Raw genomic sequence first — 49,996 nt, forward strand, 5'->3', positions numbered from 1 at the left:
GACCGCGGAGGTCTTCGTAGCCTCCGTCGATGCCGTCGAGGTAGCCACCGAAGTCGGGTTGAACCTGCGCTCCACCGCCGCCTTCCTGCGCAGCAGCGGTCCCGGCGGCAGCGGTCGCGGCGGCTGTCGCACCGCCAGCCGTTCGGAGAAACTCCCGCCTTTTCATACGGTCGTTCGTCAGGATGGGACGCGCTTAAACCCACCGACTATGCCGTCACGGAGGGTGTTTCCGAGGCGGGTTCGCGTCGGGCTCAGCCCTCAGAACTGGGGGCGTCTCGCTCGGGGGGCTCGATCAGGGACGCGACGTTCTCGTCCCCGTCGAACGTCGGGACGAACTCGGGGCGCGACCCGCCTTCGAGACCCATGACGCGGAGCCTGTCTCGGTACTCTTCGGCGCGGAAGCGATCCGAGAGCCGGGCGTTCGCCACGACGACGAAGAGGAAAAAGCCGATGACGAGAAAGCCCAGTCCGGCGAGCGGCGCGATAATCGAGTCGAGGTCGGGGAGGATGAGCCACGCCCCGATGAGCGCGAAGCCGCCAAGCAACTGGCCGAACGCGACGATTTGGAGCATCCGATTCCCGAAGTCGCCGGTCCCCTGTGCGACCTCTTCGGGTTCGGGGAGTCTGACGGTCTCGGGCGCGTCGTTCACCTCGAAGTCCTCCATCGAACAGAGCGCGACGGTCGGTTTCACGTCGCGGAGGACGGTCCCCTCGCCCTCGACGCTCCCGTCCGGGTAGACGACGGCGTAACCCTCGTCTGAGTACGCGAGAATCCGGGGCTCGCCGTCTTCGGTCACGCGTTCGAGGACGGCAAACACCTCGCGAATCGCGACCCGGTAGCGGAGTTCCTGTTCGACGCGGTCGAGCAACTCCTCGCCGACGACCCACGAGTCGGGGTCGAACGCGGCGTCCCACTCTTCGGGGGTCATCTTCGCCATGTCGGCCGGGCCGAAGTTCTCGAAGTCGTACTTGGCTTCGACCTCCTCGCGGAGGGCCGCGAGCTCCGCGTCGGACATCGCGGCGTCGGCGTCCGCGTCCGGTGACGAGCCGTCGTCGGCCGGGGCGGAAGACGAGTCTGACATCGCCCCGGAGTAGGGTCCACGCCGGTAAACGTGTTCCGACCCCGAGCGCGTTCGTCGCGGGCGACTCGCCGCGCGACGCTCTGAAACCCGGCGTCCAGTTGGTCCGGCGCTCGAAAACTGTGGTTCGAAACTCGAATCCAAGTCGTTGCGGCCGACGTTCGACCCCCGCTCCGTGGTTTAGCGCTCGAACGGGGCGCAGCGCATCGGTCCCTTTAGGCCGACCGGGTTCTAACGCCGTGCGATGGCAGACGAGACCACGCTCGCCACGCTCGCCGCGATTACCGTCACGGCCAGCTTCCCGTTTTACCTCTACGGCGCGTGGATAATGATCGACGCCGAGACGGTGTCGTGGGACGTGCTCGTCTACCACCTCAAAATCATCTTCCCCGGGCTCGTGTTGAACACGGTCCCGGTCGTCACCTGGATGCTCCCGCGGCTCTTTCAGCAACTCAACGGCCTCAGCGCCCTCCACGCGATTCTCGGCCTGCAGGCGTACGCGATGCTCATCTTCGCGCTCACGGGAATCGTCCGCATCTTCCAGGCTAAGTGGGAGGCCGACCTCTACCGCGACCCGGACCAGGACGTGTCGCTCGACGACCTCCACGAGAACATGGGCGCGTGGCGCGGCCGCCTCCGCGTCGGCGTTTTCGGCTACGTTATCTTCTGGGTGTTCGCGTGGCTGCTCGGTATCTACCGCTACCTGAGCGGCTACGTGTTCGTCTGAGCGCTCACCACGCCTCGCCGCTGGCGAGGTCGACGTTGTGGTCGAGCTTCGACGAGGGGCAGACGTCTTCGAGCACGCAGGCGTCGCAGTCCGGGTTTCGCGCGTCGCAGACGGCCCGGCCGTGGCTGATGAACAGGTGGGTGAACTGCTGCCAGTCGCGTTCAGGGACCACCGGCATCAGGTCCTCCTCGATTCGCTCGGGGTACTCCTCTTCTGTCAGACCGAGTCGGCGCGAGAGCCGCTGGACGTGGGTGTCGACGACGATGCCCTCCACGATGTCGTGGCCGTGCTGGAGGACGACGTTCGCGGTCTTCCGGCCGACGCCGGCGAGGTCGGTCAGCGCCGACATGGTGTCCGGAACCTCGCCGTCGTGCTTCTCGATGATGTCCGCGCACGCGGAGCGGATGTACTTCGCCTTGTTGTTGTAGTAGGTGATGGAGCTGATGTCGTCGGCCAGTTCCTCCTGGTCGGCGGCGGCGTAGTCCGCGGCGTCGTCGTACTTCTCGAACAGCTCCGCGGTGACCTTGTTGACGCGCTCGTCGGTACACTGTGCCGAAAGCATGACGGCGATGAGCAGTTCGAGGCGGTTCGAGTAGGAAAGCGAGATGGTGGTGTCGGGGTACTCCTCGTACAGTCGGTCGAGGACCTCCTCGGCCTGCGCCTCGCGGCTTTCGAGTGGCGTGCCCATACCTGTGGGTGCGACCCGGTCGGTTTCAGTCGTTCGGGTTGGGGCGAGGGGTGCGGGTTCCCGACCACCCGGATTCTCGCGGTCTAAGAGCCAGCGTTCGGTGTTATCGACGCGTCAGTCGTCTAGGCGAACGGAGAGTGAGACCAATGACACCGACCACCGACTCCCGAGGGGACGGCAGTCCGCCGACCGAGACGCGACCCGAACGAATCTCCGAGACGCCGGGGGCACACGACCACCGGCGCGAGCGGTTCGTCGCCGGCGCGTTGCTGTTCGCGTTCGGCCTGCTCGCGTTCATGGGAATCATCACTGCCGAGGCGTTCTATCCCGGCTACAACGCGGGTGTACAGGAGATAAGCGACCTCGGTGCGACGAGGCCACCCAACAGCGTCATCCTCCAGCCGTCGGCGACGATTTTCAACGCGACGATGATACTTTCGGGGCTGTTAGTCCTCGGCGCGAGCTACTTCGCACACCGGGCGTTCCGCGACCGCGTCGTCACCGCCGCCGTCGCCGCGCTCGGCATAGGCATCCTCGGCGTGGGTATCTTCGACGGGAGCGAAGCCCCGATGCACGGGCTGTTCGCGCTCCTGACGTTCTTCGCCGGCGGCGTCTCCGCGGTCGTCGCCGCGCGGGTCATCGAGACCCCGTTCCGATATCTCTCGGTCGCGGTGGGCGGGTTCGTCCTCGCCCTCTTGGTGAGTATCTTCGCGTTCGGCCTCCTCGGTCTCCCGCACCCGCTTTCGCTCCTCGGCGCGGGTGGTCTCGAGCGCTACGTCGTCTACCCGGTGCTCCTGTGGTTCATCGGCTTCGGCGGCTACCTGATGGGGGCCGCGCCGGAGACCGGTTCCGTTGACCCGACCGACTCCGCGCCCGCAAACACGCCCGGCTCCCGCTGACACTCCCGATTCGATCGCACGAATACCGACGATTTATTATTCACGACCGCGACCCACCGAGCATGTCCGCGCTCGAACTCCCCGGCCGGCGCGAATCGTGGCTGACCGCGGCCGCGACGCTCGGCGGCTACGGTCTCATCCTGACTGCGATGTTCCTCGCGTTGTTCGTGCTTCCGTACTTCGCGTTCGCCGCGTAGTCACTCGGCGGTCGGCGTCACGCGAAAAGCGAAGGCGGAATCGAAGCCCGAAACGGAACGGGACGGAACGCGACTCGCGTCGGTTACGCGAACGCGCGGGAGACTTCCGTCTCGTCCGAGGCTTCCTGCTGAATCTTCTCCCAGGCGTCGAGGAAGTCCTGCATGTATATCTCCGTGCGGTCGTCGCGGATGGCGAACATCCCTGCCTCCGTACAGACGGCCTTGATGTCGGCACCGGAGGCGTTGTCGGCCATCTCGGCGAGTTCGACGAAGTCCACGTCGTCGGAGACGTTCATCTTCCGGGTGTGAATCTGGAAGATTATCTCGCGGCCGTCCTCGTTCGGCTTGGGCACCTCGATGAGGCGGTCGAACCGGCCGGGCCGGAGAATCGCGGGGTCGAGCATGTCGAAGCGGTTGGTCGCCGCGATGATGCGGATGTTGCCGCGCTCGTCGAAGCCGTCCATCTCGGCGAGCAGCTGCATCATCGTGCGCTGGACCTCGGCGTCGCCGGAGGTCTTCGAGTCCGTGCGCTTCGAGGCGATGGCGTCTATCTCGTCGATGAAGATGACGGCGGGCTCGTTCTCGCGGGCGACCTCGAATAGGTCGCGGACGAGCTTCGCACCCTCGCCGATGAACTTGTGCACAAGCTCGGAACCGGCCATCTTGATGAACGAGGCGTTCGTCTGGTTGGCGACGGCCTTCGCGAGCATCGTCTTGCCCGTGCCCGGTGGGCCGTACAGGAGGACGCCGGACGGCGGGTCGATGCCCACCTTCTCGAACATCTCGGGGCGGTCGAGCGGCATCTCGACCGTCTCGCGGACCTCCTGCATCTGCTCTTCGAGTCCGCCGATGTCCTCGTAGGTCACGTCGGGGCTGTGTTCGACCTGCATCACGCGAGCCCGGACGTCCGTCTCCTTGTCGAGCCGCTTGACGATAGAAAGGGAGTTGTTCACGGCGACGCGCGCGTCGGGTTCGAGTTCCTCGCGCATCTCGTCTGTCACTTCGGTGAGGGCCTCTTGGTTGTTACCGTGCTGCTTGATGATGACCCCCTCGTCGGTGATTTCCTGAACCGTCGCAACGAAGAGCGGCGACTGCTTGAGCTTCTTGTTCTCGTGGGTAAGCCGCTCGAGCTTCTGTTGATACTTGTTGTTCTCGGCGTTCGTGTCGAGGAGCTTGTCGCGCATCTCCTCGTTCTGCGTTTCGAGAACTTCGAGCCGCTCTTGAAGGGCGGTGATCTTCTCCTGCTGCGACGCCGAGTCCTTATCGTAGGGGAGATCGACGTCGTCCACAGTATCGGTCATCATCCGGCATAGGGTGCAGGTTCATAAGAGGCTTCGGGTGTGTGAGGGATTCGCCGCCTAGGGGGCGTCTCCCGCCCGGATGACGAGTCTGACGTACGTCACATAAATTCTCCTCAGTAATAAATCTGGATAGCAAATATTATCTAATAGCATTGCATGGTGTCTCGTACGATGAGCACCACGGAAGCAGTCGAACGCGAGTCCGAGCCCCAGTCAGACGACCGGTGGGAATCGGTTCGAGACATGCCCCCGAGCGCGAAGTTGGTCGCGAAGATTCTCGACTACGAGGACACGCTCACCCAGAGTCAAATCGCCGAAGAATCGCTTCTGCCCCCGCGTACCGTCCGATACGCGCTCTCCCGGCTAGAGGACGAGGGCGCGGTCAATTCCCGATTTTCCTTTTCCGACGCGCGCAAGCGCCTCTACACGCTCAACATTTAAATCCGAACGCGCGGCCACGTGGTCGCATGTCTTCGCCCGCTCCCGATGCCGTCGGCCGCGCGCTCTCCGCGCTCGCCGACGGCGATACCGACGACCGACCCGGGTCGCGTTCGCCAGCCGAAGTCGTCGCCGACGCGCGAAACGCCTTCGAGTCGCTCCATTCTGCCGCCCGCTTTCTCTCCGACGGAGGCGAACTGACACTCCGCAGAGCGGTCGGCGAGGCCGCCCGCCGCGGACACCACGACTGCGCGCGCGCCGGGCGGACGCTCCTCGCGGATCTCGACCGTCTACGCGGCGCGCTCGGCGACCCGGCCGACGAGTCGGACCGGGGCTCCTGCGTCGCTCAGCGGCGACTGCGGGACGCCGACCACTTTCGCTCCGGTCGCACAACCGTTTTCAGCGGCGGTGGCGAACCGGTTGATAGATGACACGGGTGATACACACCGGCGACACCCACATCGGGTATCAGCAGTACCACTCGCCGGAGCGCCGACAGGACTTCCTCGACGCCTTCGAGCGGGTCGTCGCGGACGCGCTCGACGGGGACGTGGACGCCGTCGTCCACGCGGGCGATCTCTACCACGACCGCCGTCCCGAACTCCCCGACCTCCTCGGGACGCTCGCTGCGCTCCGCCGTCTCGACGACGCTGGGATACCCTTCCTCGCCATCGTCGGCAACCACGAGTCGACCCGCGGGGGCCAGTGGCTCGACCTCTTCGAGCGCCTTGGACTGGCGACGAGACTCGGACGCGCCCCCCACGTCGTCGGCGACGTGGCCTTCTACGGTCTCGACCACGTCCCGCGCTCGCGCCGAGACGAACTCGATTACCAGTTCGAACCGCACGACGCCGGGCGCGCGGTGCTCGTCGCCCACGGTCTGTTCACGCCCTTCGCGCACGCCGACTGGGAGACCGAAACCGTCCTCGCCGAGTCGAACGTCGACTTCGACGCGGTCCTCCTCGGCGACAACCACGTCCCCGACACCGCCGAACTCGACGGGACGTGGGTGACCTACTGTGGGTCGACCGAACGCGCGAGCGCGAGCGAGCGCGACCCACGCGGGTACAACCTCGTCCAGTTCGCGCCCGACGAGGTCGACATCCGCCGGCGCACCCTCGAAACACGCCCGTTCGCCTTCGTCGAGGTCGACCTTGCCGGCGACGAGGGTATCGAGCGCGTCCGTCAGCGCGTCCGTGAGTTCGACCTCGAAGACGCGGTCGTCATCGTCGAACTGCGGGGCGAAGGCGAGAGCGTCACGCCCGCGGCGGTCGAGTCGTTCGCCGTCGAGGAGGGCGCGCTCGTCGCCCGCGTCAACGACAAGCGCGACATCGACGACGCGCCGAGCTGGCGACCGACGTGACCTTCGCCGACCCCGACGACGCGGTGCGCGAGCGGGTCCGTGAGATGGGCCTGTCGAGCGCCGCCCTCGACGTGGACGAGACGGTCCGCGCGAGCAAGGTCGCCGACTCGAACGTCCGCGACGAGGTCCGCGAGCGCGTCGAATCGCTGCTTTCGGACGACCCCGGCGCATTCGTCGCCGTCGAGAGCCAGGATGGTATCGAGAGCGACGACGGCGTCGAGGACGGGGATTCGGAGGCCGCCGAGGACGCGGCGGACGCTGCGGACGTGGAAGCCGCCGAAGACGCGACCGAGTCCGACACAGAAACGACGACCGAGACCACCGCTGAAACGACGACCGAATCCGACTCGGAGGCCGCCGCGGACCCGGCGGCGAGCCGCGACAGTTCGCTGGGTGATTTCGCGTGAGGTTCACCCGCATCGCCATCCGGAACTTCAAACCCTACGAGGACGCCGAACTCGACCTCCGAGACGGCGTTACAGTCATCCACGGTGTCAACGGCAGCGGCAAGTCGTCGCTCCTCGAAGCGTGCTTCTTCGCGCTCTACGGCTCGAAGGCGCTCGCGGGGACGCTCGAAGACGTGGTGACCACGGGCGCGGACGACGCCGAAATCGCGCTCGAATTCGTCCACGACGGCGGCGAGTACCGCATCGACCGCCGGATTCGCGTCTCCGGGGACCGCGCGACCACCGCCAAATGCGTCCTCGAAGGCCCCGAGGGAACCGTCGAGGGCGCGCGAGACGTTCGCCGGCACGTCGCGTCGCTCCTGCGGATGGACGCCGAGGCGTTCGTGAACTGCGCGTACGTCCAGCAGGGCGAGGTCAACAAGCTCATCAACGCGACGCCGAGCCAGCGCCAGGACATGATAGACGACCTCCTCCAACTCGGAAAGCTCGAGACGTACCGCGAGCGCGCCGGCAACGCCCGGCTTGGGGTCGAAGACGTGCTGACGAAAAAGCGGAGCGTCCTCGAAGACGTCGAGTCGCAAATCGAGACAAAAGAGGACGCGGACCTCCACGCGACGCTCAACGCGCTCGAATCCGAACTCGACTCCCTCGACGAGGAGATTTCGAACTACGAGGGCCAGCGCGACAAGGCGAAGGCGGCGCTCGACGCCGCCGAGGCGACGCTCGACGAACACGCCGAAAACCGGGAACGGCTCGATGAGGTCGAGTCGGCAATCGAGGACTTGACCGCGAAAATCTCCGCAGACGAGACGAAGCGTGACGACCTCTCGGAGCGTATCCGCGAACTCGACGCCGCCATCGACGACCTCGAATCCGACATCGGCGACGCCCTCGACCGGGCCGACCTCGACGACGCGAGCGATGAGGCGATTGCCGGCGCACGGGAGGCGCTTTCGGAGCGCGAATCCGAACTGCGTGACGACCTCTCCGAGGCGCGGACGCGAGCGCAGGCGTTCGAGACGCAGGCCGAGCGGCTCGCCGAGCGCGCCGACGACCTCGAATCGCGCGCCGAGGAGAAACGCGAGGCCGCCGCCGCCGACGCGGAGACCGCCGCCGACGCCGAGCGAGAACTCGAATCGTTCCGCGAGACGCGCACGGAGCTTCGGTCGTCGCTCGACGACGCCGAAGCGCGGTTCGAAGACGCCCCCGTCGAACTCGGTGAGGCAGCCGACCTCCTCGAACAACGACGCGAGGCGCGGTCCGACGCCCGCGAGTCGCTCGCGGAGACGGAGACCGAACTGAAGAACGCGCGCGAGCGCCTCGCCGAGGCCGAGCGCCTCCGCGACGCGGGCAAGTGCCCCGAGTGCGGGCAGCCGGTCGAGGGCTCGCCCCACGTCGACGCCATCAGCGAACGCGAGGCCGCCGTTGAATCGCTGGAAGCCGACCTCGACTCGCTCGAATCGGACGTCGAGTCGCGCTCGGCGGCCGTCGAGGCGGCCGAAGCACTGGTCGAAATCGAGAACCGCGCGGGCTCTCAGCGCGACAAACTCGACCTCGTCGAAGAACGTATCGCCGACCGCGAGGAGACCGTCGAGAGCCGCCGCGAGGCCGCCGAAGAAAAGCGCGAGGCGGCCGCGGAACTCGAAGCTGAGGCCGAGGAGAAACGCGAGGCCGCGACGACGCAGGCCGAGCGGGCCGAGGAGGTCGCGGAGACGGTCGAGTCGCTCGAAGCGGACCTCGAAGCACTCGACGAGCGGCGCGACCGACTCGACCGCGTCGAGTCGCTGGTCGACGCGCGAGCCGAAAAAATCGACGCGCGGGACCGGCTCCGAGAAAAGCGCGAGACGCTCGCCGAGGTGAACCGCGAGCGCCGCGAACACCTCCGAGAGCGCCGCGAGCGCCGCGACGAACTCCGCGAGACGGTCGACGAGGAGGCGGTCGAGGGAGCGAGACAGCGCAAGGAGAACGCCGCGGAGTACCTCGAACGGGTCGAAGACGAGGTGTTGCCCGAGCTGCGTGAGAAGCGCGACGAACTCCAGAGCCGCGTCGGCGGTGTCGAGGCCGAACTCGAACAGTTGGACGGCCTCCGGGAGCGCCGTGAACATCTCTCCGAGCGCGTCGACGCCCTCGAATCGGTCCACGACGAGGTGTCGACGCTCGAATCGACCTACGGCGACCTCCGGGCGGAGCTTCGCCAGCGGAACGTCGAGGTGCTCGAACGGATGCTCAACGAGACGTTCGACCTCGTCTACGCCAACGATGCCTACTCGCGCATCCGACTCGACGGCGAGTACGGCTTGACGGTGTTCCAGAAGGACGGCACCGCACTCGAACCCGAACAGCTCTCGGGCGGCGAGCGCGCGCTGTTCAACCTCAGCCTCCGGTGTGCCATCTACCGGCTCCTCGCCGAGGGTATCGACGGCGCGGCCCCGCTCCCCCCGCTCATCCTCGACGAACCGACGGTCTTCCTCGACGACGGCCACGTCTCGCGGTTGGTCGACCTCGTCGAGGACATGCAGAACCGCGGCGTCAAGCAGATTCTCATCGTCAGTCACGACGACGAACTGGTCGGCGCGGCCGACGACCTCGTCCGCGTGGAGAAGAATCCGACGACGAACCGCTCGACGGTCGAGCGGACTGACGCGCCGACCGTCGAGAGCGTGCTCGCGGACGACTGAGGGCGGTCGTTCCTCTCTCGGCGCTTATTCGCCGGCTCGCAGCAGTGCAACCCCTTCTTTCGCGGCATCGGTCGCTTCGTAGCCGCGCTCCCCGTAGACCGTGGTCTCGGCGACGAGACCCGCGACCCGGAACTCGGTCAGGAGGCCATGAAGGTCGCTCTCGCAGAGGTCGTAGGCCCCGAGGAGGTCGACCACGGGGAGTGGCCCGCGGTCGACGAGGTCGACGAGCAAGCCCAGTCCGCGCTCGGTCGGGACCGCGACGAGTATCTTCCGGACCGGCTCGGGGACGGCGCGCGCGGCGGTTTCGAGTGGGGACTCGCCGCTCACGGATTCGAGGTCGTCGTTCGGCAGGTACTGCTCCTCGCCGGTCTTCGGGTCGCGGACGCGGCTGGCGTCGCTCGACTGCTTGACGAGGAGGTACATCCGGCCGTCTGGCCCGCGGACGGTTCGCATACGTCTCGGCGAAGGGCGCGGCGACTGTTAGCGGTTGCGCTCGGGAGCGTCTTCGTCGGTGTCGCTTACGTCACCGGCGTCCGCATCATCATCGTCGTCTGTGCCGTCCTCCTCGTCCCGCCACTCCCCCCGCTTGAACTCTCGGTAGATGGAGTAGACGCGGACGAGCACGACCGCGCCGAACAGAAACAGGCCGCCGCCGAGGAGCGTGTCGCCGCGGAAGTAGACGAGCATCGGACCCACCGTGAGTCCCGCGAGGCCGACGTTCGCGAGCACGACGCTCGCCCAGAACAGCCGGGCGACCTCGGGATTCACGTCGGGGGAGAACTCCGGTGCGTCGCCCCCCTCGTCACCCGCGCTGTCCCCACCGTCGTCGGCGTCTTCGCCGGGGATGCGAACGCGGGGAATCGTCGGGAGTTCCTTCTCGGGGTTCCCCCAGCGGGCTTCCGGGTCACCCCAGCGGGCCTCGGGGTCGCCCCACCGTTTTTCGGGGTCGATCTTCGAGGCCATGTCCGACGAGGGACGCTCCGCGTCGTCGTCCCCGTCGGCCGCGTCGGCGGATGTTCCCTCGCGTCGCTCGTCGTCCGTCACGCTCCCGTCGAGACGCCGTGCCGAGAAAAAGTGTCCGTTTCGGCCGAGTCAGGCGCAGTCGTCGAGGCGCATCGACCGCGATGCCTCGACCCACGCGAGTGGGTTCTCCGCGTCATAGAACACCACGCCACCGTCGATATCGTAGGATTCGACCGTCTCGGCTCCCGTCGGACCAGCCGGTCCGTCGCCGTCGATCGTGCCATCCCACCGCTCCGGAGTTGCGTGGTCGGTCATATCGTGTGACAAGGAATGTCACACACGGATATATGTCTTTCCGTGGTTCGGGGTGCGGTTCGTGGAAACGCCGGGGTTTTTAGCCGCGCCATCGAAGCGACTGGCATGACGCAGACGGGTCTGACCGACTTCGGGGGGAACGACGCTGACGGCGCGGGCGACGCGCGGCCTGACGAGGAGGCCGCCATCGTCGCCGGCGACGCCGGCCAGCACGTCTCCGACGTCATCGACACGGACGAGGTGCGGTTTCCCGACCCGGACGGGACGGTCGAACTGGCCGTCACACAGGTCGACTACACCATCGAGGGCGCGGGCCGAGACGAGTACCCCGTGATTCACATCTTCGGTCGGACGGCGGACGACGAGACCGAACACGTCCGCGTGCTCGGGTTCCGGCCGTACTTCTACGCACCCACCGCCAGCCTCGACGACGACGCGCTCGACAAGGACGTTATCACCGGCACCGACGACGGCTACGAGAGTATCCGTGGCGAGGAACTGACGAAGATTTTCGGTCGCACTCCCCGCGACGTCGGCCAGATTCGCGACGAGTTCGACCACTACGAGGCGGACATCCTCTTTCCGAACCGCCTGCTCATCGACAAGGACATCAAGAGCGGCGTCCGCGTCCCCGAGCGCCGCCTCGACGACGGGACGATTCAGATTCCCCATCAGGAGGTCGCCCCCGCGGAGGTCGACGCCAACCTCCGGGTGAACACCTTCGACATCGAGGTCAACGACCGGAACGGCTTCCCCGAGGATGGCGAAGAGCCGATTATCTGCCTCACCAGCCACGACTCCTATCGCGACGAGTACGTCGTCTGGCACGCCGTCGCCGAGGAGGGTCTCGGCAAGCGCCCCGACTCGTTGCCGAACTACGAGTTCCTCGGGGAGGACGCGGACGTGGAGGTCAGGACGTTCGACGAGGAGGCAGAGATGCTCGACGCCTTCCTCTCGTACATCGAAGAGACCGACCCCGACATCCTTACCGGGTGGAACTTCGAGGACTTCGACGCGCCGTACTTCCTCGACCGGTTGGAGGAAGTCGACCCGACGACCGACCTGAACCTCGACTACAACCGCATGTCGCGGCTCGGCGAGGTCTGGCGCGGCGGCTGGGGCGGCCCGGACATCAAGGGTCGCGTCGTCTTCGACCTGCTGTACGCCTACAAGCGCACTCAGTTCACCGAACTCGAATCCTACCGCCTCGACGCGGTCGGCGAACTCGAACTCGACGCGGGCAAGGAGCGCTACTCGGGCGACATCGGCGACCTCTGGGAGGAAGACCCCGAGCGCCTGCTCGAATACAACCTCCGCGACGTGGAGTTGTGCGTCGAAATCGACCGGAAACAGGACATCATCGCCTTCTGGGACGAGGTGCGGACGTTCGTCGGCTGTAAGCTCGAAGACGCGCCGACGCCCGGCGACACCGTCGACATCTACGTCCTCCACAAGGTCCACGGCGAGTTCGCGCTCCCCTCGAAGGGGAAACAGGAGTCGGAGGACTACGAGGGCGGTGCCGTCTTCGACCCCATCACCGGCGTCAAGGAGAACGTCACGGTGCTCGACCTGAAGTCGCTGTACCCGATGTGTATGGTGACCATCAACGCATCGCCGGAGACGAAAGTTGACCCCGAAAGCTACGACGGAGAGATGTTCCGCGCGCCCAACGGGACGCACTTCAGAAAAGAGCCAGACGGAATCATCCGTGAGATGGTCGACGAACTGCTCGGCGAGCGCGAGGAGAAGAAAGGTCTCCGAAACGAACACGAACCTGGAAGCTCCGAATACGAGCAGTTCGACCGCCAGCAGGCCGCGGTGAAGGTCATCATGAACTGCTTTTCCTCGGACACCGAGGTCCTCACCCCCGACGGCGTTCGAAACATTCGCGATCTCGACGTCGGAGACGACGTGTACTCACTCGACCCAGAGACCATGCGGATGGAAGTCAAACCGGTCGTCGAGACCCACGAGTACCCCGACTACCGCGGTGAGATGGTCGACATCCAAACGAGTAAGACGGACTTCAGTGTCACGCCGAACCACCGAATGCTGGTCCGTAAAGACGACAAAAACGGCGCGTCGTGGGACGACTTCCGGTTCGTCGAGGCCGGAGACCTGAACGGGTCGTCGCACTACGAACTACCCCATGGGTGGGACGGGCCGACCGGGACACAACTCGACACGGTGGACCTTACCGAACTCCTCGAAGGAGAGTACGAAGTCTGGGCGAACAACGACGTCCATGGTCATACGCTCGCGGCCGAACTGGGCTGGTACCCGGATAAAATCGTGAAGAGCGATGTCGGGGAGACGGGATACGTCTTCTCAGCTGAGGAGTTCGAGGAATATCGAGAGTACCTCGACGAGCACTGTTCACAGTTTTACATCCACAGCGAACGTGGACGGAAATGGATTCCCCGCTTCTACGACGGTGGCGACTTCCTCGAACTCCTCGCGTGGTACATTACCGAGGGGTCGGTGTACGCGTCTGAGGACAAACAGTTCGGGGAGAACTTCCGCGGAAGCTCGACAACCATTACCATCGCCCAGGACGCCATCGCAGACGGTGGTGACCGAGGCGACCACACCGAAATTGGCGTACTCCTCGACCGAATGCAGTTCGACTATTACGTCGACGAGCGTGGCTATCAGTTCACCTCTCGTCTCCTCGGTCGCTGGTTGGAGGGAACGTGCGGCGAGAACAGCTTCGAGAAGCACCTACCAGAACTCGTGTTCGAGGCAAGCCGCGAACAAAAAGAGCGGTTCCTCGACACGCTCGTCGCGGGCGACGGCGACCGACAGGTGAACAGTTGGCGCTACACAACATCGAGCGAGCGGCTTCGTGACGATGTCCTCCGTCTCTGTGCGCACCTCGGAAAAACGGCGAGCTACAACCACGACAGCGGTTCGTGGCGCATCTACTGTACCGAAGGTGGGAAAAACAGCTTCCGAATGCATCGTTCAGGCGGGCGGAGTGAGGCTGAAGACGGTGCATACTGCGTGACTGTTGCCGACAACCACACTCTCCTGGCCGGTCGAAACGGGAAATTCCAGTTCGTTGGCCAGTCGCTCTACGGTGTCCTGGGATGGGACCGGTTCCGACTCTATGATAAGGAGATGGGGGCCGCGGTCACCGCAACCGGTCGAGAGGTCATCGATTACACTGACGAGGTCGTCACGAACGAGGGATACGAAGTCGTCTATGGAGACACCGACTCGGTTATGTTACAGTTGGGTGACATCTCCCCCGACGAGGTCCGCGACGACATCGAAGTCACCGACGAGATGCGAGAGAAACACCCCGGGATGGACGACGAGGAACTGGAAACCATCGCCGCGACCATCAAAAAAGGGTTCGAACTCGAAGATGTAATCAACGGCTCGTACGATCAGTTCGCTCTCGAGCAACTCGACGCGGAGTTCCACCGCTTCCAGATCGAGTTCGAGAAGCTCTACCGGCGGTTCTTCCAGGCGGGCAAGAAAAAGCGCTACGCGGGCCACATCGTCTGGAAGGAGGGAAAGCACGTCGACGACATCGACATCACTGGCTTCGAGTACAAACGGTCGGACATCGCGCAGATAACCAAAGAGGTCCAGAAGAACGTCATCGACATGATCGTCCACGGCGAGGACACCGAGGTCATCAAGGACTACCTCCACGACATCATCACCGACTTCGAGGCGGGGAACCTGCCGCTCGAACAGGCCGGCATTCCCGGCGGAATCGGCAAGCGCCTCTCGGCGTACGAGACGCCGACCGCACATGTCCGCGGCGCGCAGTACGCCAACGCCTTCCTCGGGACGAACTTCGGGCGGGGCTCGAAGCCGAAGCGGGTCTACCTCAAGAAAGTCCACCCGTCGTGGTTCCGTGAGATGGAGACCGGCGAGTTCGACCCGCAGGTCGACGATCTCTACCGCGAGTTCAAACGCGACCCCGACGTCATCTGCTTCGAGTACGCAGACCAGATTCCCGAGGCGTTCGAAGTCGACTGGGATACGATGCTCACCAAGACGCTCGAGGGGCCGATCTCCCGCGTTATCGAGGCGCTCGGGATGTCGTGGGACGAGGTGAAAAGCGGACAGGAACAGACCGGCCTCGGGAGCTTCATGTGATCGGTCGTATCACCGGGTAATGAAACCATATTCGGTTACGCAGTGGTCGGGACCGTAACGGTGTTCGGCTGTCCAAAACCCGGACGCGCGTCGCGAACCGCCGTGATTTTTTGCGGATTTGAAAACAAATTTTCTTTCTACAAAAGGTGGCGGGGGTGAATGCGCAAGCATTATGGGCGATACTCCCCACCCTTCGAGTACGAGGCAACGAACCAACGATGGCAACTCTCGAGATCAAGAACCTCCACGCACGAGTCGCGGAGGAAGACGGTGAGCAGATTCTGCGAGGTGTCGACCTGGAAGTCAAATCCGGCGAGATCCACGCGCTGATGGGTCCCAACGGGTCCGGCAAGTCTACGACTTCTAAAATTATCGCCGGCCACCCCGCCTACGAGGTAACCGACGGCGAAATCCTCCTCCACCTGGAGGACGACGACTTCGGTGACCTCGAAATTCCGGACGACGCCCGCACGTGGAACCTTCTGGAACTGGAGCCGAACGAGCGCGCCGCGCTCGGCATCTTCCTCGGCTTCCAGTACCCCGCGGAAATCGAGGGCGTCACCATGACGAACTTCCTCCGCACCGCGCTCAACGCGAAGATCGACGAGCGCGAGGAGCTCCTCTTCGGCGAGGACGACGAGGAAGAAGAAGAGGAAGCCGGCTACGACACCTCCCCGATGGAGGGTAACGTCGACGACGGCGAAGTCGGCGTCGCCGAGTTCCAGAAGCTCCTCAAAGAGAAGATGGAGCTGCTCGACATGGACGAGAAGTTCATGCAGCGCTACCTCAACGCCGGGTTCTCCGGCGGCGAGAAGAAACAAAACGAGGTCCTTCAGGCCGCGATTCTCGAACCGTCGATTGCGGTTCTCGACGAGATCGACTCCGGTCTCGACATCGACCGCCTGCAGGACGTCTCGAAGGGTATCAACGCGCTGCGCGACGAGCAGGGCACGGGTATCCTCCAGATCACTCACTACCAGCGTATCCTCGAATACGTCGAGCCGGACCACGTCCACATCATGCTGGACGGCAAGGTCGTCAAGAGCGGCGACGCCTCGCTCGCGTCCGAACTCGAAGACAAAGGCTACGACTGGGTCCGTGAGGAAGTGTACGAAGCCGCGTAATCCCCCAACATCATGAGTTCCGACCAAGACCACCTCAAAGAGACAGACACGGAAGCTCGCTTCGAGTTCAAGAAGGAGCAGAAGGCCGCGTTCGTGGCCGAGAAGGGTCTCACCGAAGAGACCATCCGCGTCATCTCGGAGGACAAAGACGAGCCCGAATGGATGCTCGAGCGCCGCCTTCGCGCGCTCAAGCAGTACCAGAAGATGCCGATGCCGACCGACTGGCCCGGCCAGCCCGACCTCTCCGAGGTCAACGTGGACGAGATCGTCCCGTACATCCGCCCCGACGTGGAAGTCCGCGGCGGCGTGGACGACTGGCGTGACCTGCCGGACGACATCAAGGACACCTTCGACAAACTGGGTATCCCGGAAGCCGAGAAGAACGCCCTCTCGGGCGTCGGTGCCCAGTACGAGTCCGAAGTCGTCTACCAGAACATGCAGGAGCGCTGGGAGGAGAAAGGCGTCGTCTTCATGAACATGGACCAGGCGGTCCAGGAGCACGAAGACATCGTCAAGGAGTACTTCATGACGAAGTGCGTCCCTCCGAGCGACAACAAGTTCGCGGCGCTTCACGGCGCTATCTGGTCCGGCGGCTCGTTCGTCTACGTCCCCGAGGACGTGACGGTCGAGATGCCGGTGCAGGCGTACTTCCGCATGAACTCCGAGGGCATGGGCCAGTTCGAGCACACGCTCATCGTCGCGGAGAAGGGCTCCGAAGTCCACTACATCGAGGGCTGTTCGGCACCGAAGTACTCCGCGTTCAACCTCCACTCCGGCGGCGTCGAAGTGTTCGTCGGCGAGGACGCCCACGTCCAGTACTCGACCGTCCAGAACTGGTCGAAGAACACCTACAATCTGAACACCAAGCGCGCCATCGTCGAGAAGGGCGGCCGCATGGAGTGGATTTCGGGCTCGATGGGCTCGAAGGCCACCATGCTGTACCCGGCCTCGATTCTGAAGGGCCGCGGCGCCTCCGACAACCACATCACCATCGCCTTCGCGGGCGAGGGCCAGAACATCGACACCGGCGCGAAGGTGTACCACAACGCCCCCGAGACGAAGTCGACCATCGAGTCGAAGTCCATCTCGAAGGACGGTGGCCGCACGAACTACCGCGGTCTCGTCCACATCGCCAACGGCGCGAAGAACTCCTCGACTGCGGTCGAGTGTGACGCGCTCATGTTCGACAACGAGTCCACCTCGGACACGATGCCGTACATGGAGATCAACGAGTCCACGGTGGACGTCGCCCACGAGGCGACCGTCGGCAAGATCGGCGACGAGGACATCTTCTACCTCCAGTCGCGCGGTCTCGACGACGATGACGCGAAGCAGATGATCGTCTCCGGGTTCATCGAACCCATCACGGAGGAACTGCCCATCGAGTACGCGGTCGAACTCAACCGACTCGTCGAACTCGAGATGGAGGGTAGCCTCGGATAACCAATGAGTGCGCAACTTCCCGCAAACCTGTCCGCAGAGACGGTACGAGAGATTTCGGACGCACGGGACGAGCCGGAGTGGCTCCTCGAGGCCCGCCTCGAAGCCCTCGAAGCACTCGACGAGCTCGAACTGCCTGACGTCATCCAGACGCCCGGTCGCCGCTGGACGAACCTCGAAGCGCTCGACTTCGAGTCGCTCGTCGACCCGCTGAACCAGGCCGACGAGACGACCCGCGAGTCGCCCGAGGGCGTCGTCGTCCTCCCCTTCACGGAGGCGCTCTCCGAGTACGGCGACCTCATCGAGGAGCGCTTCGGTTCCGTCGTCGACCCCAAGTCGAACTACCTCACCGCCCTCTCGGCGGCGCTGTTCACGACGGGCACGTTCATCTACGTCCCCGAGGGCGTCGACGCCGAGGACGTGAAGATTCGCGCCGAGATGAACTCTCGGTCGCTGTTCAGCCACACGCTCGTCGTCACCGAGAAATCCTCGTCGGTCACCATCCTCGAAGCCATCGAGTCCGGCGACAGCGTCGACGACGCGCGGTACTTCTCGAATCTCGTCGAAATCGACGCGGGCGAGAACTCGTACGTCCAGTACGGCTCCCTGCAGAACCTCGACGAGGAGACGTACACGTACTCGCTCAAGCGCGCCGACGCCGGTACCTACTCGACCGTCAACTGGATCGAGGGGAACCTCGGCTCGCGGCTCACCCGCAGCGACGTCGAGACCGAACTCAACGGCGAGGCGTCGGAGACGAAAATCGTCGGCGCGTTCTTCGGTCACGACGACCAGCACCTCGACGTGAACGCCCGCGTCTGGCACAAAGCCGAGAACACGACGGCCGACCTCGTGACCCGCGGCGTCCTCGACGACGAGGCGCGCTCGGTGTACGAGGGCGTCCAGGACGTCGGCCGCGACGCGTGGAGCACGAACTCCTACCAGCGTGAGAACACGCTGATGCTCTCGGACCAGTCCGAGGCCGATGCGTCGCCGAAGCTCATCATCAACAACCACGACACCGAGGCGTCTCACGCCGCCTCCGTCGGGCAGGTCGACGCCGAGGACCTCTTCTACATGGTCTCTCGGTCCATCCCCGAAGAACAGGCCCGTAACATGCTCGTGGAGGGCTTTTTCGTCCCCGTCCTCGAAGAGATCGCAGTCGACGAGTTCCGCGACGACCTCGAGGAACTCATCGCGGCCCGCCTGCGGTAGGCAGACCGCTCCGCGGCGCGGCTTCGCCGACCGTTTTTTCGCCGTTTCGCCGATCGATTCTTCCCGCCTCGCCGACCCGCGAGGGAACCGCTTAAGTCGGTTACTCTCGGAGAGGTGTGTATGTACGTCGCGGGACCGTGTCTTCGAACGGTGAGGGGGACGAGTCCGTGAGCGTCGGGTATCAGGTCACCTCGGACCACCAGCTCGCCCGACTCCTCCAGATCGGTATCGTCCTCGAAGAGGTCGTGGAGGCGCGCGCCTACCACCACCACGAGGAACTCGGCGAAGACGCGCTCGACGAGGAGGTTCGAGCCCTGCTTTCGCACGCCGCCGAGGAGTCCGCCGACCACCGCGAACGCCTCGAAGCCGTCATCGACCGGCTGGAGGTCGACAGCGTCCCCTTCGAGGAGATCGAGGCGCTGGTCGAAGCCCAGTACGGCCAGACGAAACCCGAGGACTTCGACGGCGTCCTCTACGACCAACTCTGTAACGAGGAGACCGCCTACAAGTTCTACGACGACGTCATCGAGGCCATCGAGGCGAGCGACGCACAGTTCTCTATCGACCGCGAGGAGCTCGTCGCGACGCTGTCGGCGATTCGCGAGGAGGAAGCCGAGGGCGTAGAAGAAGTGACGCGAATCATGGAAGACCGCGAGTGAAATGATGAACACGGCAGACCAATACGTCAAGGCGATTTACCTGCTGCAGGAGATGGAGAACGGTCCGGCAGCCACCGGCGCGCTCGCGGACATGATGGAGGTGAGCCCGGCGAGCGCGAACGAGATGATCGGCAAACTCGAATCCCGTGGCCTCGCCGAACACGAGAAGTACAAGGGCGTCACCCTCACCGACGAGGGCATCGTCCGCGCCCGCAACGCGCTCCAGACCTACTGCATCATCGAGCGCTTCCTCTCGAACGTCCTCGACGTCGAGGAGTTCCGCGCGGAGGCCCGCGATCTCGAACCCGTCATCGACGGGATGATCGCGGAGCGACTCGACACCATCATCGACCGCAACTCCGAGTGTCCCGACTGTTTCGACCCCGAGACGGACGCCTGCGAGTATCTCGACGTGTGCGGTGCGGAACCCGAGACGGAGACGGAAGTCGCCGATTAATCGCCGCCGCCGACCGACCGGAACCGAAGCGTTTTCATTTACCAGCGGATAACCGACGAGTGCGCAGTCCCGTGGTGGTGAGCAATCTCGAAGAGATTGCGAGGCACAGGGGACGAGTGAACGACGTGACCGAAGTCCCGTGGTGTAGTGGCCAATCATAGCGGCCTTTGGATTGGTACGGTTCATTGCGTGCCGAGAAGACAGCCGCTGACGGCGGTTCGAATCCGCCCGGGACTACTCAAACTTCTCCGACGAACTAACGCGAAGAGCGCGTCGCGTAGCCACGATTCGACTCTCGAAGCACCGGCCAGATGACACACGGAGCCCCGTCACCGCCGAGTGATTTTTATCGGCACACAATGACAATACACTAACGTGTCTCTGCTGCATCCGGTGTCGGCCGCTCGCCACCTCGCGTACTCCCTCCACTACGCGCTCGTCCGGGCGAACTACGAGCGACGGCTCGTCGCCACGAAGAAGCACGTCGGGCGGACGAGTTTCAGGAGCTACGAACTGTACAACCGCCACGGCAACGACGTGCTCCTGCAGGCGCTGTTGCTCGGTCTCGACGACGGTGACGTCGTGGTCGACGTGGGCGCGAACACGGGTACCTACACGCTCGCGGTCGCGGCCAGCGAGTCCTCTACGCGGGTGGTCGCCGTCGAACCGCACCCCGAGGTCGTCGGCCAGTTGCGGTCAAACGTCGAGGTGAACGACTTCGGCGACCGGGTCGACCTGCTCGACTGCGGCCTCGGTGACGCCGACGAGTCGCGTGAGTTCCATCTGTCGAGCTACGACGAACTGGGCTCGTTCTCGCGGGACCACGCCAGCGCGTGGGAGGCGCAGATCGTCGACACGGCGTCGGTGTCGATGCGACGGCTCGACTCGCTCGTCGATTCCGGGAGGGTCCCACCGCCGGACCACCTGAAGGTTGACGTCGAGGGGTTCGGTCTGAACGTGCTCCGGGGGGCGGAAACGGTCCTCCGCGAGCACCGACCGACGGTGTATTTCGAACTGCACGACGCCCGCGGGAGCCACGACGAGGCGGCGGCGAAGGCTCTGCTCCGTGATTCGGGCTACGAGCTAGTCCCGGTCAAGGAAGGGTGGGTGTGCGAGCCGCGGGCGCGGGCCGAGGCGGCCCAGTCGACGTAGTCGCGGGCGGTCAGTTGGGTTCAGCCGGGGTCGAATCGGCTATTCGAGGACGAAGTTCACGCGCTCGTGAGTCGAGCCTTGGGTCGTCCGGCCGGTGACGGAGACCGTGCCGATGTCGCCCGTCGCCGAGACGTGCGTCCCCGCGCAGGCGGTCCGGTCGAAGGGGTCGTCAGCGTCGCCGATTTCGACGATTCGAACCTCCCGAATCGACTCCGGAAGCAGATGCAGTCGGGTTCGTTCGGGGTCGAGCGTCGCCTCGGCCTCCTCGCGGTCGAGGCTGTACCACCGGACGGGGAGGTCGGACGCGACGAGGTCGTTCAGGCGCGTCTCGATGGTGCGGAGGTCGTCGCCGTCGAAGCGGTCGTAGGCGCAGTCGAGGTGCGCGTGGTCGGCGTACAGTTGGTTGCCGGTCGTCTCGGCGTCGAACTCGTCGAGGAGGACCGCAGAGAGGAGATGCTGAGCCGTATGGTAGCGGCTGTGGGCGCGCCGCCGCGCCGCGTCGACGCGTCCGGTGACGGTCGTCCCCGGTTCGGGCGCGTCGCCCGCGACGACGTGTTCGATTCGGTCGCGTTTCCGTACGTCCGTTACTGCTAACCGCTCACTGTCGACCGAAATCGTCCCCGTGTCGTTCGGTTGGCCGCCGCCGGTGGGGTAGAAGTAGGTCCGGTCGAGAACGACGCGGTCGCTGCCGCGGACTGTCTCGACGGTCGCCTCGAACTCGTGTGTCGTCGCGTCGTCGAGGTATCGTGCTTCGGTCACGGCGGGGACGACGCGGTCGGTCGAGTTAACTCCCGCCGATGCGGCACCGAGTCACACTGCCGCCCACGAGACCCGGTCTGTTCGCCCGAGAGCACGGTTCGCGCGACTCAGGGTGGTCGTAACGCCTAAGAGTGGAACGACCCTCATTCCGTGTAATGAGAATACGCACGTGCCAACACCTACGGAGGTTCTGCCGTGGGCGTTGAAATCAAAGAGTCGGCCGTCTCTGACGCGGAGTTCGAGGATATGAAGCGCTTCGTCTCGGACTATCTCTCTGCGAGCGTCGAAAACGAAGACGACGGCGGGCGGATGCGCTGGTACCCGTGGCACTCCGCGGAGTACCGGTTCAACCACATCCTCAACGTCGTCGACCTCGCGACGCGCATCGCCGACCGCGAGGGCGCGGACGTGGACGTCGTCCGCGTCGCCGCGCTCTTTCACGACATCTCGAAGCTCGAAGCCGACCAGGAGGTCCACGCCGAGGAGGGCGCTCGCGTCGCCCGCGAGTTCCTCAGCACCCACGGCGACTACCCCGAGTCGTTTGTCGAGCAGGTGTGTCAGGTCGTCTCCGACCACTCGTATCAGGGGCCGCTGACGGACGTGTCGCTGGAGACGCGCTGTCTCATCGAGGCCGACATCCTCGACAAAATCGGCGCGAACGGCACCGCGCTGATGCTCCTGCGGATGGGCTATGAGGCCCGGACGCACATGGACGCCGCCGAGATGGTCGAGCGCGTCTTCGAACGCGGCCGCGACGCCTCCGAGCGTCTCGAAACCGACACCGCCCAGAGCTTCGCCCACCAGCGGCTCAAGCGCGTCAAGTGGTTCCGCGAGTGGCTCGAAGACGAGGTCCCCGAGATGGACCACGACGGCCAGTTCAACTGAGCGACGGCACGGTCGTCGTCTTCGTTTTTCGAAGAAAACGACTCAGCGAAGCGCTCTGCTTCTCCAGCGACAGCGTTGTCGGCGCATCGGGCAAACGCAAACGTCGGCCCGCTGACGCGGAGCGCCGACGCTCTCAGAGCGTGTCGAGAATCGAGAGCACGCGTTCTTCGGCCTCGCGGCCGGGGTCGTGTTCGGAGCCGTCGCGGTCGCTCTCGCGGTGGTCGGCGACCGACCGGCGCATCGCCTCCTCGACGGGGGTAGACCCCCAGCCGAGACGGGCCAGTTTGTCCGTCGCGAGGACGTGGGGGTAGTCGCGGTAGAGGATGAAATCATCCATCGAGAGGTCCGTCGCGGCGAGTTCGCGCTCGCCCGCGTGGACGACCTCGACGTCGGTGCCCGCGGCGTCGGCGATGACTTCGACCATCTCTTCGAGCGTGACGAGCCGCCTGTCGCCGACGTTGTAGGCCTCGCCGGCCTCGCCCTCCTCGGCGACGACGCGCATCGCGCTCGCCACGTCCTCGACGTAGGCGCGGTGCCAGACGTTCGTTCCGTCGCCGGGGACGACGACGCGGTCGTAGTTCAGCACGCGGTCGATCCAGTAATCGAGTCGCTCGGTGTAGTCCTCGGGGCCGTAGACGATACAGGGGCGGACGGACATCGCGTTGATTCCCCGGGTGGCCGCTTCGAAGACGACGCGGTCGCCCTCGGCCTTCCGCGGGCCGTAGCTCGCGCCCGAGTCGTCGGTCGCCTGCTCGTCGGTGCAGTCGCAAAGCGGCGTCTCGCCCTCGCGCTTCGGGATGACTTCGGCCCCGTAGGCCGCGCCGCTGGAGATGTAGACGTAGGCGTCCACGTCGGCGAAGATATCGACCGCCGAAGCGACCTCCGCGGGCTTGTACGCCACGCAGTCGAACACCGCGTCGGGGTCGACGGTCAGTTTTGCGGTCCGGAGCGCCTCGTCGTCGGTTCGGTCGCCCTGCACGTGCTGGACGCGCGGATCGTCGTCGAAGGGGTTGTCGTGGTTGCCGCGGTTGAAGATGGTCACGGCGTAGCCGTTGTCGAGGAGTTCCGAGACGAGGTGGCGGCCGATGAATCGCGTGCCGCCGATGACGAGTGCGTTGTCCATGTCTCGGACGAGGGCGCGCGCGGTGAAAAACGTGGGAGAATCGGTGGCGGGTGCCGGTTCGAGGGGACACGCAGCGAAACGCTCAACTGCGACGGATTGCACGTCTCGTGTCCGACTGTTGCAGTCGATTTATCGGGTGTGTAATGAACCTTCACGGGTGTGCACCGTAAGCCGTGACAAACGACCAAAACTCGCTGACCAGACGCACAGTGCTTTCATCGACGGCGCTCCTTGCTGGCGGGTCTCTCGTCGGTGGCGAGGTACTCGCAGCCGACGGCTCCGATGTCGCGGAAGCTTCCGGTGCCTGGAAGCAATTGCAGGGCGACGCGGCGCACACCGGGTCGAGAGCGACCGATTCGCTTGGAACGGCGGCGGTTCGAGATGCGTGGGCAGACGTCGAATTCGAAGTCACTCCCGCGGGGTCCACGGGCATCGTCGTCGCCGACGGCGTCGTCTACATGGGGTTGCGATTGGGCGATGGCCTGTTTGGTGCGTTCACCACCGACGGGTCGTTCGTCGAGATTGGCAGCAGTACTATGGGCGGCAACTACAAATTGACGCCCGCGGTCGCGGATGGGACGCTCCTCGTACCGACGGACGAAGGACTCGTGGCGTTGGACACGAGTTCCTACGAGGCCCAGTGGCGGACGAGCAACCCCACTTTCACCACCGCCGTCGTCGCGAACGGGTCCGTCTTCGTCGGCGAAGATACGACGGACGACGGGAACCCCGATAGTCTCGTCGCCTACGACATCGCCGACGGAACCGAACTGTGGCGTCGTGACGTGACGTTCCGACGCTTCGAAGATAACCGGGTGATGAACAACGTTCAGAGTTCGACATCGCCTGCGGTGGCGGATGGGACGCTCTATGCCCCCACGGAGTCCGGCGTCCTCGCGTTGAATCCGTCTGATGGGTCGGCGGTGTGGTCGTCAGCGAATGACGCGACGTGTGTCTCGTCGGTGAGCGTCCACGACGGGACTGTTTTCGTCGTCGGAACTGCCGAGACGACGTCCGTCTACGCCATCGATTCGAACACCGGGGAGACGGCGTGGCGACACGAGATGTCGGACGTCGGCGGGTACGACCCCGCCCTGACGCTTGCCGTCGGTGCGGGGACGGTCGCCACGACAACTACCGAAGGGACTCTCGTCTCACTAGACGCCGCGACCGGCGAAGAACGGTGGATCGAACCCGGCAAGACGCTCCCTGAATACGACGTGTCATTCAACGCACCGCCGCTGATTGCCGACGACAACCTCTACGTCAACCTCGATATGGACGTCGCTGGCGGTATCGTCGTCTTCGACGCACAGTCCGGAGCGTTGCAGAACTGGATACCCGGCGTGGGTGGTGAATACGCGATGGCTCACGACGGTGAGATGCTCTTCACGCAGGGGGAGGCAATCGAAACGCACCCCGATCCCCCCGCGGCACCGACGCCGAGCATCGAACCCGAACAGACGACACCCGGAGCCTGCGTGCCGACGACGTTCGCAGTCGATTTCGACGAAGATCTCACCGACGATGACCGCGCAAACCTCCTCTACGAGTGGGACTTCAACGGTAACGGGACAGTCGACTTTCGGGAATCTGGCGGTGGATTCGTCCGCGCCGAACACGAGTACGAAATCGGTGAGTACACCGCCAGACTCGTCGTTCGGAACCAGTACAACCAGACCGCGGAGGCGACGACGACCTTCAGAGCCGTCGAGTGCGAGGGTGAACTGGACCCGAGGATCGAACTCCTCACCGAAGAACCGACAGCGGGCGAACCGATAACCTTCGAGGTCCGCGGAGAGGGCAAGTTCGACTCGTACAACTGGGATTTCCAGGGGCCGACCACCATCGTGGACGGCGACGGAGACGACAGAAGCGAGACAGTCGTCTACGAGTACACTGAGTACGAAAACGTCTCTGTCGGCGTCGAAGACATCTACGGCCGGCAGGAGCATGCACAGATGAACGTCTTCGTCGCACCCGCCGATAGCGACGATTCGACCGACGACGGAAGCGGGTCGACTGACGGCGGAAGCGCTGGCGACGGTGCCGACGACTGTGTCTAATCACGCGTCGGCGTAGCCGGCGCGGACCTCACTCGACGCGTTCGAGTACCACGCCGTCTTCGAATCCACCGCGCTCGGCCGCCTTCTCTCGCGCCGCCGTCTGGACCGTCTCCCAGTCTTCGTCGCGTCGGGCGAGTACCGCGTCGACGACAGCGTACACGTCAGCGAGTTCCTCGACGCGCCCGGATTCGGCGAACTCCTCGGCCTCTTCGACCAGTTTCTCGCGCAGTCGGCGGTCGAACTCCTCGTCGTCGGCGACGTGGACGACCGGCGTCTCGCCCGACTCGCGGACGATTCGGGGAATGTCGTCGCGGACGAGTTTGTCGTACTCGCGGGTCATACCATCGAGTTCGGACGACCGGTGGAAAAATGGGGCGACGGGGGTGGGCCGCGGTCCCGCTTGTGCGACTATCTGTCGGTGGAGAGACGAACCCTGTCGGTGCTCTGGTTGCCGTCGGGGCCCGTCACGCGGAGCGTCACGTCGAGCGTCCCACAGAAGTCGAGCGTAATCTCCGTCGTCGAACCGCGTTCTTCGAACGATGCGCCCTCGCCGAACTGCCACTCGTAGGTCGCCACCTCACCCGTCGACGCGGTTCCGTCGAGGCCGACGGTGGTCCCGGAATCGAGGTCCGTCGAGTCGGCGTCTTCGGGGTCGGTGACGATGCGGGCGACCGGGGCGTCCGAGGAGCGCGGGAGATTCCTCGAATCGGGGGCCTCCGGACTCCCTTCGAGGGCGAACACCCCGGCTTGCTCGGTGGACTCCTCTTCCAGATAGCCCGTGAGGATTCGTCCGCCCGCGAGCGCCGGCGTCGATGCTTTTCGGGACGGTGCGCTCTGCTCGTGTCGAACCAGATAGGACCACTGCTGGGACCCGTCTTCGGTCGAGAGCGCGTGTATCGTGGGATGTCGGCGTTCGCGTTCGAGGTCTCCGATAGCCTTGGGGATGGCGCTCCCGCCGAGGTAGACGGTGTCGCCGGCCACGCTCGGGTCGCCGTGGAGTTCTGTCGAGGTGTCGTGTGTCCACAGCACGTCTCCGGTGTCGGCGTCGAGCGCGTAGACCGTCGAGAGGATACCCTCCTCGGCCACCGAGTCCACGTCGAGCGCGGTGGTGACGTAGAGGGTGCCGTCGGCGACGGCCGGTGCGCTGATGAACCGCGCCGACGCCTCGCCGTCGGGTGTGAGTCTCGTCTCCCACTCGATGCTCCCGTCCTCGTCGCTGTGTGCGACGACTCGGTTTATCTCGTCCGTTCGGAACCGATTGCCGGAGGAACGGTAGATGCGGCCGTTTTTGTGGGCTGAGTCGACGAAGTTCACACCGTCTTCCAGCACCGCCGTCCACCGCCTGCTCCCGTCGTTCGCGTTCCACGCGACGAGTTCGTTCTTCTCGTCGGTGTACGTCGCCATCCCGTAGAGCGTCTCGTCGTCGCCAATGTAGGGATAGGACCGATACGACGCGTCGGAGCGCCACACGACTTCGCCGCTCTCGGGGTCGAGTTCCGCGACGACCGACTCCTGTTGGTCCGGGTCTGCGCTGGCGTTTGTCAGGTGCTGGACGTAGAGGGAGCCGTCGGCGACGAGCGGCGTCCCGAGCCACTCCTTGTCCGGACTCGCGTAGTCCGCTGGTGTCTTCTGCCAATTAATTTCGCCGGTATCCAGGTCGAGCGCGTGGAGTCCACCGTATTTGACGTCCGGATCGGTGTATCCTGCCTCGCTCGTCACGAAGAGCGTCCCTTCTGCCACGGCTGGTGTGTCGGTTACTCGGCCGATTCCGGGTTCTGACGCCCCGTACTCCGGGGCAATGTATTTCCAACGTTCTTTGCCCGTGTCGGCCTCGTAGGCGACGACGCCCCCTCGGAACGTACTGTCGTTGGTGTAGAACGTCTGGAAGACGGCCCCGTCGTCGACGAGTACCTCGTTCGCGCTGGTCTTATGCCACGTTCCGTCGAGCCACGACAGGGCGGCGTACTCGTCGTCAGGCGCCGATTCGGGAGCGACTGCACCGGTGCGTCCCGGTTCGGCACGAGACTGCGACCAACCCTCGGTCGTGACCGTGTCCGAGTCTGCCGTCGAGTGACTGTCCGCGAGCGAGGTGCCGGCGACGCCGGATGCCGTGAGGGCACCGAGCGTGGCGAGGACTGTCCGCCGCGAGTAATCTCGGGTCATGTCCACGCCGACATGGCCCCGGACGGCACATCATTATCTGTTCGATAAGTGATACGAAACAGTCCGAAAAAACACGCCGAACAGCAAGAAAACGCGGGACGTCGACCGGACCGTCAGTCGCTGACGGTCAAGTCGGTCCTCAGTCGTCGCTCGTCGTCGCTGCGCCGACTCTGTCGGTACCGGCGTCGACGATTGCGCCCGCCTTCGCCGGGAGTTCGTTGCGGACGTCCTCGCGGCCGTCCTCGGCGATGACCTCGGCGTACGCGTCGGGCATCACCTTCACGAAGTCGCCGAGTACCGACTGCCAGTCGTCGAGCAGTTCGGCCGCGCGGTCGGACTCGGTGTACGCGAGGTGGTTCTCGACGAGGCGGGTGAGCATCGCCTCGTCCTTGTCGTCGAGGTGGTCTTCGAGCGTCACCATCTCGGTGTTCGCCTTCGCGGCGAACTCGTCGTCGGGGTCGTAGACGTAAGCCACGCCGCCGGACATGCCCGCGGCGAAGTTGCGGCCCGTCTCGCCGAGCACGGCGACGACGCCGCCGGTCATGTACTCGCAGCCGTGGTCGCCGACGCCCTCGACGACCGCCTTCACGCCGGAGTTACGGACGCCGAAGCGCTCGCCGGCGAGGCCGTTGACGTAACATTCGCCCTGCGTCGCGCCGTAGAGGGCGACGTTGCCGATGAGGATGTTCTCTGCGGCCTCGTAGTTGGCCTCGGCGGGCGTGTTGACGATGACGCGGCCGCCGGAGAGCCCCTTACCGACGTAGTCGTTCGCGGCCCCGGTGAGCCGCATCGTGACGCCGCGGGCGAGGAAGCCGCCGAACGTCTGGCCGGCGATACCGTCGAACTCGCAGCGGATGGTGTCGTCCGGCAGGCCCTCGCCGCCGTGGGCGTTGGAGATGCGGTTCGAGAGCATCGCGCCGACCGCGCGGTCGACGTTCGAGAGGTCGCGGCGGATGACGACCGGCTCGCGGTCCTCGATTGCCTCCGCGGCCTCGTCGATGAGCTTGTGGTCGACGTGCGTCCCGATGTCCGCGTGGACCTGGTCTTCGGTCTTGCGGCGCGCGCCCGTCTTGGGCTCGGCCAGCACCGACGAGAGGTCGAGGTGCTTGGCCTTCTCGTGGTCCGTCTCGACCTGCCGGAGCAGGGACGGACGACCGATCATCTCGTCGAGCGAGGTGAAGCCGAGGTCGGCCATAATCTCACGGAGTTCCTGCGCGATGAACGTCATGTAGTTGATGACGTGGTCGGGCTCGCCGGGGAAGCGGCGGCGCAGGTTCTCGTCCTGCGTGGCAACACCGACCGGACAGGTGTTCTCGTGGCACTGGCGGGCCATGACACAGCCCGAGGTGACGAGCGACGCGGTCCCGAAGATGTACTCCTCGCCGCCGAGGAGGGCGGCGATGGCCACGTCGCGGCCGGTCTTCATGCCGCCGTCGACGGAGACGCGGATGCGGGAGCGAAGCCCCGTCGCGCGGAGCATCTGATTGGCCTCGGCGAGGCCGAGTTCCCACGGGAGGCCCGCGTTCTTGATGGAGGTCTTCGGCGACGCGCCAGTGCCGCCATCGTGGCCGGAGATGTGGACCACGTCGGCTTTCGCCTTCGAGACGCCGGCGGCGATGGTGCCGATGCCGGCCTCGGAGACGAGCTTGACGTTGATGTCGGCGTCGGGGTTGGCCGACTTCAGGTCGAAGATGAGCTGTTTGAGGTCCTCGATGGAGTAGATGTCGTGCAGCGGCGGCGGCGAGATGAGGCCGACGCCCGGCGTCGCGTAGCGGACGTGGGCGATCATCTCGTTTACCTTCTTACCGGGCAGGTGGCCGCCCTCGCCGGGCTTCGACCCCTGCGCCATCTTGATCTGAATCTCCTCGGCCGACGAGAGGTAGTGGGAGGTGACGCCGAAGCGGCCGGAGGCGACCTGCTTGACGTTACACTCCTTTTCGGTGCCGAAGCGCTCCGGCGGTTCGCCGCCTTCGCCGGAGTTGGACTTGCCGCCGATGCGGTTCATCGCGATGGAGTTGTTCTCATGGGCTTCCGGCGAGAGGCTGCCGAGCGACATCGCGGCCGTCGAGAAGCGCTTGACGATGTCCTCGACGGGTTCGACCTCGTCGATGTCCACAGGCTCGCGGTCGGAGTCAAACTCGAGCAGGCCGCGGAGGGCCTTCAGCTGTTCCGACTGGTCGTTGACCAGTTCGGCGAACTCCTGGTACTTCTCGTAGTCGCCGGTGCGGACGGACTGCTGGAGCGTGCCGACGGTCTGGGGGTTCCAGCCGTGGTGGATGCCGGCCGAGCGGTTCTCGTACTCGCCCTGCCGTTCGAGCTTCGGGTCCGCGCCGAAGGCGGCGGCGTGGCGGGTCAAAAGGTCCTCTTCGATGACATCGAGGCCGATTCCCTCGGTGCGGATTTCGGTGCCCTCGAAGTACTCGGCGACGAAGTCGGAGTCGAGACCGACGGCTTCGAAAATCTGCGCGCCGCGGTAGCTCTCGACCGTCGAGATGCCCATCTTCGCCATCGTCTTGAGCAGGCCGTCTTCGAGCGCGTGAACGTACGCGTCGATGGCCTCGCCCTCGTCGGCCCCGTCGGGGCCGGCGACGACGTCCTCGATGGTCTGGTAGGCGAGGTAGGGGTTCACCGCGCCCGCGCCGTAGCCGACGAGCGTGGCGAGGTGGTGGACCTCGCGGGGGTCGCCGGACTCGACGACGAGGCCGGCGTGGTTCCGGAGGCCGTTGCGGACGAGGCTGTGATGGACTGCGCCCGTCGCGAGCAGGCTCGGGATGGCGACCCGGTCGGGGCCGACGTCACGGTCGGAGAGGACGACGATGTCCGCGCCGTCTTCGATGACCGCCTTGGCCTCGTCGCGAACGGCCTCGATGGCCTCGCGGAGGTCGCCACCCTGCTCGTAGGTGATGTCGACGACGGCGCTGCGCATGTCGTCGTCGAGGTCCTTGATTGCCGCCGTCTCGGCGTCCGTGAGGACGGGCGAGTCGAGGACGAGCTGGCGCGCGTGGTCGGCCGACTCGTCAAGCAGGTTACGCTGGAAGCCGAGCCGCGACTCCAGACTCGTCACGAGCTTCTCGCGGATGTAGTCGATAGGCGGGTTCGACACCTGCGCGAACAGCTGCTTGAAGTAGGTAAAAAGCGGGCGGTTGAGGTCCGACAGCACCGAAAGCGGCGTGTCGTCGCCCATCGAGCCGACGGGGTCCTTGCCGTCGCGGGCCATCGGCTCTATCATGTGGTTGAGCTGGTCGTGCGTGTAGCCGAACGCCGCCTGCGTCGCCCGAAGCGACTCGACCTGTCCGCGCGAGGTGGAGTCCGCGTCGCCGGCGAGCTCGTCGAGGTGGCGCTGCTGTTCGTCGAGCCACTCGCCGTACTTCTCGTCCGTGAGGGAGTCGAACACCTCGGCGTCGGGGATGACGCGACCCTCGTCGGGGTCGGCCATGAAAATCTCGCCGGGTTGGAGGCGGCCGCGGGACTCGATTTCCGCGGGGTCGGTGTCGAGCGCGCCGACCTCGCTGGCGACGATGAGGCGGCCGTCGGTCGTCACCTCGTAGCGGCACGGCCGGAGGCCGTTGCGGTCGAGGACGGCAGCGATACGGTCGCCGTCGGTCGCCGCGACGAGCGCGGGGCCGTCCCACGGCTCGACCAGCGAGGCGTGGAAGTCGTACCAGTCGCGTCGCGCCTGGTCCATCGCGTCGTCGTTGCGGTACGCCTCGGGGATGAGCATCCGCAAGACGTGCGGGAGTTCGCGGCCGCCCTTGAGGAGCAGTTCGACCGCGTTGTCGACGCTCGCGGTGTCGGACTGGTCGGCCTTCGTGATGGGCCTAAGCGTCTCGATGTCGTCGCCGAACGCCTCGTGTTGGAGATCCGTCTCGCGAGCGCGCATCCAGTTGACGTTACCGCGGATCGTGTTTATCTCGCCGTTGTGGATGACCTGGCGGTACGGGTGGGCGAGGTGCCACGCGCCCAGCGTGTTGGTGGAAAAGCGCGCGTGAACGAGCGCGAGTTCGGTCACCATCCGCTCGTCGCCGAGGTCGGGGAAGTAGTTCGGGAGCTGTTCGGCCGTGAGCAGCCCCTTGTAGACGATGGTCTTGCGGTCGAGCGAGCAGACGTAGAACCGGCCTGCGCCCTCGATGGCGAGGGCATCGACCGCCTTCTCGGCGGCTCGACGGGCGAGGTAGAGCGCTCGGTCGAACTCGTCTGCGGTCATCTCGTCGGCCGGCTCGACGAACAGTTGCCAGACGTCGGGTTCCGATTCGAGCGCGGTCGCGCCGAGTTCGGAGTTGTTGGTCGGCACGTCGCGCCAGTCGAACACGGACAGCCCGTGGTCGGCCAGCGAATCCTCGACAACCGCCGAAACGCGCTCGCGGACCTCGTCGTCGGTCGGCATGAACACCGAACCGGCCGCGTAGAGGTCCGGAAGCTCGGTTTCGAGGACTGCTTCGAAGAATTCGTCCGGTCGCTGGAACAGGATACCCGCCCCGTCTCCGGTGTTCTCCTCGGCGCCCGTGGTGCCGCGGTGCTCGAGGTTTTCGAGGAGTTCGAGGCTGTCTGCGACGACGCGGTGCGAGGCGCCGTTTTCAAGGTCTACGACGGCCCCAACGCCGCAGTTCGACCGCTCGTCGGTCGGGTCGGCTAACCCGCCCTGAGCGAAGGGTGCGTCTATGTGTGGCTTGGTCATACGCCAATGGTACAGCTACCCCCATAAGCAACTTTTCCTGAAACCATAAGGGTGTTACAATGTCATATAAGGATGTATCCATACATAGTATGTCGACTAATGATGATTCGACGCACGACGAAAAATATGAATAATCGTGTGGAACAGCGCGGCGGTCGGCTCAGTAGGACTTCGCGAAGTACGCGGTCTCCTCGGCGTCGTCGCCGCAGACCGCACAGTCCTCGCCGTCGTGAATCTCCGCGTCTTCGTCGTTCAGGGGAACCATGACGATTTCGGCGGCGATTTGGTCTTTAATCTCCTCCTCGCAGGCCTCGTCACCGCACCACGGCGCTTTCACGTAGCCGCCGTGCTGGCCGATGGTGCCGAGAATCTCGTTTCGGGCGGACGCCTCGCGGACGTTCTCTTCGAGGTTCTCCTCGGCGGCGGCGTAGAGCTTCGCGTACACCTCGTCGAACTGCTCTTGGACGGCCTCGGCGATGTTCTCGCGATCGAGTTCGACCGATTCGCCGTCGGGGCGGTGGACGACCGTGACGACCTCGTCGTCGACCTCGTTCGGGCCGATTTCGAAGCGGACGGGGACGCCCTTGAGCTCCCACTCGTTGAACTTGAAGCCGGGGTTGCGCTCGTCGCGGGCGTCGAGTTCGACGCGGACGCCGGCGTCTTCGAGGTCTTCGGCGATGTCCTCGGCGTACTCGAGGACCTTCTCCTGCGTGTCGGCCTGCCAGATGGGGACGATGACGACCTGCTCGGGCGCGATGGTCGGCGGCAGGACGAGGCCTTGGTCGTCGGAGTGCGTCATGATGAGCGCACCGAGCGAGCGCCACGACAGCCCCCACGAGGTCGTGTGGGCGGGCTCTTCGTCCTCGTCTTCGGTCGTGTAGGTGAGGTCGAACGCCTCGGCGAAGGAGGTGCCGAGGTAGTGGGAGGTGCCGGCCTGCACGGACTTGCCGTCGGGCATGAGCGCCTCGACGGTCGTCGTCGTGTCCGCGCCGGGGAACTTGTCGTGTTCCGGCTTCGCGCCGCGGAGCACGGGGATGGCGAGCACGTCCTCGTAGAGCGACTGGTACTGCGAGAGACGAGTCATCGTCTCGTCCCACGCGCCGTCGCGGGTCTCGTGGGCCGTGTGGCCCTCCTGCCAGAGGAACTCCTTGGTGCGGAAGAACGGCTTCGTCTCCGTGGCCTCCCAGCGAACGACGGAGGCCCACTGGTTCACGCGGAGCGGGAGGTCGCGGTGACTGCGGACCCACCGCGCCATGTAGGGCGCGATGATAGACTCGGAGGTCGGGCGGACGGCGAGGCGCTCTTCGAGTTCCTCGTGGCCGCCGTGGGTGACCCACGCGACCTCGGGGTCGAAGCCTTCGACGATGTCCTTTTCGCGTTCGAGATAGCTCTCGGGGATAAACAGCGGGAAGTACGCGTTCTGGACGCCCGTCTTCTTGAACTCGCCGTCGAGGTAGTTCTGGATGGACTCCCACAGCGCGTAGCCGCGCGGGCGAGTCACGATGAAGCCGCTCATCCCCTCCGGCCCGTAGTTCGCGAGGCCCGCCTTCTGGACGACCTCGGCGTACCACTCGCCGGTGTTGTACTGCTTCGACTCGGTGATACCGAGTTCCTGCTCGTCGCTCATTGCCCATCGGTAGCCGTAGCGAACCCTTAAACGCCCCGAAGGTGCCGGCGCGCCGCCCCGCCGCGCGGACCGTCTCTCGCCGACGACCGTCGGGGGTTCCGGCGGACGCATAGATACATATCGTCGGATGCCCTACCTTCGACGTGGTGGTTGGCGTGCTAACAATGGACACAATTGTGAGCGACGAGCGGCCGACTCCTCGGGAGGAGGCGGTCCGGATCGAACTGTGGGTTCCGAGCGGCCGGCGCGCGGAGTTCACACCGGTCATCGAACGACTGGACGATATCGTCGAACGCGGCCTCGTCTCAGAGTACACGGTCGAGACGTGGGACCGGTTCGTAGACCTGTCGGGGAAGTTGAGCCCGCGCGAGCGTCGCGCCCGCGACCGACTCGCGTCGTACGCGCGGTGGGCGGCGACGCGGGGCGAGCGCTTGGCGGGGTTAGGCGACCCCGAGGTGCGCGGCATCGGCCGGATGGGTCCGGAACGACCGACGCGGCGGACCCCACGGGCGGTCATGGCGGAGTACGAAAACGGCGTCCTCGCGCACGTGACCGCGTGCGAGGAGTGCGTCGGCGCGCTCCGCGGACGACTCAGCGAGCTCGATTCGCAGGCCGAACGCGAGTCCGAGCAGTCGTCGGAGCGCGTCCGAATCGAGTGGTAAGCGGTCCGAACACAGTTTTTACGGTGACACCGCCCCGTCGTCAGCGCCGGCTATCGAACGGTGAGTCGCCGTCGCGCCACGACCACCCCGGCAGGCGGGTCTGAAACCCCGCGGCGAGCGCGGCATCGAGGTCGTCGCGTCCGGCGGGCCCGTCGGTGTGGACGGCCACGTCCGCGAAGTGGAACGTCGCCTGCGCGAGCAGTCGAAGCGGTTCGCCGCCCGCGATGGTCGCTGCGAGTTCGCGGCCGAGCACCTCGTCCACGACGAACCCCGGATAGTCGTCCTGCACGTCCAACTGTTTGAGGATGCGCACGTAGGCCGCGACGTTGACGCCGACCTCGCCGTCGGCGAACACCGCGTCGACCGCGTCGAGGTAGGCCGCGTCGTCGACCTCACCGACGCGCGTGTCGAACTGCTCGCCGAGTCGCCGTCGCGTCTCGTTGATGAGCGGGACGACCACGTCTGCGCGCTCGCGGACCCAGTCGTGCTCCGCCGAGACGGCCGCCGGTGTGAGTTCCATGGTCGTCGGTCGGCCCCGAGATGCTTCGACTTTGCGAAGGGTTTTATACTGGCGACATGGTACTGTCGGGTAAGCGGGTTTTCCCTGCCTCTTCCCGCAGTCGAGATACCACCGTATTCAGTTCACTATGCTCTCTCCGCAGTTGGCCGAGACTGGCACTCGTACACGTGGACCGTCTCGTGTCGACGCTCCTGAGGTAGGGGTTCCCGAGACCTGCCGGCGCAGGACCGGACGGGTCGCTCGTAACTATGAGCTCCGTAGATAAACAACTCGAGAATTTGAAGGCAGAGATTACGAACGAACTCCCCCGCGACATCTCGGTTTCCGACGTCAAGTACGAGGGTCCCGAACTCGTCGTCTACACGCGCGACCCGAAGAAGTTCGCTCAGAACGGCGACCTCATCCGGAAACTCGCGAGTAAGCTCCGAAAGCGAATCACGGTTCGCCCGGACCCGGACGTGCTGTCCGACCCCCGAGAGGCCGAACCCAAGATTCTGAGCGTCATCCCCGAGGAGGCCGGCGTCACCGACCTCGACTTCCACATCGACACCGGGGAAGTCGTCATCGAGGCCGAGAAACCGGGCATGGTCATCGGTCGCCACGGCTCGACGCTCCGCGAGATTACGCAGAAAGTCGGCTGGACGCCCGAAGTCGTCCGCACCCCGCCCATCGAGTCCTCGACGGTCTCGAACGTCCGCAACTTCCTGAAGCAGGAACGTGAGGATCGCCGCCGCATCCTCGAACGGACCGGCCGGCAGATTCACCGCGAGCAGCTCTCGGACGACGAGTGGGTCCGCATCACGACCCTCGGCTGCTGCCGCGAAGTCGGCCGCGCGTCCTTCATCGTCTCGACGCCCGAGACCCGCATCCTCGTCGACTGCGGCGACAAACCCGGCTCCGACGACGTGCCGTATCTGCAGGTCCCCGAGGCGCTCGGGTCGGGCGCGAACTCGCTCGACGCGGTCGTCCTCACCCACGCTCACCTCGACCACTCGGCGCTCATCCCGCTTCTGTTCAAGTACGGCTACGACGGCCCCATCTACACGACCGAGCCGACCCGCGACCTCATGGGCCTGCTCACGCTCGACTACCTCGACGTCGCCTCGAAGGAAGGCCGCACCCCGCCGTACGAGTCCGAGATGGTTCGCGAGGCCATCAAGCACACCATCCCGCTGGAGTACGGCGACGTGACCGACATCGCGCCCGACGTGAAGCTCACCTTCCACAACGCGGGTCACATCCTCGGCTCCGCCGTCTCGCACTTCCACATCGGCGACGGCCTCTACAACGTCGCGTTCTCCGGCGACATCCACTACGAAGACACCCGCCTGTTCAACGGCGCGGTCAACGACTTCCCGCGCGTGGAGACGCTCGTCCTCGAATCGACCTACGGCGGCCGCAACGACTACCAGACCGACCAGCAGGACTCCGAAAAGCGCCTCATCGAGGTCATCAACGAGACGTACGACCGCGGCGGCAAGGTCGTCATCCCGGCGTTCGCCGTCGGTCGCTCCCAGGAGATTATGCTCGTTCTCGAAGAGGCGATGCGCTCGGGGAAGATTCCGAGGATGCCCGTCCACCTCGACGGGATGATTTGGGAGGCGACGGCCATCCACACGACCTACCCCGAGTACCTCCGCGACGACCTCCGCGACCGCATCTTCCACGAGGACGAAAACCCGTTCCTCGCCGAGGAGTTCAACCACATCGACGGCGGCGAAGAGGAACGACAGGACGTCGCCGACGGCGACCAGGCCATCATCCTCTCGACCTCCGGGATGGTCACCGGCGGCCCCATCATGTCGTGGCTCCGCCACGTCGGCCCCGACCCGAAGTCCCGACTGGTCTTCGTCGGCTACCAGGCGCAGGGGACGCTCGGTCGTCGCATCCAGAACGGCTGGGACGAGATTCCGGTCAACGGCCGCGACGGCATGGGTCGGTCTGACACGCTGAAGCTCGAGATGGACGTCGAGACCGTCGACGGCTTCTCCGGTCACGCCGACCGGCAGGGCCTCGAAAACTTCGTCAAGACGATGAACCCGCGCCCGGAGAAGGTGCTGTGCGTCCACGGCGACGAGCGCTCCGTGCAGGACCTCTCGTCGGCGCTCTACCACGACTACAACATGCGGACGTTCGCGCCGAAGAACCTCGAGACGTTCCGCTTCAAGTAACGACTCGCAGTCACGGCGACCCGCACCGGCGCGTCAACTGCCGCCGCGCGACGATTTCTCACTGACGGCGTCCGGCCGAAGATTAATCACGACGCTCGAACGAGTGTTTGCTATGCGTCTCGCACTTATTGCTCACGACGAGAAGAAGCCGGACCTCATCTCGTTCGCCGAGGAGCGACAGGCCGACCTCGAACGCTTCGAACTCATGGCGACGGGGACGACCGGCCAGCGACTCATCGACGCCACGGGCCTCGACATCGAGCGCAAGCAGTCCGGGCCGCTCGGCGGAGACATGCAGATCGGCGCGGAGATCGCCAGCGAGACCTGCGACGGCGTCATCTTCCTCCGCGACCCGCTGACCGCTCAGCCCCACGAACCGGACATCACCGCGCTGCTCCGCATCTGCGACGTTCACCAGACGCCGCTGGCGACCAACCTCGCCAGCGCGGACGCCGTCCTCGACGAACTCATCCGACAACTCGACGGCGAGGAGTAAGTACCGGGACTGCGTCGCGTCGGGACTGAACCGCGCCGGGACCCCTGCGTCTCTCGTCTCGCTTTCCGCCGACTCGCGGTATCAACCCTGAGAACGGCGGCGTATCCTTAATTAGCAGCGCGCCGGAGGCGACGGTATGAACGCCGCGACCCGCGCGTCCCTGACGCTCGCCGTGATTCTCGTCGTTGCGACCGCCCCGGTCGCCGCTGCGACCGGTCCGACCTCGCCGTGTTTCCCCGGAGAGGGCCACCAGTTCGACATCGGCGGCGAGGGCGCGGGCATCGATCTCGTCGTCTTCCTCTCGATGTTCGAGAACCTCGGCGGCGAGGGCGGCTTCGGGATGGAAGCCGGCGGCTCCGTCGGCAACGACTCCATCGTTCAACTTCGGGCGGGCGTCGCGTTCGACGGCATCGGCCCCGTCTCGGCGTTCCTCTCGAACCCCTTCTCGCGGTTCAGCGTCGTCTACGACTACTCGATGGACCTCCCGATGTTCGCCGACTCGGGCGTCGAATCGAGCTACGAGGACGACGGCTCGCCGGTGAGCGGACTCGAAACGAAGTCCTGTTAGTCAGTCGGCGGCGGCCGCGGGATCGGTGACGGACTGCGCCGCCGCGTCGACGCCGACCATGTCGCACACGTCGGCCATCGGGCACGCCTCGGGGCCGTCGAGACACGCGGGTTTGCGGGCCTTGCAGAACTCGCGGCCGAACTGAATCATCGCGGTGTGGCCGAAGCCGCATTTCTCGTCGGGGATGTCGCGTTCGAGCGCCGCCCGAACGCCTTCGTGGTCGGCGTCGGCGGGCGCGAGTCCGATTCGCCGAGCGATGCGGTGGACGTGCGTATCGACGGGGAAGACGCCGCCGCGGCCGCCCGCAAAGAGGAGGACGCAGTCGGCGGTCTTGGGACCGACGCCCTTCATCTCCAAGAGTCGGTCGCGGACCGTCGCGGGCGCTTCCTCGCGGACGTAGCGGTCGAAGTCGGCCTCGCTTCCGAAGTCGGCCAGCACCTCCTCTGCGACGCCCTGGATGAGCTTCGACTTCTGGTTGTAGAGCCCGCCGGAGCGGATGGCCTCGACGATGCCTTCTCGGTCGGCCGCCGCCAGCGACTCGGCGAGCGCCGCGCCGCCGTACTGCGCCATGAGTTCGTCGTGGGCGGGCTGGCTCGCCTTGTCGCTCGTGTTCTGGCTCAGAATGGTTCGGACGAGACACTCGAAGCCGCCCTGCCCGCCGTAGGCCTTCCGCCAGTAGCGCTCGCCGAGTCGGTCGACGACGACCTCGGCGCGTGTCGCGGTCTCGGGGTCTGCGGGGTCGAACACCGTCTCTCGGCCGCCGCCGCTCGCGCCGCCGCTGATGTTCTCGGAGGGTTCTTCGGGCATGTCCGGAGGTTACGACCGCGCGGTGAAAAACGCATCTCGTCGTCTCGCCCGGCCCACCGCTCGCGCGGGCGCTACTCGACTTCGATGGTGACCGTCAGTTCCGCGCCGTCGGCGAGCGCCGAGACGAGGTCGCGGTCGAAGCCGGCAGCGGCGTGGGCCGCGCCGACCGCGCCCGTCCGGTCGTCCACGTAGTCGCTCGTGCGGAAGACGACGCTGCGGTCGCCCTCGAAGGTGAGGTCCGGATGCCCGCGGGCGCGAACCGTCTGTTCGTAGGTGTCGTCGTCCGCGTCCACGCGAACGCGCACGTCGATAGTGGCGTCGTGGGACTGACAGGCCTCGACGAACGCCGGGTCGAAGTCGGCGGGCGTGCGGTCGGCCTCGACGCCGATGATGCAGTCGCCCGCGGGGGTGAGCCAGTCGTCTGTCGTCACCTCGAACGTGCTCGCGTGCTCGGCGCGCACGTGTTCGTGTCCGCGTGCGCGGATGACCTCTCTCATGGCGTGGCATCCGACCCGACTCGGTTTAGCCCCCACGATTCGCATCCCATTTATATGCGGCCATGCCAACGACTAACATGGTGAATACGGTCGATACGAGCGGTGTGGTAACTGTTTTCACCCGAATTTCCACCGAAGTATTTATTAACTGGTCGCCTGTATGTGTATGTACCTGAGCGCCTCCGGCGTTCCGGCGGCATCGCACGCAGAATGATCGGGAATTCTTATCCACGGTCGGTCGCACTCCCACGAGCAGCCGCCACGCACGGAGTGGTGATGGTATCGAGGATTGATTACGCATGGTAACGAAGCAGGAAGTACTTAGCGAGTTCGACGTGCAGGAACTCGACGAGGCACGAAACATCGATCTCCCAGACGAAAAGCTCGAGAGCGGCTCGAAAGGCGAACTCATCAAACTCGCCGGTCAACTCCGTGACCGCCGCAATGAACTAAACCAGATGGCTTCTGAGCGCGCATCCAAGCGCGACGACCTCAACGCGATGACTCGCGAGAAGGTCGACGAAGCCCAGAAGCACCGCGAGAAGCGCGACGAGATGAACTCGCAGGTGCAGGAACACAAGCAGAGCCGTAACGAGCTCAACGCGAAAGCTAACGAGCTCTTCGACGAGGTCGACGAGATGAAAAGCGACCTCGAGCTCGACGACGGCAAGGACATCGACGAGCTCAAAGAGGAGATCGAGCAACTCGAGTTCCGCCAGCAGACCGAAGTCCTCTCGACAGAAGACGAGCGCGAGCTCATCGAGAAGATCGAGAACAAGCGCGAAGAACTTCGCCAAAAAAAGGACAAGGTCGAAGAGAGCGGTGACCTCGAAGAACTCATCGAAGAGGCAGAAGAGGTCCGCTCCGAGGCGTCCCAGCACCACCAGAAGGTGACCGAGCTGGCCGACGACGCCCAGGAACACCACAACCAGATGATCGAGGCCTACCGCGAGGCCGACGACATCCGCGACAAGGCCGACGAGATGCACGAGCTCTTCGTCGAAGCCCAGGAAGCGGCCGACCGTCACCACGAGGACTTCGTCCGCGTCCAGAAGCGCCTCCGCGAGCTGGACAAGAAGGAAGAGCGCCAGCGCAAGGACTCCCGCGCCGAGGAGCGCGAAGCCGCCAAGGCCGAGGCCGAGGAGATCTACCAGAAGTTCAAGGAAGGCGAGACCCTCGAGACCGAGGACCTGATGAAGCTCCAGAAGTCCGGTCTGCTCTAAACTCCGGTCACTTTCTCTCTCTTCGTCGCGCTTGCGACGTATCATTTTTATCCCGCTCGAAGCCCCAGCGACAGCCATGAGTGATTCACCGTGACCGACAGCTTCACGCGCATCTACCGGCTGGCTATCGTGGTCGTCTTCGCCGTCGTCGCGGCGGCGGTCGGCTGGGTCCTGTTTTACTCCGTTCCCGACACGCTTGCGGACCTCGCGGGGCTCCTCTTGGTCATCGGGACCGTCGTCGCCGCGCTCCGCGTCGGCGGCAGACTCGCCGCCTCGGCGTTCCCCGACTACGACGTGGCCGAAGTCGCCGTCGAGGGGCCGATTTCCCGCGACGGCGGCGGCGGTCCGGTTCCGGGTCGCGGTAGCGGGACGCCCGCCGACGACATCGTCGAACAGATCGACGCCGCGGCCGACGACGAGAACGCCGACGCGCTCCTCGTCAAACTGAATACACCCGGCGGTGAGGTGCTGCCGAGCGACGACATCCGCCGGGCCGCCGCCGATTTCGACGGGCCGACAGTCGCCTACGCCACCGACACCTGCGCCTCGGGGGGCTACTGGATCGCCAGCGGCTGCGACGAACTGTGGTCCCACGACGTGAGCGTCGTCGGCTCCATCGGCGTCATCGGCTCGTCGGTCAACGCCTCGGAGCTGGCCGACAAGGTCGGGCTCTCCTACGAGCGGTTCGCCGCGGGGAAGTACAAGGACGCGGGGATGGCCCTCAAGGAGCCGACCGAGGACGAACGCGAGTACCTCCAAGGCCTCATCGACGACTACTACGACGACTTCGTCGAGCGCGTCGCCGAGGGCAGAGACATGGACCCGCAGGTCGTCCGCGACACGGAGGCCCGCGTCTACCTCGGCGAGGAGGCGCACGAACTCGGGCTGGTCGACTCGCTGGGTACCCGCGACGACGTGGAAGACCGACTCGCCGAACTCCTCGGCCGCGACGAGGTTTCGGTCAGGGAGTTCACCCCCGAGGTCGGCCTCACCGACCGGCTCCGCGGCGGCGTCGAGGGGGCGGCGTACGCCTTCGGTGCGGGACTCGTCTCGTCGGTCGACCCCGACGACGGCTTCTCGTTTCGGTTCTGACGACTGGGAGGCTTTTTAGCCCGCGCCCGCGTTCGTCTTCCACGTGACAACGCTCGTCCTCTGTGTCGACCGGGCGAACGACATCGGCCGCAAGACCGGGCTCTCGACGCCCGTCGTCGGCTGGGAAGCGGTCCGGTCGCTCGTCACCGACGTGGGTCTCGCGGACCCCGAGGACTCAAGCGTCAACTGCCTTCTCGCGGCGTTGCGGACGACGCGCGAACTCAGAGACGAGCGCGAGGACGCCGAAATCGCGGTCATCTCGGGAACGAGCGATAGCGCCGTCGGGGCGGACCGCGCCGTCGCGCGACAGCTCGACGACCTCGCCGAGCGCTACGATGTCGAGTCCGCGGTCGTCGTCATCGACAGCGCGGAAGACGAGCGGCTCGTCCCCGTCGTCGAGAGCCGGTTCCGGGTCGACGCGGTCGACCGCGTGGTGGTCCGGCAGGCCCACGACATCGAGTCGACGTACTACCTGCTCAAGCAGTTCCTCGGCGACGAGGAGCTTCGCTCGACGATACTCGTCCCGCTCGGCGTCGGACTGCTTCTCGTCCCGCTGCTTCTCGTCCAGTTCACGCCGGCGGTCGCGATGGCCGGGCTCGCCGCCCTCATGGGCGCGGTGCTCCTCTACAAGGGGCTCGCTATCGACGAGTTCCTCTCGGACGCGCCCGACCAGGTTCGCGACGCCCTCTACTCCGGACAGGTGTCGGTCGTCACCTACGCGGTCGCCGCGGGGCTGGCAATCGTCGGGCTGTTCCTCGGCGCGCTCGCCATCCGGACGCCGGGCGTCGGCGGGAGCGAGGAGGTGCTCGTCCCGTCGCTCCTGTTCGTCTACCACAGCGTCCCGTGGCTGGCGCTCGCCGCGCTGACCGCGAGCGCGGGCCGTCTCTTGGACGAACTCATCGGGAGCGAGCGCGTCTCCACATCGTACATGAACCTCCCGTTCGGCGTCGTCGCCATCGGGCTCGTCGTCCGCGGGTTCGCCGGGTTCCTCCTCGAACGACAGGGCGAGTTGGCGAATCTCGAACTGCTCGGGCGACTCGCGCTCACGCCGGTCCAGCGGCTGGCGATGTTCATCGTCGCCGGCATCGTCGTCAGCGCCGTGGGCGTCCGCATCTCGGCGAGCGTCTCGGACGACGCGCTCGAAGACGTGGTCGACACCCCGCGAGAAAACGAGAGTTGAAGTCTTCCGTGCCGCTTTTTTGCTTCGTTCCGCGCCGTTAGTTCGCCGCTCGGTACTCCCCGTGCTTGACGCCGATGGCGAGACAGACGGCCCCGAAGACGAGCATCGCGGGCGTCACCATCATCAGGACCGTACTCGTGGCCATCACGCCCATCCCGACGAGGGCTGCGGTTCCGACGACGACGAGCGCGACGAGCAGCGCGACAGTCCTGGGGAGGTCGAACTCCATGCGGTTCTGTCGGGACTCGTTCGACAAATCCGTTGCGGCTCCGCCCCGCAAATCGAGAGGCGAACCGGAAAAACGCGGTTTCAGTCGCTTACCAGGGCGCGAAGCCGGGGTCGACGCGGCGGTCTTCAACGTCGATGGCGTCGATGGCGGCCACGTCCTCGTCGTCGAGTTCGACCGCGAGCGACTCCCAATTGTCGCGGATGTGCCCCTCGCTGGTCGCCTTCGGAATCGCGGTGACGCCCTTCTCGCGGAGCCACGCCAGAGACACCTGGGCCTCGCTTGCGTCGTGCTTCTCGGCGATGTCGGACAGCACGTCGACATCGAAGACGTTTCCGCGGGCGAGCGGCGAGTACGCGACGATTTCGATGTCCTCATCGGCGCAGACCTCGCGGAGCTCTTCTTGCTGGAGGAGCGGGTGCATCTCGATTTGGTTGGCGAAGGCACCTGACTCGGACAGTTCGGCGGCCTCGCGGACCTGCTCGGGCTCGAAGTTGGAGATGCCGACGCGCTTTGTCAGCCCGCGTTCGACGAGTTCGTCGAACGCCGCGAGGGTCTCTTCGGCGTCGTACGTGCGGGACGGCCAGTGGACGTACAGGAGGTCGACGTAGTCCACGCCGAGCTTTTCGAGGCTCTCTTCGGTGCTCTCGATGACGTCGTCGTAGGATAGCTCGTCAATCCACACCTTCGTCGCGAGGAACACCTCGTCGCGGTCGACGTCGGCGGCGGCGATGCCCTCGCCGACCTCCGTTTCGTTCTCGTACGCCTGGGCGGTGTCGATGTGGCGGTAGCCCATCTCCAGCGCCGTCTGCACCGCGTTGCGACACTCGTCGGCGTTCGTGTTCTGCCACGTTCCGAGCCCGAGCATCGGCATCCCGTTCGCTCGCGGTGCGTCGTCTGCTGAAGCGGCGTTCTCCGTCATGGACGAACCGTGGGCCGCGAGTTGAAAAGGCGTTCCGAAAGGGCGGGCGAATTTCCGGCTTTCACGGGCTGAGGGTGTGTCACACGGGATCTCAAATGTTCGCTCCTCGATGCCACCCGACGCCGCTCGACGCGTGGCGGCGGGTGGTTTATGTGCCATGTGGTAGCATATTTGAACGGTGGTCAAGAATGTCGTCCGCATCAGAGCCGTTGACAGAAGAGAACACGAACGCGTTCGCGCACCGCATCGCGGGTGACTCGCTCGTCTACGAGTGTCCGAACTGCGAGTTCGGCGAGGTGCTGGTGACGGAACTCATCGAGTCCGACAACGCGCGGTGTCTCGATTGCGGGACGCGCTACCGGCTCAACATCGAGACGGTGGAGTAGCGAGCGCGTCGAAGGGACTCCCGGCGACGGCCCGACTCGGTCGGTCGCTCGGCGCTTTTTCGCGGCGGCGAGACTGTCATGCTCTCTGCGCGCCTCTAGAGTGCATGCCTCAACTACGTACAACCCTCGCGCTCGCGCTCGTCGTCACGCTCGCGGGATGCCTCGGTGGGCTCGGCGGTTCGACCACGTTCGCGGCCCAGCCCGCGACGATTCCCGCGTCGGCCTACGAGGCACACGGCTACGTCCACGGCAACAGCACCGTCGTCCCGCTTTCGTACGACGTGGGCGTCGGCCCCGCCTCTCGTTCCGTCGGCGCGGACGTCTGGGTGTCCGGGTACTCGAAGACGACCGACGACGACGATATCACGGCTCTCGTAGTCGTTTCGTCGCCGAACGCCGAAGTCGCTGGCCAGTCGGTCAACCCGCTTTCGAACCTCGGTAACCGCGACCTCGTCGCGGCCGGTCTCGACGTGCTGGCCGACGCGCAGGCGCTCGGAAACGTCCCCGAGGTCAACGGCGTCCGCGAGGTCGGTGCGCGGAACGTCACGATGCTCGGGTCGGAGACGGAACTCGTCACCTACGCGGGCACGGTCGAAGTCGAAGCCGGCGAGACCACTGTCGACGGCGAGACGGTCGCCTACGAGGGCGGGACAGCTGAGGTAAGACTCCATCTCGCGACCGTCGAACACGACGGTGACGTGGTGGTTCTCCTCGCGGTCCACGGGGCCGACGTGGACGAGACCGACGCGGTCGCGGCGCTCGCGGGCGCTGTCGAGCATCCGGGGACGGTCGAAAGAACGGTCGAAGTTCGGTGAGCGGTCGGCGCGGCGTCGGCCGCGAGTTCGGCGGTCGTCGTTAGTAGAACTCGCGGACGAGGTCCATCGCGTCGTCGGGCGCGCCCGACGGGATGTCCGACATGTCTTGGTCGACGCCGAACTTCTGCTCGTAGGAGACGGAGCTTTCGTCTTTGTAGATGACGCCCTCGTACTCCTTCGACGAGTCGAGAATCTTCTCTTTGGCCGCGTCGTAGTCGGTCGGGTCGTGGTCGGTGTCCGCGAGGTCCACGAGGTTGTCGCGGAAGTAGTCGTAGGTGTCCACGTCGTTGAACGTGACACACGGACTGAACACGTTCACGAAGCCGAAGCCGTCGTGTTCGATGGCTTCCTGGACGATTTCCGCGTGGCGCTTGTGGTCCGTCGCGAACGACTGCGCGATGAACGTGCCGCCGGCGGCCAGCGACAGCGCAAGCGGGTTGACCGGGGGCTGCTTCGGACCCTCGGGCGTCGTCGAGGTCTCGAAGTCCTCGCGCGAGGTCGGCGAGGCCTGCCCCTTCGTGAGACCGTAGATGCGGTTGTCCATGACGGTGTAGGCCATGTCCACGTTGCGGCGGACGGCGTGAATGAAGTGGCCCGCGCCGATGGAGTAACCGTCACCGTCGCCGCCGGCGGCGACGACGGTCAGGTTGGGGTTCGCCAGCTTGACGCCGGCGGCGACCGGGAGCGAGCGCCCGTGGACGCCGTGGATGGCGTACGAGTGCATGTACGTCCCGATTTTCCCGGAACAGCCGATACCGGCGACCATGAACGTGTTGTCGGGGTCGGTGCCGGAGTTGGCGAGGGCTTTCATGATGCCGTTCATCGTCCCGAAGTCCCCACAGCCGGGACACCAGGTCGGTTGTTTGTCTGACTTGAAGTCGGTGAAGCGGACGTTTGAGCTCATGCTGAGACCTCCTCTGCGTCGAGGGTGGCTTTGATTTCGTCTGCGAGTTCGTCCGCCTTGAAGCGGACGCCGTCGTATTTGTTAATGCGCTTGACACGGGTCAATGTGTCGTGCTCGACGACGTTGGCGAACTGCCCCGTCGCGTTACACTCGACGACGATGACCTCGTCTGCCGCCTCGATTTCCTCGGTGAGGTCCGGCCGCGGGAACATGTACGGGACCGACAGGAAGCGCACGTCGATGCCGTCCTCTTCGAGGAAGTCGAGCGCCTCGACGAGCGCGCCCTCGTTGGAGCCCCACGAGAGGATGAGCGTGTCCGAATCGGCGTCACCGAACTCGCGCGGCGAGAAGTCCTCGGTCTCCTTTGCGGTCTCGACCTTCCGGTCGCGCTTGTCGACCTGCTCGACGCGCATCGACCGGTCTTCGGTCCGCCGACCGAGTTCGTCGTGTTCGAGACCGGTCGACATGTGCGCGCCCTGTTCCGTGCCGGGGAACGCGCGCGGGCTGACGCCGTCGTCGGTGAGCGCGTGCGGCTGGAAGCGACCTTCCTCGTCGAGCCACTCGTCGATGGAGTCGTCGTCGACGACCTTGCCGCGGTCGATTTCGACTTCGTCCATGTCGAACGCCTCGGGGGAGAACGTCTGTTCCGTGACCGCCATCGCGAGGTCGGCCGCGACGTAGACCGGAACCTGGTACTTCTCGGCGAAGTTGAACGCTTCGACGGTCTTCCAGAAGCACTCGTCGATGCTCGTCGGCGCGACGACGAAGCGCGGAATCTCGCCGTGGCCGCCGTACAGCATCATGTTGAGGTCGCCCTGTTCCTGCTTGGTCGGCATCCCCGTCGAGGGGCCCGAGCGCATCACGTCGACGATGACGAGCGGCGTCTCGGAGGTGGCGACGAGACCGAACGTCTCGGTCATCAGGTCGATACCCGGCCCGGAGGTCGCGGTCATCGACCGCGCGCCGGCGCGTGCCGCACCGAGCGCGAGGTTGATGGCCGCGAGTTCGTCTTCCGCCTGCACGACGTGACCGCCGTAGCGTTCGATACGGCCGGTGAGATACTCCATCACGTCCGTCGCGGGCGTGATGGGGTAGCCGGCGTAGAAGCGACAGCCGGCGGCGATGGCGCCCATGCCGATGGCCTGGTCGCCGTTGATGAGCACGTAGTCCTCATCGGTCGTTTCGAGGTCGTAGTCGAACTCGTGGTCGTACTCGTCGTGGACGTATTCGAGGCCCGCGCGAGCCGCCTTCTTGTTGTTCTCGACGATGGCCTCGCCCTTCCCGCCGAAGCGCTTCTGCAGCGCGCTGTCGAGGTTCTCGATGGGGAAGTCGGCGACGGCGCACGCCGCGCCGAGCGCGACGACGTTGCGCATGATAGCGCCGCCCGCCTCCTCGGCGAGCGCCTTGAGGGGGATGTCCAGCCCGACCATTCCCTCGGGGATTTCGACGTCCGCCATCGTCGAGCGGTCGCCGTCGTAGATGATGACGGAACCTTCGTGCAGTTCGTCGAGGTTCTCGTCGATTGTTCGTTGTGTGAGTGCGATGAGCACGTCGAGTCGGTCGACGACGCTCTGTACGGGGTCGATGGCAGTCCGAACCTTGTACGCGGTGTATCCGCCCCGGATTCGCGAAGCGAAGTCCTTAGAGGTGAACACGTGGCGTCCAGCCCGGGATAGCGCCTGAGCGAAAATCTTCCCCGTGGAGTCGATGCCATCGCCAGCCTCGCCGCCGATGGCCCAGTTGAAGTCCGCAGGCATGCTGAGTGAAATCTACCCATAGCCGGGTCAAAAGCCTTCTGAAAATTGGTGTTAAACGACGGTACTGATAATAAATGAAAATTGGATACATAAGTTCTGAGGGGAATCAAAATGAATGAGACAACCAACTTTTCTGCGAATTGGGGTACTAGAATTATCCAAATGTGCAGTTGTGGTGTGTTTTACCCCCTCGTGGCAATTATCTCCGGTTTACACTATGTGCACAGTGGGCACGGCTCGACCCGTTCTCCGGTGTGCGCGTCCGGGAAGGCAAGGCCCTTGTGAGCCTGCGACCAACCCGGTCGCATGGACGCAATCGTCACCGTCTCCGCGGTCCGCGACGTCGGCCCCGGAACGGTCGCCATCGAGTTCGAGACGCCCGACGGCTTCGAGGCCGAACCGGGCCAGTTCGTCAAACTCTCCGCCGAGGTCGACGGCGAGTCGTACGCGCGGTTCTACACGCTCTCGTCGCCCGGCGTCGGCGACACGTTCGAGGTGACCGTCGGCATTGACCCCGAGGAGGCCGGGCCGTTCAGCCAGCACCTCGACTCGCTCGCCGCCGGCGACGACGTCGAGATTTCCGGGCCGTTCGGGCAGAGCTACTACGACGGCGAGTCGCGCGTGGTCGTCCTCGCTGGCGGTCCCGGCGTCGGCCCCGCGGTCGGCATCGCCGAGGCCGCGGTCGCCGACGGCAACGAGGCCGCCGTGGTCTATCTCGACGACGCGCCCGCGCACGAAGATCGCCTCTCCGCGCTCCGCGACGACGGCGCGAGCGTCGTCGTCACCGGCGACGAATCCGACCTCGCCGACGCCGTCTCCGACGCGCTCACCGGGGGCGAGGGCGAACAGGTGTTCGTCTACGGCTTCGCCGACTTCGTCACGCGCGCGACCGACGCCGTCGATGCCGCCGGCGGCGACGCCGACGCGGCGAAAGTCGAGAACTTCGGGTAGGCGCTTCGACCGCCTGCCGGCCCGCCCAGCACCGCTCACGACTATTCTACCGGTCGCCACGCCGTTAGCACCGCGACCGCGAGTGCGACGGCGACCCAGCCGACGAGTCCCGCGAGCGCCGCGACCGGCGAGGTCGAACCGCCGGTCTCGACGGCGACGCCGAGGACGAGCGACCGAAACGCGCCGTTCGGGCTCGCCGCGAGGACGAGCGGGACCGCGTCGATACCGAGGTTCCCCGAGGCCAGTCCGGCGACGGCGGCGGCGTCGACGCCGACGACGAAAGCGACGAGCAGGCCGACGGCG

Annotated in this window: 44 protein-coding genes, 1 tRNA gene and 3 pseudogenes; 27 read left to right on the forward strand and 21 right to left on the reverse strand. The window is 65.5% G+C overall.

Going from position 1 to position 49,996, the window contains the following annotated elements; genetic code table 11:
* Window positions 1-166 (reverse strand): annotated as a pseudogene (locus NKF06_RS04900) (halocyanin); the annotation flags it as partial.
* 85 nt (window positions 167-251) lie between these two features.
* Window positions 252-1,082 (reverse strand): hypothetical protein, encoded by an 831-nt coding sequence (locus tag NKF06_RS04905; RefSeq protein ID WP_042663517.1) that lies wholly within the window; start codon window positions 1,080-1,082, stop codon window positions 252-254.
* A gap of 241 nt (window positions 1,083-1,323) precedes the next feature.
* On the opposite strand from NKF06_RS04905, the gene NKF06_RS04910 reads away from it, so the two are divergent.
* Window positions 1,324-1,806, forward strand: a complete 483-nt coding sequence (locus tag NKF06_RS04910; RefSeq protein ID WP_008092321.1) for a hypothetical protein — start codon at window positions 1,324-1,326, stop codon at window positions 1,804-1,806.
* A gap of 4 nt (window positions 1,807-1,810) precedes the next feature.
* Here NKF06_RS04910 and nth (NKF06_RS04915) read toward each other — a convergent pair whose 3' ends face one another.
* A complete protein-coding gene (nth, locus tag NKF06_RS04915) occupies window positions 1,811-2,494 on the reverse strand; it encodes an endonuclease III (protein WP_058828062.1) in 684 nt (227 codons plus the stop codon).
* 146 nt (window positions 2,495-2,640) lie between these two features.
* Here nth (NKF06_RS04915) and NKF06_RS04920 point away from each other — a divergent pair, with 146 nt between their 5' ends.
* Both NKF06_RS04920 and NKF06_RS20980 read left to right on the forward strand, forming a co-directional pair.
* Window positions 2,641-3,393, forward strand: coding sequence for a DUF998 domain-containing protein (locus NKF06_RS04920; protein ID WP_253244698.1), 753 nt, complete (start codon window positions 2,641-2,643; stop codon window positions 3,391-3,393).
* 62 nt (window positions 3,394-3,455) lie between these two features.
* On the forward strand, window positions 3,456-3,590 hold the full coding sequence (locus NKF06_RS20980) for a hypothetical protein (RefSeq protein WP_256364947.1): 135 nt from the start codon (window positions 3,456-3,458) through the stop codon (window positions 3,588-3,590).
* 83 nt (window positions 3,591-3,673) lie between these two features.
* On the opposite strand, the gene NKF06_RS04925 is transcribed toward NKF06_RS20980, so the two are convergent.
* Window positions 3,674-4,891 (reverse strand): proteasome-activating nucleotidase, encoded by a 1,218-nt coding sequence (locus tag NKF06_RS04925; protein ID WP_004971162.1) that lies wholly within the window; start codon window positions 4,889-4,891, stop codon window positions 3,674-3,676.
* A 171-nt stretch (window positions 4,892-5,062) separates the two neighbouring features.
* On the opposite strand from NKF06_RS04925, the gene NKF06_RS04930 reads away from it, so the two are divergent.
* The 4 genes and pseudogenes from NKF06_RS04930 to rad50 all read left to right on the forward strand — a co-directional run bounded on the left by NKF06_RS04930 (window position 5,063) and on the right by rad50 (window position 9,777).
* Window positions 5,063-5,332 (forward strand): helix-turn-helix domain-containing protein, encoded by a 270-nt coding sequence (locus NKF06_RS04930; RefSeq protein WP_058828063.1) that lies wholly within the window; start codon window positions 5,063-5,065, stop codon window positions 5,330-5,332.
* A gap of 26 nt (window positions 5,333-5,358) precedes the next feature.
* Window positions 5,359-5,760, forward strand: coding sequence for a hypothetical protein (locus NKF06_RS04935; protein ID WP_253244699.1), 402 nt, complete (start codon window positions 5,359-5,361; stop codon window positions 5,758-5,760).
* Window positions 5,757-7,099, forward strand: a pseudogene (gene mre11 / locus NKF06_RS04940) (DNA double-strand break repair protein Mre11). The gene NKF06_RS04935 and the pseudogene mre11 overlap by 4 nt, the downstream one beginning before the upstream one ends.
* The gene (rad50, locus tag NKF06_RS04945) at window positions 7,096-9,777 is read left to right on the forward strand and encodes a DNA double-strand break repair ATPase Rad50 (protein ID WP_253244700.1); all 2,682 of its coding nucleotides are present in this window, start codon (window positions 7,096-7,098) and stop codon (window positions 9,775-9,777) included. Before mre11 ends, rad50 begins: the two are co-directional and overlap by 4 nt.
* A gap of 24 nt (window positions 9,778-9,801) precedes the next feature.
* On the opposite strand, the gene NKF06_RS04950 is transcribed toward rad50, so the two are convergent.
* The 3 genes from NKF06_RS04950 to NKF06_RS04960 are packed head-to-tail and all read right to left on the reverse strand — an operon-like array spanning window position 9,802 to window position 11,055.
* Window positions 9,802-10,230: a hypothetical protein gene (locus tag NKF06_RS04950; protein ID WP_253244701.1), complete on the reverse strand. Its 429-nt coding sequence runs from the start codon at window positions 10,228-10,230 to the stop codon at window positions 9,802-9,804.
* Window positions 10,231-10,257: 27 nt separating this feature from the next.
* Entirely contained in the window at window positions 10,258-10,821 is a 564-nt protein-coding gene (locus NKF06_RS04955) for a hypothetical protein (RefSeq protein ID WP_253244702.1), read from the reverse strand.
* A 48-nt stretch (window positions 10,822-10,869) separates the two neighbouring features.
* Entirely contained in the window at window positions 10,870-11,055 is a 186-nt protein-coding gene (locus NKF06_RS04960; RefSeq protein WP_004972572.1) for a hypothetical protein, read from the reverse strand.
* Between the two features lie 105 nt (window positions 11,056-11,160).
* Here NKF06_RS04960 and NKF06_RS04965 point away from each other — a divergent pair, with 105 nt between their 5' ends.
* From NKF06_RS04965 to NKF06_RS05000, 8 genes are all read left to right on the forward strand, one after another.
* Window positions 11,161-15,171, forward strand: coding sequence for a DNA polymerase domain-containing protein (locus tag NKF06_RS04965; protein WP_253244703.1), 4,011 nt, complete (start codon window positions 11,161-11,163; stop codon window positions 15,169-15,171).
* A gap of 218 nt (window positions 15,172-15,389) precedes the next feature.
* Window positions 15,390-16,295: an ABC transporter ATP-binding protein gene (locus tag NKF06_RS04970; protein ID WP_042663526.1), complete on the forward strand. Its 906-nt coding sequence runs from the start codon at window positions 15,390-15,392 to the stop codon at window positions 16,293-16,295.
* Between the two features lie 12 nt (window positions 16,296-16,307).
* Window positions 16,308-17,738 carry a Fe-S cluster assembly protein SufB gene (gene sufB, locus NKF06_RS04975; RefSeq protein ID WP_004044077.1) on the forward strand — a complete coding sequence of 477 codons (1,431 nt, stop codon included), beginning with the start codon at window positions 16,308-16,310 and terminating at the stop codon, window positions 17,736-17,738.
* Window positions 17,739-17,741: 3 nt separating this feature from the next.
* Window positions 17,742-18,950, forward strand: a complete 1,209-nt coding sequence (gene sufD, locus NKF06_RS04980; protein WP_058828072.1) for a Fe-S cluster assembly protein SufD — start codon at window positions 17,742-17,744, stop codon at window positions 18,948-18,950.
* A gap of 167 nt (window positions 18,951-19,117) precedes the next feature.
* Complete coding sequence (locus tag NKF06_RS04985; RefSeq protein ID WP_004972568.1) at window positions 19,118-19,609, forward strand: hypothetical protein; 492 nt, start codon at window positions 19,118-19,120, stop codon at window positions 19,607-19,609.
* Window positions 19,610-19,613: 4 nt separating this feature from the next.
* On the forward strand, window positions 19,614-20,066 hold the full coding sequence (locus NKF06_RS04990; protein WP_253244704.1) for a metal-dependent transcriptional regulator: 453 nt from the start codon (window positions 19,614-19,616) through the stop codon (window positions 20,064-20,066).
* A gap of 133 nt (window positions 20,067-20,199) precedes the next feature.
* Window positions 20,200-20,303 (forward strand) — tRNA-Gln (locus NKF06_RS04995).
* Window positions 20,304-20,459: 156 nt separating this feature from the next.
* Window positions 20,460-21,218: an FkbM family methyltransferase gene (locus NKF06_RS05000; protein WP_253244717.1), complete on the forward strand. Its 759-nt coding sequence runs from the start codon at window positions 20,460-20,462 to the stop codon at window positions 21,216-21,218.
* Window positions 21,219-21,257: 39 nt separating this feature from the next.
* Here the strand turns inward: NKF06_RS05000 and NKF06_RS05005 are convergent, their stop codons facing one another.
* A complete protein-coding gene (locus NKF06_RS05005; RefSeq protein ID WP_253244705.1) occupies window positions 21,258-21,977 on the reverse strand; it encodes an alanyl-tRNA editing protein in 720 nt (239 codons plus the stop codon).
* A 195-nt stretch (window positions 21,978-22,172) separates the two neighbouring features.
* Between NKF06_RS05005 and NKF06_RS05010 the strand changes: the two genes are divergently transcribed.
* Entirely contained in the window at window positions 22,173-22,862 is a 690-nt protein-coding gene (locus NKF06_RS05010) for an HD domain-containing protein (protein ID WP_253244706.1), read from the forward strand.
* 133 nt (window positions 22,863-22,995) lie between these two features.
* On the opposite strand, the gene NKF06_RS05015 is transcribed toward NKF06_RS05010, so the two are convergent.
* Window positions 22,996-23,985, reverse strand: a complete 990-nt coding sequence (locus NKF06_RS05015; RefSeq protein WP_253244707.1) for an NAD-dependent epimerase/dehydratase family protein — start codon at window positions 23,983-23,985, stop codon at window positions 22,996-22,998.
* A gap of 173 nt (window positions 23,986-24,158) precedes the next feature.
* Here NKF06_RS05015 and NKF06_RS05020 point away from each other — a divergent pair, with 173 nt between their 5' ends.
* Window positions 24,159-26,051 carry a PQQ-like beta-propeller repeat protein gene (locus NKF06_RS05020; protein ID WP_253244708.1) on the forward strand — a complete coding sequence of 631 codons (1,893 nt, stop codon included), beginning with the start codon at window positions 24,159-24,161 and terminating at the stop codon, window positions 26,049-26,051.
* A 28-nt stretch (window positions 26,052-26,079) separates the two neighbouring features.
* Here the strand turns inward: NKF06_RS05020 and NKF06_RS05025 are convergent, their stop codons facing one another.
* The 4 genes from NKF06_RS05025 to proS all read right to left on the reverse strand — a co-directional run bounded on the left by NKF06_RS05025 (window position 26,080) and on the right by proS (window position 34,516).
* Window positions 26,080-26,391 (reverse strand): nucleoside triphosphate pyrophosphohydrolase, encoded by a 312-nt coding sequence (locus tag NKF06_RS05025; protein WP_253244709.1) that lies wholly within the window; start codon window positions 26,389-26,391, stop codon window positions 26,080-26,082.
* 68 nt (window positions 26,392-26,459) lie between these two features.
* The gene (locus NKF06_RS05030; protein ID WP_253244710.1) at window positions 26,460-28,214 is read right to left on the reverse strand and encodes a PQQ-binding-like beta-propeller repeat protein; all 1,755 of its coding nucleotides are present in this window, start codon (window positions 28,212-28,214) and stop codon (window positions 26,460-26,462) included.
* A gap of 139 nt (window positions 28,215-28,353) precedes the next feature.
* On the reverse strand, window positions 28,354-32,889 hold the full coding sequence (gene gltB / locus NKF06_RS05035; RefSeq protein WP_253244711.1) for a glutamate synthase large subunit: 4,536 nt from the start codon (window positions 32,887-32,889) through the stop codon (window positions 28,354-28,356).
* 160 nt (window positions 32,890-33,049) lie between these two features.
* A complete protein-coding gene (gene proS / locus NKF06_RS05040; RefSeq protein WP_253244712.1) occupies window positions 33,050-34,516 on the reverse strand; it encodes a proline--tRNA ligase in 1,467 nt (488 codons plus the stop codon).
* A 164-nt stretch (window positions 34,517-34,680) separates the two neighbouring features.
* Here proS and NKF06_RS05045 point away from each other — a divergent pair, with 164 nt between their 5' ends.
* A complete protein-coding gene (locus NKF06_RS05045) occupies window positions 34,681-35,178 on the forward strand; it encodes an HTH domain-containing protein (RefSeq protein ID WP_253244713.1) in 498 nt (165 codons plus the stop codon).
* Between the two features lie 40 nt (window positions 35,179-35,218).
* Here the strand turns inward: NKF06_RS05045 and NKF06_RS05050 are convergent, their stop codons facing one another.
* Complete coding sequence (locus NKF06_RS05050; RefSeq protein ID WP_058828081.1) at window positions 35,219-35,698, reverse strand: hypothetical protein; 480 nt, start codon at window positions 35,696-35,698, stop codon at window positions 35,219-35,221.
* A 248-nt stretch (window positions 35,699-35,946) separates the two neighbouring features.
* Between NKF06_RS05050 and NKF06_RS05055 the strand changes: the two genes are divergently transcribed.
* The 3 genes from NKF06_RS05055 to NKF06_RS05065 all read left to right on the forward strand — a co-directional run bounded on the left by NKF06_RS05055 (window position 35,947) and on the right by NKF06_RS05065 (window position 38,933).
* Complete coding sequence (locus NKF06_RS05055) at window positions 35,947-37,869, forward strand: beta-CASP ribonuclease aCPSF1 (protein WP_058828082.1); 1,923 nt, start codon at window positions 35,947-35,949, stop codon at window positions 37,867-37,869.
* A 112-nt stretch (window positions 37,870-37,981) separates the two neighbouring features.
* On the forward strand, window positions 37,982-38,365 hold the full coding sequence (locus tag NKF06_RS05060; protein WP_004972550.1) for a methylglyoxal synthase: 384 nt from the start codon (window positions 37,982-37,984) through the stop codon (window positions 38,363-38,365).
* A gap of 136 nt (window positions 38,366-38,501) precedes the next feature.
* Complete coding sequence (locus NKF06_RS05065; RefSeq protein WP_042663536.1) at window positions 38,502-38,933, forward strand: hypothetical protein; 432 nt, start codon at window positions 38,502-38,504, stop codon at window positions 38,931-38,933.
* Here NKF06_RS05065 and nth (NKF06_RS05070) read toward each other — a convergent pair whose 3' ends face one another.
* The gene (gene nth, locus NKF06_RS05070) at window positions 38,934-39,740 is read right to left on the reverse strand and encodes an endonuclease III (protein ID WP_253244714.1); all 807 of its coding nucleotides are present in this window, start codon (window positions 39,738-39,740) and stop codon (window positions 38,934-38,936) included.
* A gap of 71 nt (window positions 39,741-39,811) precedes the next feature.
* Window positions 39,812-40,237, reverse strand: coding sequence for a DUF371 domain-containing protein (locus NKF06_RS05075; protein ID WP_042663537.1), 426 nt, complete (start codon window positions 40,235-40,237; stop codon window positions 39,812-39,814).
* A gap of 299 nt (window positions 40,238-40,536) precedes the next feature.
* Here NKF06_RS05075 and NKF06_RS05080 point away from each other — a divergent pair, with 299 nt between their 5' ends.
* The 3 genes from NKF06_RS05080 to NKF06_RS05090 all read left to right on the forward strand — a co-directional run bounded on the left by NKF06_RS05080 (window position 40,537) and on the right by NKF06_RS05090 (window position 43,732).
* Window positions 40,537-41,460, forward strand: a complete 924-nt coding sequence (locus tag NKF06_RS05080; RefSeq protein ID WP_004972546.1) for a coiled-coil protein — start codon at window positions 40,537-40,539, stop codon at window positions 41,458-41,460.
* 90 nt (window positions 41,461-41,550) lie between these two features.
* Window positions 41,551-42,552: a signal peptide peptidase SppA gene (sppA, locus tag NKF06_RS05085; RefSeq protein WP_253244715.1), complete on the forward strand. Its 1,002-nt coding sequence runs from the start codon at window positions 41,551-41,553 to the stop codon at window positions 42,550-42,552.
* Window positions 42,553-42,595: 43 nt separating this feature from the next.
* Complete coding sequence (locus NKF06_RS05090; RefSeq protein ID WP_058828086.1) at window positions 42,596-43,732, forward strand: DUF373 family protein; 1,137 nt, start codon at window positions 42,596-42,598, stop codon at window positions 43,730-43,732.
* Between the two features lie 37 nt (window positions 43,733-43,769).
* On the opposite strand, the gene NKF06_RS05095 is transcribed toward NKF06_RS05090, so the two are convergent.
* Complete coding sequence (locus NKF06_RS05095; RefSeq protein WP_058828087.1) at window positions 43,770-43,961, reverse strand: hypothetical protein; 192 nt, start codon at window positions 43,959-43,961, stop codon at window positions 43,770-43,772.
* Between the two features lie 88 nt (window positions 43,962-44,049).
* Window positions 44,050-44,832, reverse strand: coding sequence for an aldo/keto reductase (locus NKF06_RS05100; RefSeq protein ID WP_253244718.1), 783 nt, complete (start codon window positions 44,830-44,832; stop codon window positions 44,050-44,052).
* A 236-nt stretch (window positions 44,833-45,068) separates the two neighbouring features.
* Here NKF06_RS05100 and NKF06_RS05105 point away from each other — a divergent pair, with 236 nt between their 5' ends.
* Both NKF06_RS05105 and NKF06_RS05110 read left to right on the forward strand, forming a co-directional pair.
* Window positions 45,069-45,266, forward strand: a complete 198-nt coding sequence (locus NKF06_RS05105; RefSeq protein ID WP_058828088.1) for a hypothetical protein — start codon at window positions 45,069-45,071, stop codon at window positions 45,264-45,266.
* A gap of 104 nt (window positions 45,267-45,370) precedes the next feature.
* The gene (locus tag NKF06_RS05110; RefSeq protein ID WP_058828089.1) at window positions 45,371-46,081 is read left to right on the forward strand and encodes a DUF6517 family protein; all 711 of its coding nucleotides are present in this window, start codon (window positions 45,371-45,373) and stop codon (window positions 46,079-46,081) included.
* Window positions 46,082-46,121: 40 nt separating this feature from the next.
* Here NKF06_RS05110 and NKF06_RS05115 read toward each other — a convergent pair whose 3' ends face one another.
* Together NKF06_RS05115 and NKF06_RS05120 are read right to left on the reverse strand one after the other, a co-directional pair.
* Window positions 46,122-46,985, reverse strand: a complete 864-nt coding sequence (locus NKF06_RS05115) for a 2-oxoacid:ferredoxin oxidoreductase subunit beta (RefSeq protein ID WP_253244716.1) — start codon at window positions 46,983-46,985, stop codon at window positions 46,122-46,124.
* The gene (locus NKF06_RS05120; RefSeq protein WP_004972538.1) at window positions 46,982-48,742 is read right to left on the reverse strand and encodes a 2-oxoacid:acceptor oxidoreductase subunit alpha; all 1,761 of its coding nucleotides are present in this window, start codon (window positions 48,740-48,742) and stop codon (window positions 46,982-46,984) included. The genes NKF06_RS05115 and NKF06_RS05120 overlap by 4 nt, the downstream gene beginning before the upstream one ends.
* A gap of 306 nt (window positions 48,743-49,048) precedes the next feature.
* Between NKF06_RS05120 and NKF06_RS05125 the strand changes: the two genes are divergently transcribed.
* On the forward strand, window positions 49,049-49,693 hold the full coding sequence (locus NKF06_RS05125) for an FAD-dependent oxidoreductase (protein WP_058828090.1): 645 nt from the start codon (window positions 49,049-49,051) through the stop codon (window positions 49,691-49,693).
* 41 nt (window positions 49,694-49,734) lie between these two features.
* Here NKF06_RS05125 and NKF06_RS05130 read toward each other — a convergent pair.
* Window positions 49,735-49,996, reverse strand: a pseudogene (locus tag NKF06_RS05130) (copper ABC transporter permease); the annotation flags it as partial.

Origin of the sequence: Haloferax sp. AB510 (genome assembly GCF_024136985.1) — an archaeon.
GTDB lineage: Archaea > Halobacteriota > Halobacteria > Halobacteriales > Haloferacaceae > Haloferax.

Excerpts from the sequence above, each read along its gene's own strand:
- NKF06_RS04905 (WP_042663517.1), bottom strand. The coding sequence starts at position 1,082 with ATGTCAGACTCGTCTTCCGCCCCGGCCGACGACGGCTCGTCACCGGAC.
- NKF06_RS04910 (WP_008092321.1), top strand. The coding sequence starts at position 1,324 with ATGGCAGACGAGACCACGCTCGCCACGCTCGCCGCGATTACCGTCACG.
- nth (WP_058828062.1), bottom strand. The coding sequence starts at position 2,494 with ATGGGCACGCCACTCGAAAGCCGCGAGGCGCAGGCCGAGGAGGTCCTC.
- NKF06_RS04920 (WP_253244698.1), top strand. The coding sequence starts at position 2,641 with ATGACACCGACCACCGACTCCCGAGGGGACGGCAGTCCGCCGACCGAG.
- NKF06_RS20980 (WP_256364947.1), top strand. The coding sequence starts at position 3,456 with ATGTCCGCGCTCGAACTCCCCGGCCGGCGCGAATCGTGGCTGACCGCG.
- NKF06_RS04925 (WP_004971162.1), bottom strand. The coding sequence starts at position 4,891 with ATGACCGATACTGTGGACGACGTCGATCTCCCCTACGATAAGGACTCG.
- NKF06_RS04930 (WP_058828063.1), top strand. The coding sequence starts at position 5,063 with ATGAGCACCACGGAAGCAGTCGAACGCGAGTCCGAGCCCCAGTCAGAC.
- NKF06_RS04935 (WP_253244699.1), top strand. The coding sequence starts at position 5,359 with ATGTCTTCGCCCGCTCCCGATGCCGTCGGCCGCGCGCTCTCCGCGCTC.
- NKF06_RS04950 (WP_253244701.1), bottom strand. The coding sequence starts at position 10,230 with ATGCGAACCGTCCGCGGGCCAGACGGCCGGATGTACCTCCTCGTCAAG.
- NKF06_RS04960 (WP_004972572.1), bottom strand. The coding sequence starts at position 11,055 with ATGACCGACCACGCAACTCCGGAGCGGTGGGATGGCACGATCGACGGC.
- NKF06_RS04965 (WP_253244703.1), top strand. The coding sequence starts at position 11,161 with ATGACGCAGACGGGTCTGACCGACTTCGGGGGGAACGACGCTGACGGC.
- NKF06_RS04970 (WP_042663526.1), top strand. The coding sequence starts at position 15,390 with ATGGCAACTCTCGAGATCAAGAACCTCCACGCACGAGTCGCGGAGGAA.
- sufB (WP_004044077.1), top strand. The coding sequence starts at position 16,308 with ATGAGTTCCGACCAAGACCACCTCAAAGAGACAGACACGGAAGCTCGC.
- sufD (WP_058828072.1), top strand. The coding sequence starts at position 17,742 with ATGAGTGCGCAACTTCCCGCAAACCTGTCCGCAGAGACGGTACGAGAG.
- NKF06_RS04990 (WP_253244704.1), top strand. The coding sequence starts at position 19,614 with ATGAACACGGCAGACCAATACGTCAAGGCGATTTACCTGCTGCAGGAG.
- NKF06_RS05015 (WP_253244707.1), bottom strand. The coding sequence starts at position 23,985 with ATGGACAACGCACTCGTCATCGGCGGCACGCGATTCATCGGCCGCCAC.
- NKF06_RS05025 (WP_253244709.1), bottom strand. The coding sequence starts at position 26,391 with ATGACCCGCGAGTACGACAAACTCGTCCGCGACGACATTCCCCGAATC.
- NKF06_RS05030 (WP_253244710.1), bottom strand. The coding sequence starts at position 28,214 with ATGACCCGAGATTACTCGCGGCGGACAGTCCTCGCCACGCTCGGTGCC.
- gltB (WP_253244711.1), bottom strand. The coding sequence starts at position 32,889 with ATGACCAAGCCACACATAGACGCACCCTTCGCTCAGGGCGGGTTAGCC.
- proS (WP_253244712.1), bottom strand. The coding sequence starts at position 34,516 with ATGAGCGACGAGCAGGAACTCGGTATCACCGAGTCGAAGCAGTACAAC.
- NKF06_RS05045 (WP_253244713.1), top strand. The coding sequence starts at position 34,681 with ATGGACACAATTGTGAGCGACGAGCGGCCGACTCCTCGGGAGGAGGCG.
- NKF06_RS05050 (WP_058828081.1), bottom strand. The coding sequence starts at position 35,698 with ATGGAACTCACACCGGCGGCCGTCTCGGCGGAGCACGACTGGGTCCGC.
- NKF06_RS05055 (WP_058828082.1), top strand. The coding sequence starts at position 35,947 with ATGAGCTCCGTAGATAAACAACTCGAGAATTTGAAGGCAGAGATTACG.
- NKF06_RS05060 (WP_004972550.1), top strand. The coding sequence starts at position 37,982 with ATGCGTCTCGCACTTATTGCTCACGACGAGAAGAAGCCGGACCTCATC.
- NKF06_RS05065 (WP_042663536.1), top strand. The coding sequence starts at position 38,502 with ATGAACGCCGCGACCCGCGCGTCCCTGACGCTCGCCGTGATTCTCGTC.
- nth (WP_253244714.1), bottom strand. The coding sequence starts at position 39,740 with ATGCCCGAAGAACCCTCCGAGAACATCAGCGGCGGCGCGAGCGGCGGC.
- NKF06_RS05075 (WP_042663537.1), bottom strand. The coding sequence starts at position 40,237 with ATGAGAGAGGTCATCCGCGCACGCGGACACGAACACGTGCGCGCCGAG.
- NKF06_RS05080 (WP_004972546.1), top strand. The coding sequence starts at position 40,537 with ATGGTAACGAAGCAGGAAGTACTTAGCGAGTTCGACGTGCAGGAACTC.
- NKF06_RS05095 (WP_058828087.1), bottom strand. The coding sequence starts at position 43,961 with ATGGAGTTCGACCTCCCCAGGACTGTCGCGCTGCTCGTCGCGCTCGTC.
- NKF06_RS05100 (WP_253244718.1), bottom strand. The coding sequence starts at position 44,832 with ATGCCGATGCTCGGGCTCGGAACGTGGCAGAACACGAACGCCGACGAG.
- NKF06_RS05105 (WP_058828088.1), top strand. The coding sequence starts at position 45,069 with ATGTCGTCCGCATCAGAGCCGTTGACAGAAGAGAACACGAACGCGTTC.
- NKF06_RS05110 (WP_058828089.1), top strand. The coding sequence starts at position 45,371 with ATGCCTCAACTACGTACAACCCTCGCGCTCGCGCTCGTCGTCACGCTC.
- NKF06_RS05115 (WP_253244716.1), bottom strand. The coding sequence starts at position 46,985 with ATGAGCTCAAACGTCCGCTTCACCGACTTCAAGTCAGACAAACAACCG.
- NKF06_RS05120 (WP_004972538.1), bottom strand. The coding sequence starts at position 48,742 with ATGCCTGCGGACTTCAACTGGGCCATCGGCGGCGAGGCTGGCGATGGC.
- NKF06_RS05125 (WP_058828090.1), top strand. The coding sequence starts at position 49,049 with ATGGACGCAATCGTCACCGTCTCCGCGGTCCGCGACGTCGGCCCCGGA.